We start from the raw sequence: 55,042 nt of genomic DNA, 5'->3' as shown, positions 1-55,042 counted from the left end.
GGGCCCTCTTCGCGTCCCGCCCCCGGCGGTCAGCCGGTCCAGAAGTCCCACCAGCGGGTGAGGATCAGCATGCCGATCACTCCCACGTGCAGGGCGGGCGGGGCCCAGCCGAACTCGGTGAAGAAGCCCCGCAGCGGGGCCGGGGCGGGCAGGATCCGCGTGCGGACGTTGTGGGCGGTGACCGCCCAGAACATCAGCAGGGTCGCCACCCAGGCCAGGCAGCACCACAGGCAGAGCGCGTTGATCTCGTAGAGCGACTGGACCATCAGCCAGGTGCAGAAGCCGACCCCGAAGAGGGTGCCGGCGTTCAGTCCGAGCCAGAACCAGCCGTGGTGGCGGGCACCGGCGAGCAGGCCCGCGCCGACGCAGACCACGACGGCGTACGCGACGAGTCCCAGCATCGGATTGGGGAAGCCGAAGGCCTGCGCCTGCTCGCTCGCCATCACGCTGCCGCAGGAGACGACCGGGTTGAGACTGCACGCGGGCTTGAAGTCCGGGTCCTCCAGCAGGAGGAACTTGTCGAGGGTGATCACCCACGAGGCCAGCAGTCCGGCCGCCCCGGTGACGGCCAGCAGCCAGGCCAACCCCCTCGGCACGGTGTTCTGTTCGCCCTCTTGTCCGCTGCGGGGCCGTACCTGCTGACGCGGCAGGCCCACTGTATTCGTTGCCATGTGACCCATATTCCCGCGCTTCCTCCCAGAACGGGCCCAACCATGCACATCCGTACGCAAGTTGACCTGAAGGTGTGGCGGGAACCTCCGATGCTTCCCGGACGTTTTACCGAACCCCGGACGTGATGTCAGAAGCAGGGGTTACGTTGAGCTCCCGCGAAGTAACAAGCTGCGACGGCCTGGAGACCCACCTTGAGCGATCCGTACGAGACAACCGAGGCGCACCTCGAACGACTCCTCGGCCGCGCCCTCAACTCCTTCGACCTGTCGGACAGGCTGGTCGAGCGCCTCGGCACGGCGCTCGCCCACAGCTCTTCGCTCTACACCACCCATCACAGCCCGGAGGCGGGCATCTGGCGGGAGACCCACCGGCACACCTACCTGCTGACCGACGGCGGTTCGGTCTCGCTGTGGGAGCTGACGTACCGGCTGGTGGGCGACCGGGCCGTCCGGCACGAGATCTTCGCGAGCAAGGCGGAGACCTGCCTGGCCGTGACCCGGCTGTTCGGTGAGGCGGCGGCCGGGGCCTCACCGGATCCGGTGCTGGTACCAGGCGAGGAGGAGCCGGCGAACGACGTGGCGGCGCTGAGCGCGCTGTATGCGGCCTCGGCCCCGGTGCAGCGCCACCGGGAGTACGTGGTGGAGCAGTCCGCCGACCATGCCCGGCGGGTGCTGCGCCGCGCGGAGAACGCCGACCGGCCGGGCGAGCCGGTGGCGACGCTGCTGCGGTCGGCGTACGCGCACCAGATCACGCAGGCCTTCGGTGCGCGACAGTGCCTCTCCGACGGGCGGGGCGCCGGCTTCAGCCTGTACGAGCACGCCTTCGTGCTGCTCGACGGGACGGAGCTCAGCCTGTGGGAGGTCGAGCACACGGCGACGCCGGACGGGCGCCACATGTGCGAGGTGTACGCGAGCGAGGCGGCCGCGCGCGGAGCCATGGAGCTCCGCGCCCGCGTCCGGTGAGCGGGGGCCGGGTCAGGGCGTCCCGGGATCGCGCAGCAGGAGGTCCAGGGGCGGGTCCTCGGTGACGCGGACCCGGTCCGGGCGCAGGTCCGCCGGAGTCGGCATGGCGCTGCCCGGCAGCTGGACGGCGGCCGCTCCGTGGGCCAGGGCCGAGGCCAGGGCGTCCGGGCCGGTGCCGCCGGCGATCAGGAACCCGGCCAGTGAGGCGTCGTCGGCCACCGCCCTGCTGCGCACCACCGGGGTCGGGGCGGTGCCGTAGTAGGTGCCCTGCGCCGAGACCAGGAGCAGGCCGTCCTCGCCGAGGGAGGCCAGGACGGCCCCGGCGCCCAGATCGCGGAGCTCCTCCGCGGCCTTGACCACGTCCCCCAGGGTGGGCAGCGGGCGTCCCACCGCCGACGCCAGCTCGGACGCGTCGGGCCCGATCACCTCCGGCCGGGCCGCGAGCGCCCCGGGCAGTGCGGGGCCCGGGGCATCCAGGGCGATGCGGGCGCCCGCCGCGTGCGCCCGGTCGACCAGGTCGGCGTACCACCCGTGCCCGGGGCCGCGCGGGAGACTGCCGCAGCAGGCGATCCAGGCGCCCTCGGTGGCCCAGGAGCGGACGGTGTCCAGGAGGAGGGCGGATTCCTCGGGCGAGAGCTCCGGACCGGGCGAGTCGATCTTCGTGAGGGTGCCGTCCGGTTCGGCGAGCGCGATGTTCGAGCGGGTCCGGCCGGCGATCGAGACGGCCGTGACGTCCACGCCCTGCGCGCCGAGGAGTTCGGCGAGCAGGACGCCGGGAGCGCCTCCGAGCGGGAGGACCGCCGTCGTACGGACGCCCGCCGCGGCCAGCGCGCGGGAGACGTTGACGCCCTTGCCCCCGGGGTCGACCCGCTCACCGCCGGCGCGCAGCACCCGCCCGCGGTCCAGCAGCGGGACCTCGTAGGTCCGGTCGAGGGAGGGGTTGGGGGTGACGGTGAGGATCATACGAGCGCAACTTCCGTACCGGCGTCCTCGATCGACGCCTTGTGAGCGGGGGTGAGCCTTGTGTCCGTGCTGAACAGGTCGACGCGGCGGCCGCGGCGGACCGCTCGGCGGCCGCCTCGGCGAGGTCGGGAGCGGTCAGGCCGCCCTCGGCCGTGAACCCGTCGGCCGCGAGGAGGAGCACGTCGGCGCGGATCTCGGCGTCGGCACCGAGCGCCCACGCGTCGACGGCGGCGCGGGTGCGGCGGCCTCGGCGGTCACCCGGAACCGGGCGGCGGGGGAGAGCACGTGGACGCTGCCCGCCTCGCGCGCGAGGCGGAGGTTCTCCTGGCGGCGCTCCGGTGCATGCATGTGGATATACGTCCGTTTCGTACCTGAATCAACACTTTCACCCCACCGTACGCGGTCATGCGGAGGGAGACAAAAAGGAACGGACATGCCCGCCCGGGAAGGCGGACATGTCCGTGCTGTGGCGCCGGAGGACCGGCTCAGCCGGCCGGAACCTTCTCGACGGCGCGGTCGGTGTGCTCGGCGGCGCCCTCGCGCTGCTCCATCGGGAGCGCCCTGCGCGGCAGGACGAACATCAGCGCGAAGATCACGACCAGTACGGCCACGACCCACCACAGCGCGCCGCGGAAGGCATCGACGTACTGCGGACCGAAGACCATGTCGTTCTCGATCAGACCGAAGAACACGACGGAGGTCAGGGCCAGTCCGAGCGCGTTGCCCATCTGGCCGGTGGTGTTGATCAGGCCAGAGGCGGATCCGGCGTGTTCGCGCGGCACCTCGGAGAGCACGGTGTCGTTCAGCGGGGCCACGATCAGGCCCATGCCGACGCCCATGACGATCAGGGGGGCGGCCATCTGCCAGGAGGCGATCTCCATGCCGTAGTGCTGCGACTCCCAGATGTAGAGGAGCAGACCGGCGGCCATGACCAGCGCGCCCGCCTGGAGCACCTTGCGGCCGAAGCGGGGGACGAGCTTCTCGACCGAGAGACCCGCGGCGACCGAGACCGCGATGGAGAACGGGATGCCGGTGAGGCCGGCCCGCAGCACGCTCCAGCCGAGGCCCATCTGCATGTACATCGTCCAGACCAGGAAGAAGATGCCGGTGGCGATGCCGAAGGTCAGCTGGACGGCGATGCCGCCGGCGAAGCTCTTGACCTTGAAGAGGGAGAGCTCGACGAGCGGGGAGCCGTCCTTCTTGATCTTGTACTTCTCGTAGGCGATGAAGGCGGCGAAGACGAACGGCGCCGCGATCATGCAGACGAAGCCCCACAGCGGCCAGTCGTTCTCGTGGCCGTGGGTCAGCGGGAAGATCAGCAGGACCAGGGCGAGGGTGGCGAGGACGACACCGATCAGGTCCAGGCGCAGTGCCTGCGGGGCCTTGGACTCGGCGATGAACTTGCGGCCCAGGATCACGCCCATGATGCCGACGGGCAGGTTGATCAGGAAGATCGGGCGCCAGCCGAGGCCGAAGAGGTCCCACTCGATGAGCAGCGCGCCGAGCAGCGGGCCCGAGACGGCGGCGAGACCGACGATCGCTCCGAACATGCCGAAGACCTTGCCGCGCTCCTGCGGCGGGAAGGTGACGTGGATGATCGCCAGGACCTGCGGCACCATCAGGGCGGCCATGGCGCCCTGGAGGAGACGGGCGGCGACCAGCACGTCCGGGGTGCCGGCGATGCCGCAGAGCAGCGAGGCCACGGTGAAGCCGGCGATGCCGACGAGGAAGATCCGCTTGCGGCCGTAGATGTCACCGAGACGGCCGCCGGTGATCAGGCCGGCGGCGAAGGCGAGGGCATAGCCCGCGGTGATCCACTGGATCGCGCTGGTGGAGGCGCCGAAGTCCTCACGCATGGTGCGGATGGCTATGTTGACGATCGTGACGTCGACCAGGTCCATGAAGGCCGCGGTCATCACGATGGCGAGCGCCAGCCAGCGGCGGCGGTCGGCGGGCGAGCTGGGTGCGTCGTGGGCTACGTCGTTCCGCTCTTCTTGTATGGGCCCGTTCTCTCTTTCGGGCGATGTCTTGGACGTCTCGGTGCTCATGGGAAGAAACTTAGACGGGGTATAGGTCAGTCCGTGTCCTATTTCGCTGGCAGCCTTGATTCATGACCGACACACCCGCACGGCTGCTCTCCCTCCTCTCCCTCCTCCAGACCCCGCGCGAATGGCCCGGGAGCGAGCTGGCGCAGCGGCTGCGGGTGAGCGCGCGGACCATCCGGCGCGACATCGAGCGACTGCGGGACCTCGGCTACCCGGTGGAGGCCACGCTGGGCGCCGAGGGCGGGTACCGGCTGGTGGCGGGGGCGGCGATGCCCCCGCTGCTGCTCGACGACGAGGAGGCCGTGGCGATCGCGGTGGGGCTGCGGGCGGGGGCCGGGCATGCGATCGAGGGGGTCGAGGAGGCCTCCGTACGGGCCCTGGCGAAGCTGGAGCAGGTCCTGCCCTCGCGGCTGCGGCACCGGGTGAGCGCGCTGCAGTCGGCCACGATCGCGCTGACGCGGGGGGACGGGGCGAGCGTGGACCCGCGGACGCTGACGGTGATGGCGGCGGCGGTGGCGGGGTCGGAGCGGCTGCGGTTCGCCTACCGGGCGGGGAACGGCGCCGAGACGCGGCGGCTGGTGGAGCCGTACCGGCTGGTGAGCACGGGGAGCCGGTGGTACCTGGTCGCCTACGACCTGGAGCGCGAGGACTGGCGGACCTTCCGGGTGGACCGGGTCGACGAGGCGTTCGCGACGGGGGCCCGGTTCGCGCGGCGGGACCTGCCGATGGAGGCGGAGGAGTTCGTGCGGCGGGGGCTGCGGGGCAGGGAGAAGCAGCCCCACCAGGTGGAGGTCAGTTTCGCGGCCGGCCCGGCGCAGCTGCCCGCCTGGCTGCGGGCCGCGGTCCTGCCGGGAGCCGGGGCCGACGGGGCCGACGGGGAGACGACCACGGTGCGCTTCGAGAGCGCGGACGCGCCGGAGTGGATGGTGGCGCGGCTCGCCCTGACGGGGCTGCCGTTCACCGTGCGGGAGCCGGAGGCGCTCCGGGCGGCGGCCGGGGCGCTGGCCGCGCGCCTCACCGCGGCTGCGGCGCCGTAGCCGGATCGCGCCGGGCAGGAGGGAGCCCCGGCGCCTGGGGGGGATAGGCACCGGGGCTCGTATGGGGGGCTTGGCCGCGGGCCGCTCTAGGCCACGGCGTCGAAGCCGGTGTCGCGCGCCATCCGCTTCAGCTCCAGCAGCGCGTGCTTCTCGATCTGGCGGATCCGCTCCCGGGTCAGGCCGTGCTGCTTGCCGACCTCCGTCAGGGTCCGCTCGCGGCCGTCGTCGATGCCGTACCGCATCTTGATGATCGACGCCGTGCGCTGGTCGAGCTTGCCCAGCAGGTCCTCCAGCTCCTCGCTGCGCAGCAGCGAGAGCACGGACTGCTCGGGCGAGATCGCCGAGGTGTCCTCCAGCAGGTCACCGAACTGGGTGTCGCCGTCGTCGTCGACGCCCATGTTGAGGCTGACCGGGTCTCTCGCCCAGTCCAGTACGTCACCCACGCGCTTCTCCGTCGAGTCCAGCTCGGCGGCGATCTCGGCGTGCTCCGGGTCGCGGCCGTTCTCGCGGTTGAATTCGCGCTGGACGCGCCGGATCCGGCCGAGCTCCTCGACCAGGTGGACGGGGAGGCGGATGGTGCGGGACTGGTCCGCGATGGACCGGGTGATCGCCTGCCGGATCCACCACGTGGCGTAGGTGGAGAACTTGAAGCCCTTGGCATAGTCGAACTTCTCGACCGCGCGGACCAGGCCCGCGTTGCCCTCCTGGATCAGGTCGAGGAGGGGCAGACCGCTGCGCGGGTAGCGCCGGGCGACGGCCACGACGAGGCGCAGGTTCGAGCGGATGAAGACTTCCTTGGCGCGCTCGCCCTCGGCGGCCAGCGCCTCCAGCTCCTCGCGGGCCGGGGTGTCCCCGTCCCGCTCTATCGCGCCTTCGAGGATCTGCTGGGCGTAGACGCCCGCCTCGATGATCTGGGAGAGCTCCACTTCCTTGGCGGCGTCGAGCAGCGGGGTGCGCGCGATCTCGTCCAGGTACATGCCGACCAGGTCGCGGTCTGCGATCTCCCCGCCCACAGCGCGGGCGCTGCTCGTGGACTGACGACGGGCGACGGCGCGGGTTGCCATGCGTGCTCCCTTGCGAAGTGTTCGGTCGCGGTGCGGCTGGTGGACGCCTCCGGGACGGCTGCCAGCCGGTCCGGTGCGTCACGGACACTCTCCCGAGTGCCCGCTTCCGAAGGAAACAACGACTGGAATCGGGACAGAATTCCCACGCTGCTCTCTCTTTTTCGAGATCTTGCAGTATCCTGCCCCGCCGCGCCGCGTCCCCGGCGGAGCCGGAACACCTTCGGATCCCGAATGAGCGCAGGTCAGGACCGGCGCAAAGGCAAATCCGGAGGTGCGTGCGGGTCTTTACCTCCACCAAACCTTTGAGACCGCCATCACCATTGACACGGCCCCATTCGCCCCTGAAGACGGCTCTCGCCGGCTTCCGGTTGCCTGGACCGACGATCGAATGCCCGAATAGCCCACAAGCACCGCGTTCAAGATGAAATCGGACCCCGCGCCGACCGTCCCGGAAGGGCCCGCCAAGGGGTTCACCGTCGGGGAGGACATCACCGGTCCGGGCCGCACCTCCTAGCCGAACTGGAGGGAGCGCTTCGAGAGGCCCATCCAGAAGCCGGTCACCGGGTCGCGGCGGGCGGCGAGGTCGCCCGAGGCCTCGGCCGCGCCGAGGGTGACGAAGAGCGGGGCGAAGTGCTCCGTACGGGGGTGGGCCAGGCGGCCCGCCGGGGCCCTGCGCTCGAAGTCGAGCAGGGAGTCCAGGTCGCCCGAGGCGAGCGCCTCGCTCCCCCACGCGTCGAACTCGGCCGACCAGGCGGGGACGCCCGCGTGCCGCAGCGCGGCCAGGTTGTGGGTGAAGAACCCGCTGCCGACGATCAGTACGCCCTCGTCGCGCAGCGGCGCCAGCTTGCGGCCGATGTCCATCAGGCGGCGCGGGTCCAGCGTCGGCAAGGATATCTGGAGCACCGGGACGTCGGCCTCCGGGAACATCTCCACCAGCGGGACGTACGCCCCGTGGTCGAGGCCGCGGTCCGGGATGTCCTGGACCGGGGTGCCGGGGGCCCGCAGCAGCTTGCGGACCGAGGCGGCGAGCTCCGGGGCGCCGGGGGCGTCGTAGCGGACCTCGTAGTAGTGCTCCGGGAAGCCCCAGAAGTCGTACACGAGCGGGGCGCGCTCGGTGGCCCCGAGGGCGAGCGGGGCCTCCTCCCAGTGCGCGGAGACCATCAGGATCGCCCGGGGGCGCGGCAGGCCGGCGGACCAGGCGGCGAGCTCGCCCGGCCAGATCGGGTCGTCGGCCAGCGGGGGTGCGCCGTGGCTCAGGTACAGGACCGGCATGCGGGTCACGTGGGCGCTCCTCCGGGTAGTTGAAACACGTAGTGAAAACAGACTAACCCCACCTCGTTCAAATTTGAACGAGGTGGGGTCATCAGTCATTCCCGGGGGCACCCGGCCCGGGTCAGTGGGCGATCACCGGGACCTTGAGCTCTGCGTCCGCGCCGGAGCCGGAGGCCACCGGGCCGCCCGCACCCGGACGGCCGGTGTTGATCAGCGCCAGGGCGATGGCCGAGCTGGCGACCAGGATGCCGACCGCCCACCAGATGGCGGAGGCGTAGCCCTCGACCATGGCCTGCGCCTGGACCAGCTGCCCGGCCGGGCCGCCCGCCGCGGCCTGGGCCGCGTGGTCGGCCAGGTAGGCGGTGGTCGCCGAGGCGGCGATGGTGTTCAGCAGCGCGGTGCCGATGGCGCCGCCGACCTGCTGCGAGGTGTTGACCATGGCGGAGGCGACACCGGCATCGGCCGGGTTCACCCCGTGCGTGGCCAGGGACATCGCCGGCATGAACGCCGTGCCCATGCCGAGGCCCAGCAGCAGCTGCGCCGGCAGGATCAGCGCCGGGTAGGAGGACCCGACCTCCAGCTGGGTCAGCAGCAGCATGCCGAGGGCGGCGACCAGGAAGCCCGGGCCCATCAGCAGGCGCGGCGGGACGCGGGTCATCAGGCGGGCGCCGATCTGGGTGGAGCCCGTGATCATGCCCGCGATCATCGGCAGGAAGGCGAAGCCGGTCTTGACGGGCGAGAAGCCCTTCACGACCTGCAGGTAGTAGGTGAGGAAGAGGAACAGGCCGAACATCGAGATGACGGCGAGGCCGAGCGAGAGGTAGACGCCACCGCGGTTGCGCTCCAGCAGGACGCGCAGCGGCAGCAGCGGGGACTTCACCCTGGACTCGACGAGGACGAAGGCGGCGAGCAGCAGCACCGAGCCGACGAACATGGTGACCGTCAGGGCGTCCGACCAGCCGGCCGACTCGGCGCGGGTGAAGCCGTACACGAGCGCGACGAGACCGAGGGTGGACAGGACCACGCCCGGGATGTCGAGCGGCGCGCGGTTGCGGGACCCGGCGGGCTCTCGGATGACCATCCAGGCACCGACGGCCGCGACGATCGCGAACGGGATGTTGACGAAGAAGGTCCAGCGCCAGTTGAGGTACTCGGTCAGGAAACCGCCGAGGATCAGGCCGACGGCGCCGCCGCCGCCCGCGATCGCACCGTAGATGCCGAAGGCCTTGGCGCGCTCCTTGGCGTCGGTGAACATGACCGCGAGCAGCGACAGGGCGGCCGGTGCGAGCAGCGCACCGAAGGCACCCTGGAGGGCGCGGGCGCCGAGCATCATGGCCTCGCCGTTCGCGGCGCCGCCGAGCGCGGAGGCCAGGGCGAAGCCGATGAGGCCGACGACGAAGGCGTTCTTACGGCCCCACTTGTCGGCGATGCGGCCGCCGAAGAGCAGCAGTCCACCGAAGGCCAGGGCGTACGCGGTGATGACCCACTGGCGGTTGCCGTCCGAGATGCCGAGGTCGGTCTGGGCGGAGGGGAGGGCGATGTTCACGATGGTCGCGTCGAGGACGACCATCAGCTGGGCCAGGGCTATGAAGACGAGTGCCTTCCAGCGGCTGGGATCGGCAGCCGGCGCGAGAGTCGCGGCTGTTTTTGACATGGGGGTACCCACTTCACTGTGCGGAATGACTGAAAAAGGCTAGTTCTTAAGCTTTGTGCGGGTCACATGGTTTTCTGCCGCAGGTCGTCCAGAGTGGCCGCCGAACCCGGGAGCTCGGAGCGGGCCGGGGCCCGCAACCCGTCCAGGAAGAGCTGGAGATGGCGGTGGGCGAAGCGGTCGGTGTCGAGGCACCCCGTGCCCGGGAGGGGGCGGCTGAGCTGGGACAGGGCGACCATCAGGTCGCCGACGCCGATGTCCGTGCGGACCAGTCCGGCGTCCTGGCCCGCGGCCAGCAGGGTCACAACGGCCTCCTCCAACGCGGTGCGCGCCGCGAGGAGTTCGGGGTGCTCGCCGTCGAAGCCGTCGGCGAGCATCGGGCACAGGGCGCCGATCCGCTCGTCCGCGGCCGCGTGCGTGAACCGGCACAACGCGGCGAAGGCGTCGGGCTCCTCGGCGAGGGAGTCCTCGGCCGAGGCCGTCACCCGGCCCATCGTGAAGAGCACGACGTGGTGGACGAGGGTGGGCCGGTCGGGGAAGTGCCGGTAGAGCGTGGCATTGCCGATGCCGGCCCGGCGGGCCACCTCGTCGAAGGGGATCGCGGAGCCGGACTCCACGAATGCCTCGCGGGCCGCCGCCAGGATCCGCTCCCGGTTGCGGACGGCGTCCGCACGCGGGCGGGGGACGGCGCTCGCGGGCACCTGCGACTGCGCCGGCGCCGGGTCCGCGGTGGCCGCGGGGGCGGGTCGGGCCACCGTGGCGGTGCTGGTGGAGCGCTTCATTGCGGGGCCTCCCTGGCGCGGACTCGCGGGCTCGTGGTGCGGACGGCGCGGCCACCCCGCCCAAACGGGGAACCGCTCCCCGCTTAGCGGGACTCACGTACAAACGGGGAACCGGTCCCCGGTTATTTCACTCGTCCGTGTGACCTGCGCCACGACCCCGTCCACGTTCGGCCTCCTTCGACGCGCGGGCGCGGCGCGCCCGGCGGAGGGTGATCGAACAGAGCGCAGACCGGGCAGGGCCGGCTGCCGCGGACCCGAAGGCGATCTCCATGCCGCAGACCCGCCGGCGGATACGCAAACCACGCCGCACCAGCGCGTACATCGGCCTGACCGCGCTGGCCCTCGGCGTCACGACGACCGCGAGCACGGGCATATCCGGCCGCGGCCACTCGGCGGCGGGAGCGGTGGCCACGACCGTCGAATCGGCTCTCGCGCCCTGCCGGATCGCGGGCACCATGGGTGTGCAGATGTCCGAGGGCATGCCGACCCCTCCCGGGTACTCGCGCTCGACCGGCGAGATCCGGGCCCTGAACCTGATGATCGATTTCCCCGACGCCAAGGGCGAGGGCACGGCCGCGGACCGGATGGCTGAGTTCTTCCCCCAGACGGCAGACTGGTTCCGCACCAGCTCCTACGGTCGGCTGGCCTACCGGGCCGAGGCGCCGATAAAGGGCTGGCTGCGGATGCCGATGCCCTTCGCGGCATACGGGATAGAGCGCGGGTCCGCCTACGAGCCGGGCTACCGGCAGCTCGTCGAACACATCGCGAAGGCCGCCGACCCCGAGGTGGACTTCAGCCGGTACGACCTGATCAACATCCTGGTCACGCCGAACGCCGGTCCGTCCGCCCTGGACACCGTCCTGTCGGTGACTTTCTCGGGCAACGGCGAGGCGCCGGTCGCCGACGGGGTGCCGCTGGCCAACACGTCCTTCGTCTACAGCCGGCAGGACGACGGCTCCGGCACCTACCGGGAGACCGGCTACCGGGTGCTCCCGCACGAGAACGGGCACGTCTTCGGACTGCCCGACCTCTACACCTCCGACGGCGGGAGCACGGTCGGGCACTGGGACATCATGAGTGAGGACTGGGGTGCCAACAACGACCTCATGGGCTGGCACAAGTGGAAGCTGGGCTGGCTGGACAGCACGCAGATCAGCTGCGCCGCCAAGCCGGGCACCAGTGACCACACCCTCTCCCCGCTCGGGGTGCGGGGCGGCACCAAGCTGGCCTTCGTCCCGCTGTCGGAGAGCGTCGGGTACGCGGTGGAGGTGCGGACCCGGGCCGGGAACGACGAGGCCGTCTGCAAGCCCGGCGTCCTCATCTACAAGGTGGACTCCGACGTGGACACCGGGCAGGGCCCGGTGACGGTGTCGGACAGCGCGAACGCGAGCGGGGGCTGCACCCGGCGGCCCAATGTGCACGCGGAACTGTCGGACGCGCCGTTCCGGCCGGGCGAGACCTTCACCGACGAGAAGGCGGGCATCAGCGTGTCCGTGGTGGGTGAACTGCGCAACGGCAGCTACCAGGTCCGCATCATCCGGCCCTGAGGAGGCCCCGCCGGGCATGCGTGAGGGCCGCCGCCGCGGGCCGTCCCCGCGGCGGCGGTCCCGCGGACGCGGTCTGATGCCCCGGCGCCCCGTCAGTCCTGCGCGAGCGCGCTGCGCAGGACGTCCACGACCGTGGGGCGGTGCTGCCCGTCCAGCAGGAAGAAGTGGTCTCCGTCGAACCGGAGCACCTGGAACGCCGCGGTCGTGTGGGCGGCCCAGTCGTCCAGCGGCCCGTGCGGGACCAGTGGATCCGCCGTGCCGCCCAGCACGTGCAGGGGCACGTCGAGCCGTACGTCCTCGAACCCCGCCGCGGCCTCCCTGCTCAGTTCGAGGTCGGCCCGCAGGACGCGCGTCACGTGGGCCAGCATCTCCGGATCGTGCAGGACCCACTCCGGGGTGCCCCCGCCGTCCCTCAGCAGCCGGACGGCGTCCTCCTCGGTGGTGGTGGCATGGGCCCGGCGCGGAGTCCGGCCCGGTACCTGACCGCTGAGGACGGCCGCCCGGCAGTGCGGGCCGAGCAGGCGTGCGGCGCGGGCGGCGAGGAGCGCGCCGAGGCTGTGCCCGAAGACCACCGTGGGCAGCGGATCACGGCCGAGCACCTCGTCGGAGACGGAGTCCAGGACCTGGTCGAGGCGGCAGCCGGGCGGCTCACCGAACCGGCGCTCGCGACCGGGCAGCGAGAGCCCGAGCACTTCCACGTGGGCGGGCAGCGGCCCGACCACGGGGAACAGCGTGTTGGGGCCGGCTCCGGAATGCGGGAACACCAGCAGCCGCGTCCGGGGCGCGATCGCCGCGTCCGGCAGCCGCAGCTCCGGCCACCACGGCACGGCGGAGGATTTCCCCGCCGTCCTACCGAATCCCCCGGTCACGGGCAGTTGATGATCTGGCCGGCGTAGGACAGGCCCCCGCCGAACGCGAAGAGCAGGACGGGCGATCCCTTCTCGATGGCACCCCGCTCGATGAGCTTGGACAGCGCCAGCGGGATGCTCGCGGCCGAGGTGTTGCCGGAGTCGACGACGTCCTTGGCTATGACGGCGTTGACCGCGCCTATCTTGCGGGCGAGGGGTTCGATGATCCGCAGGTTGGCCTGGTGCAGGACGACGCCGCCGAGCTCCTCCGGCTTCACCCCGGCCCGCTCGCACACCTCGAGCGCCACCGCGGGCAGCGCCGTGGTGGCCCATCGGTAGACCGACTGGCCTTCCTGGGCGAAGGTGTTGGACGGCGCCTCGATGCGCACGGCCCGGCCCATCCCGGGTACGGACCCCCACACCACGGGGCTGATCTCCGGCTCCTCGGAGGCCACCACGACGGCCGCGCCCGCACCGTCGCCGATGAGGACACAGGTGGTGCGGTCGGTCCAGTCGGCGAAGTCGGTGAGCTTCTCCACCCCGATGACCAGGGCCTTCGTGGCGGAGCCCGCCCTGATGCTCTGGTCGGCCAGCGCCATGGCGTGCGGGAACCCGGAGCACGCCGTGTTCACGTCGATGGCGGCGGGAGCCTGCGCCCCGACCGCGGCGGCCACCCGGGCCGCCGTGTTGGGCGAGCGGTCCAGCGCCGTGCAGGTGGCCACGATGACGAAATCTATGTCCGCCCCGGTGAGTCCGGCATTGGCCAGGGCGTGCTCCGCGGCTTTCGTGGCCATGTCCGAAACCGACTCGTCCTCGGCCGCCACATGGCGCGTCCTGATCCCGACCCGGCTCTGGATCCACTCGTCGCTGGTCTCGACCAACCGCTCCAGATCGGCGTTGGTCATGACCTTTGGCGGCTGGTAGTGACCGAAGGAAAGGACGCGCGACCCGACCATCAGTGTTTCTCCTCGCTCCATGAACCCCGGTAAGGATCCTGATTGACCCATGGTCAGCCTATGCAGCGGGCCGATCGCCCTGTCGTGTTCCGGCCAACCTCGACGGTGTGGAAGCCGCCCCGGCGGGCCGCCCGCGACGTCGTCGGCGTCCGGGCGGAACCGGCGTTTGTATCCGCCGTGTATCACCGGGTGCTCGGCCTCCCGTCGAACCGCGCGCCCGGCCCCGACGGCGGTGGCCGCGTCCGGTGTCTCCCGTATCGTTCCTTCCGGGTCGCCGGCCGCGTGTGGGTTCGCGCCGGAGCGGCGCTCCGCCCGGCCGACTGCACCCCCGTACGAACAGGAGTCCCGCCCGTGCCCCCGTCAGCCCCGGCCCCGGACTCTCCGTCTCCGGTCCGCGTGCTGCTGGTCGAGGACGACGACCTGATGCGCCGGTCCTTCGCCGTCGCCCTCGAACGCTACGGCTACCGGGTCACGGCCGCCGCCGACGGGCTGACGGGGCTGGAGCACTTCCGCGACGACGAGGACTTCGACCTGCTGATCCTCGACGTCATGCTGCCCGGCCTCGACGGGATCGGCCTGTGCCGCCGCGTCCGGGAGAGCAGCCTGGTCCCGGTGCTGATGATGTCCGCCCGCGGCGACGGCCTCGACGTCGTCGCCGGCCTGGAGGCCGGGGCCGACGACTACGTGGTCAAGCCCGTGGACACGTACGTCCTCGTGGCACGCATCCGCTCACTGCTGCGGCGGGCGGCCTACGCGCCCGCCCCCGGCGGCGAGCCGGCCGCCGGCCGGGAGGACGTCCTGGTCTTCGGGGAACTGACCATCGACACCGCCGGGATGGAGGTGTCCGTCGCCGGGAGCCCGGTGGCGCTCACCCCCACCGAGCTGAAGCTGCTGCTGGAGTTCGCCGCCAGCCCGGGCATCGTGCTGGAGCGGCACACCCTGCTGCGCAACGTCTGGGACTACGGCTGGGACGGCGACAGCCGGGTCGTGGACCTGGCCGTGCAGCGCCTGCGCAGGAAACTGGGCCGGGAGCGGATCGAGACGGTCCGCGGCTTCGGCTACAAGCTCAGGCGCTGAGGCCGGTGCACTCCCCACGCCGTCCGCGGTGGCCGGCCCGTGTGCCCCTGCGCTGGAAGATCGCCGCGCTGGCGGCCGCCACGGCATGCCTGGTCGCCCTCGCGGTGGGCGTACTCGTCCACCTGTGGACCGCCCAGGACATCCGCGACCGGGCCGAGAGGGATGCCTACAACGCGGTGTACTCCGCCATGGACGTCTACCGGCGCACCGGAACGCTGGCGGGCGGTGCCGAGCTCGACCCGGCCGAGCTGCCCGCCGCCCTGCGCCACCCGGCCGACGGCGACCGGCGGGTGGCCCACGACGGGCGCGTCGAGGGGAACCTGGGGCCGAGCGCCTGGGCCGCCCAGCGGGTCGCCGGCCCGGGCAGCCCGGTGCTGGCCGTCCGGGTCAACATGAGCCCGCAACTGCACGACCTGCGCCGCCTCGACGCGAGCATGGCGGTGGCCTCCCTGGTCTCGCTCGCCGCGGCCCTGCCCCTGGCGGTCTACGGGGCCGGGCTGGTCGCCCGCCGGCTGCGCCGGGTCGCCGAGACCGCGGGCCGGATCTCCGCCGGGGACCTCGACGCCCGCACCGGACCCGCCGCGGGTCACGCCGGGGACGGTGCCCGGGGCCGGGACGAGGTGACCGACATCGCCGCGACCGTCGACCTCATGGCCGACAGCCTCGGCCGACGGCTGCGCATCGAGCGGCAGTTCACGGCCGACGTGGCCCACGAGCTGCGCACCCCCGTCGGCGGTCTGCTGGCCGCCGCCGACCTGCTGCCGCCCGGTGAGACGGAGGACCTGCTCCGGGCCCGCGTACGCGATCTGCGCGGCCTGGTCGAGGACCTGCTGGAGATCTCCCGGCTGGACGCCGGCGCGGAGGCGCCGGTGCACGCCCGGGTCCCGCTCGGCGCGGTGGTCCGCGAGGCGGTGACCCGTACCGGCCTCGACACCGGGGTGGAGACCGGGGAACCGGGAGGGTCCGGGGAGTCCGTGGAGACCGACCCGCGCCGTCTGGAGCGGATCGTCGGCAACCTCGTCATCAACGCGCACCGGCACGGACGCGCCCCGGTGGAGGTCACCGTCGAGGGGCGCACCGTCGTCGTGCGCGACCACGGCCCCGGCTTCCCCGCGGACCTGCTGCGGGGCGGCCCGCAGCGCTTCCGCACCGGCGCCGCGGAGCGCGGCGCGGGGCACGGCCTCGGCCTGACCATCGCCCTGGGGCAGGCCCGGGTGCTCGGCGCCGAGCTGCGCCTGGACAACGCCCCGGACGGCGGCGCGGTGGCCACCCTGCGCCTCCCGCGCTGACCGGTCGGCCGCAGCACCCCCGTACACAACTGCTGCGGGACGGCGCGCGGTCCGATACACGACGGTCCGGGCGCCGATACTCCGGCCCGGCAGCCTTCGGCGTGCACCCCTTGCGCACCGCACCCGAAGTGGAGTCCCCGTGACCGTGACCGTGACCGCAGACCCGTTCCCCGCACACCCGACGCCCGGTATCGCGGCCTCCACCACCGACCTGTCGAAGGTCCACGGCAGCGGCGACACCCGGGTGGTGGCCCTGGACCGCGTCAGCATCTCCTTCCGGGAGGCCCAGTTCACCGCGATCATGGGCCCCTCCGGCTGCGGCAAGTCCACCCTCATGCACTGCGCCGCGGGCCTCGACTCCGTCAGCTCCGGCTCCGTCCGCATCGGCACCACCGAGCTGAGCACGCTCGACGACCGACAGCTCACCGAGCTGCGCCGCGACCGGATCGGCTTCATCTTCCAGGCGTTCAACCTGCTGCCCACGCTGACCGCGCTGGAGAACATCACGCTGCCGCTGTCCATCGCCGGACGCCGCCCCGACCGGCAGTGGCTGGAGCGCGTGGTGTCCATGGTCGGCCTCTCCCGGCGCCTGGACCACCGGCCGGCCCAGCTCTCCGGCGGCCAGCAGCAGCGGGTCGCGGTGGCGCGGGCCCTGGTCGGCCGGCCCGCGATCGTCTTCGGCGACGAGCCCACCGGCAACCTCGACTCCCGGGCCGGGGCCGAGGTCCTCGGCTTCCTGCGCGACTCCGTGCGCGAACTGGGCCAGACCGTGGTCATGGTGACCCACGACCCGGTCGCCGCGGGCTTCGCCGACCGCGTCGTCTTCCTCTCCGACGGCCGCCTGGTCGACGAGATGGTGCAGCCCACCCCGGACCGGGTCCTGGACCGGATGAAGCAGCTCGACACCCGCGCCGCCACGAGCTGACCCGTCCCCGTACGCCCGCCCCTCCCGAAAGCCACCCATGCTGAAAACAGCCCTGCGCAACGTCCTGGCGCACAAGGCCCGGCTGCTGATGACGGTGCTCGCCGTCACCCTCGGCGTCGCCTTCGTCTCCGGCACCCTCGTCTTCGCCGACTCCTCCACCGCGGCGCACCGGGCCGCGGTGTCCAAGAACTACGCCGACATCGCCGTCACCGTGACCCCGAAGGACCCCCCGCCCGGCGCCGCCGGGTCCGGGTCCGCCGGGTCCGGCGCGTCCGGCGAGTCCGCCCCCGACGAACACGCCACCGTGCTCGACGACACGCTCGTCCGCAAGCTGGCCGCCCTCCCGGGCGTCGCCGCCGTACGGCCGTCCGCCGACGGCCTGGCCACCCTGAACGCCTCGGACGGCTCCCCGCTGCGCACCGGCAGGATCTGGGCGCACCGGGCCGCCGCGTACGTCCCCGGCGCCGACGGCAAGGACAGCCGCCACCCGCTGACCGGGGGCCGCGCCCCCCGGACCGACGGCGAGATCGCCGTGGACGGCGGCACCGCGGCCGCCGGCCGGTTCCGTATCGGCGACGCGATCACCCTGGCCACCGACGGCGCGGCCATGACGAAGAAGCTCGTCGGCATCGTCACCACCGGGGACACCCGGGTGACCGCCGGCGGCACGCTCGCCCTGTTCGACCGGGCGACCGCACAGCAGCTGTTCGCCTCCCCGGGCCGCTACACCTCGATCGACCTGTCCGCCGTACCCGGCACCGACGAGGCCGAACTCTCCCGCCGGGTCGCCGCCCTGCTCCCCGCCGACCGGGCCGAGGCCACCACCGGCACCGCACAGGCCCTCCAGCAGAGCGTCCTGGTCGACACGCTCACCCGCGGCAACGAGAAGCTGTCGCTGGTCTTCGCCGGAGTCGCCCTGTTCATCGGGTCGTTCCTCATCGTCAACACCTTCACCATGCTCGTCGCCCGGCGCACCCGCGAGATCGCCCTGCTGCGCGCGATCGGTGCCACGCGCCGCCAGGTCGTCCGCTCCCTCCTGTGGGAAGCCGCCCTCCTCGGCCTCGCCGCATCGGCCCTCGGCTTCCTGCTCGGTCTCGGGATCGCCTCCGTCCTGCCGCAGATCCTCAGCACCGCGCAGGAGGAGCTGCCCCGCGGCCCACTGGTGATCGGCCCGCTCCCCGTGCTGGCCGCGCTCGCCGTCGGAGTGGGCGTCACCGTGCTCGCGGCGTGGCTGCCGTCCCGCAAGGCGGCCAGGATCGCGCCGGTCGAGGCCATGCGCTCGGCCGAACAGCCGCCCACCGCCGCGGCGTCCCGGGTCCGCGGCGCTGCGGGAGCGCTGCTGCTCGCCCTCGGCGGCGCAACTCTGCTCTCGCTCTCGGGGGCGAAGGACGCCTCCGAGGAGAACCTGCGGAGCGCGATGTTCGGCTGCGCGCTGCTCGTCGTCGCGATGATCGTGCTGGCGCCGCTCCTCGCGGTCCCCGTGATCCGGCTGAGCGGACGGCTGACCGGCCGCCTCGGCATCGCCGGACACCTGGCCGGGCGCAACGCGCTGCGCGACCCGCGGCGCACCGCCGCCACCGCCTCCGCCCTGATGGTCAGCACGGCCCTGGTCGCCGGGCTCGCCGTCATCGGTCATTCCACCGGTCAGGCCCTCGACCGCCGGGCCGCGGCCGGCCTCGGCGCCGACTACGTGATCAGCACCCACACCCCGACGGCCGGCATCGACCCGGCCGCCGTGGAGCGGGTGGCCGGCGTCCCCGGGGTGCGGACGGCGACCGCCGTCACGGACTCCACCCTGTTCATCGGCGGCGGCGTCCGCCAGATCTCGGGCGTCGACCCGGCCGCCGTCCCGGACGTCATGAAGCTCGCCTTCGTCAGCGGCTCGCCGAAGGACCTCGGGCCGGGCCGGATCGCCCTGTCCGACACCCTGGCCCGCGAGAACGGCGTGCGCACCGGGGACCGCGTGGCCGCCCGTGTCGGCGGCCCCGGCCAGGACCTCACCCCGTACACGGTCGTCGGCGTCTACGAGGACAATCCCACCGCACAGGACGCCCTGGGCCTGCGCAGCGAGGTGCAGCGCAGCAGCCTCACCCCCGGCTCCGTCCAGCGCGTCCTCGTCCGCGCCGACGACGGCGCCGCCAAGGAGCGCCTGCGCACCGCCACGGGCAACAACCCGCTGCTCAAGGTCCAGGACCGGCAGGAACTGGTCCGGGAGGCGGCCGGCTCGCTGGGCACCCTGCTGACCCTCATGTACGGCCTGCTCGCCATCGGCGGTGTGATCGCCGCGCTCGGCATCATGAACACCCTGGCCATGTCGGTCGCGGACCGCACCCGGGAGATCGGTGTCCTGCGCGCCATCGGCATGGACCGCGCCGGCATCCGCCGGATGATCCGCCTCGAAGCCCTGACGGTGGCCGCCTTCGGCACCCTGCTGGGCCTGGCGGCCGGGCTGTTCGGGGCCTGGACGGTGGGCGCCCTGACGAACGGCGCGCTGAAGGACTACTCCCTGGCCCTGCCCTGGGGCACGCTGCTCCTCGTCTGTCTGATCTCCCTCACCACGGGCGCCGTGGCGGCCGCCCTCCCGGCCCGGCACGCGGCCGCGCTGAGCCCCCTGGAGGCCGTCGCGGAGCTGTGACGCCGTCAGGTCCGCTCCCGGGGCACGGGACCGGCAACGCCATGTGGCCCCCGACCTGCGTCGGGGGCCACATGGCGGCGCCCTCAGGCGAGGGTGAAGAAGACCATCGGGTTGTGCCGGCTGTCGCGGACCGGCACGTCGAGCCGCAGTCCGGCCTTCACCTGACGGAGCTGCTCGATCACCTCCGGAGCCTTGGCGGCCGACGGGGTGAAGTACGGGATGCCCTGCTCGGCGAGCCACTTCATGAGGACCGATCCCTCGCTGAGCGGCTTCGGACGGCGCCCGTGGAAGACGTCGTGCACGCTGGTCGGGGTGCCCGAGGGGACCTTGGGGAATACGTTGTCGATGTACCAGTGGGCGAACCGGGCGCCGTGGTCGGCGTCGATGAAGAGGTAATCGGTCCGGTCGGGAATCTGTCCGAGCTGCTCGCGGACGTCGCCCTTGGTGAATGTCCAGCGGTCCGCCGAAAGCTCTGCCGGGACGTTGCTCACCACGTGGTCGACCATGTCGAAGGAATGCAGGTGGCCCGTGCCGTTGTCCCGCAGTGCGCTCAGGATCCACATCGTGGACCAGCCGTAGAAGGTGCCGATCTCGACCACGGTCTCGGGGCGGTATTCACGGAGCAGCAGATAGGTGATCTCCGCCTCGTAGTCGTCGAGCTGCGCCTTCATCGACTTGCCGCGCTGCTGGAGGAAAGCGCGCTGCTGGTCCCGGACAGCACGAAGATCGTCCTGGTACTTCGCGTAAAGCGCTCCCACGGACTCTATGGAGAGATTCCGGAGCGAATCACCGGCGCTCTTCGGAGTCGAATTCTCGATACCGTTCGACACGGAATTCTCGACACCCTTTGAAACAGTCACAAGACTTCTCCTTCATCTTTTCTGGCCCACTGGAAGGACAAATAGCGGACACCGTACAGGCGGGCAATATTGCCCGGAAATCGGTCGGATATGGATCCTTTATCGACGCGGTCGCCGGGCAGCCTGCTCGAGATCGCGGAACGCCGCCCAGCACAGGACGAGGACGCCCGCGAACACGGGCAGCCACGCCAGGCGGCACAGCACCCAGAGCGGGTGGTCCGGCGCCGTGTGCAGGCCGGGGAAGTGCTCACCGGAGCCGGCCGAGATCACGGTGGTGGCGAGCATGGCCGTCTGGTGCCAGAGGAAGACCGTCATGGCCGAGAGGTTCAGCACGGCCACGGCGGCCCAGCAGAACTGTCCGGCGGTGGCCCGGGCCGGCGCCCCGGGCGGCCGGCCGTGCGGCAGGACCGGAACCGGCCGGGTCGACTGCCCGGTGAGCCGGCGCAGCGGACCGCACAGCAGCAGCCCCAGTCCGCACTGGGCCAGCCCGAAGCAGACGGCCGCCAGGCTCGGCGGGCTGAGGTTGGACAGGGCGGCCCCCGGGACGCCGACCATGCTCGCCGGATAGCCGCACCACAGCACCAGGGCCACGACCGAGGCCGTGCCGCCCACCAGCATGCCGACGGCGGACCTGCGGCGGGTCAAACCGCCCGCCGCCCAGAACACACCCAGCGCGTACGGCACCAGCCAGCCCGCGGGGACGTTCACCGTCCGGAGCACACCGACCCATCCCGTGTCACCCGCCACTGCGCGGACCAGGTCCAGGGCCACGACCACGAGGAAGGCGGTGACCGCCAGCCGGCCCGGGTACCGCCGGATCAGCGGGGTGGCCGCCGTGATCACCGCGTAGACGCAGAGGAACCAGAGCGGGGACAGGGCGAGTTGGACCAGCGTGCGGATCGTCTCGTACGCGACTCCCGCGGCGGCCAGCCCGAGCAGGACCAGCGACCACACGGCCAGCAGGGCCGCCGCCGGCCGGAACAGCTGCCGCAACCGCTGGGCCAGCCAGGCCCGGTAGCCGGTGTGACGCGCCATCGCGGAGGCGTGGCTCCGGGATCCGACGCGGCCGCCGACGAAGAAGAACAGCGCGAGCGGCTGGAGCAGCCAGGTCACCGGGGTGAGGCCCGGCATGTGGCGCAAGGGGCTGTCGCCCCCCAGGTGGCCGCCCGCTCGCAGCACCACGGCGCTCACGAGCCAGTGGCCGAGGACCACGCCGAGGATGGACAGGGCGCGAAGGACGTCGACCGCCCGGTCCCGGGAGGACGGGGTGGCCGCGTCGATCCGCAGCACCGCCCGGTGCAGCCGGTTCGGCGCGGTCCGCCCGGCGGGCTGTTCGAGGGAGGGGCCTTCCCCTGCCGCGGCGGCGGGTACGGGCCTGGCTTCGGGTCGGACGCGCAGGTCAGCCACGGGACACCGCCGAGGCCCGGTCCAGGCTGATCAGGGCGATGTTCCGCAGGGAGAGACCGCCGGGTTGCAGGTAGTCGCCGTGCCGGCTGTCGCCGGTGGGCAGCGTCCGGGCGCCGAACTCCGCGGAGACCGGGTCGGCACCGAAGCCCACGCTCCCGCTGGGCAGGAAGACCCGGGTGTGCGGCACGTTCGCGATCCAGTCCCTGCTGCCCCGGCCGGCCCAGAACGGGACGCGGATCCCCAGCTCGGAAGCCGACTCGGCGCCCATGCCGGGGCTGCCGAAGACGACGACGCCGGTCAGGCCGGACTGCACCTGCGGGCCCGTCCCGCGCAGCGCTTGCGCGCACACCACACTGCCGTACGAATGGCACAACAGGGCGGTGGACGCCTGGGGGTTGAGCGCCCGCAGCTGACGGAGCTGCTCGCGGAGCAGGCTGCCGCCCTCCTGCGCCCGGGTGCTGGTCACTGTGTCACGGCTCTTCGTACGGGGTGCCCGGTAGCCGTACCAGGCGATGACGGCGACCCGTGAGTCCGGGGCGAGCGAGCTCATCTCGCCGTACAGCGCGCGGGCTGCGCCGCCCATCGAGCTGTGGGGGGAGCCGAGGTGGTCGAAGGTGTCGACGGTGGTGTCCGAACCCGGCACCAGGAGGGCGATCCGCTGCGCGTGCACCAGATCTCCGAGCACCTCCACGGCCCGGCCGTCGGCTTCGGCGCCGACCTCCAGGAAGGTCCGGTCGCCGTCGGCGAGGTGGCCGAGCGCCGCGGCGCGGCCCTCGTCCCCCATCCGCCGCGCCGCCTCCGCGGCCTCGGCGAGGTACCGGTGGTTCGCCTCGTAGCGGCCGGGCAGGTTCTCCGCGGTGACCGGGGCGAGCCGGGGTGCGGCCGGCAGGCCGGGCACGGCCGACGCCGCGGCGGCCGCGACGGACGCGACGATGCATCCGGCAAGGCCGGTTATCAGTAATGCGTGTCTGATCCGCGCAGCGCGCATGGAGAGCTTTCCTTCCACTGGTGGGGGCGACGTCGAGGGCCGCCCGCCTGTTGGCGGGCACGCCGGATACCGCCTGCGCGGCAACTCCGTGGGCGTGGGTGGTTCCGGCCCCGTCGGGCCGCGTTGCGTCAGATCCGGACGGGCAGTTCGATCACAGCGGTGGTCGGGCCCGATGGCGGGCTGTCGAGTCTGAGGGTGCCGTCGACCGCGGCCAGCCGTTCCCGCAGGCCGAGCAGTCCGCTGCCCGCCCCGATCCGGGCACCGCCCCTGCCGTTGTCGCGGATCCGGATCCGCAGCAGGTCCCCCACGAGGTCCGCGTCCATCGACGCCTGTGTCGCCCCGCTGTGCTTGGCGATGTTCGTCAGCAGCTCGGCGACACAGAAGTACGCCACTCTCTCGATCACCGGGTCGGGCCGCTCGTGCACGTTCGTCTTCAGCGTGACCGGTACGCCGGCCTGCGCCGTCAACTGCGGGAGCGCGTCCACGAGTCCGAGGTCCAGCGCGGCGGGACTGATCCCGTCGATGAGGCGCCGCAGCTCCGCGATGGCCGCGTCGGTCTGGGTACGGGCCCGTGCGACGAGCGTGCGGGTCCGGTCGGCCGGCCGGTCCCCGCCGTCGTCGTCCAGGGCGTCCGCGGTCAGCGACAGCGTGATGGCGATCGCGACGAGCTGTGCCTGCGTCCCGTCGTGCAGGTCCCGCTCGACCTGGCGCAGGGTGCGGGCGCCCTCGGTGAGGGCCGTGCTGCGCGCCCATTCGAGGGTCCGTACCCGCTGCTGGGCGGCGCTGGGTCCGAGCAGCGTCCGGGCGAGCAGCCGGTGCAGGTTCATCAGCGCGCGGAACGCCACGGGGACGACCACCAGGGCGGTCAGTCCGACGGCCACCGCGGCGGTACCCATCAGCAGCCCCGGGCGGCTGATCAGCGCCCATACGACGGACCACACGCCGAGCGCCGGGATGCCGACCGTCGCCGCGAAGGCGAGGACGTCGACCGGGAGCCGGAGCGTCAGGTACAGCATGCAGCGCCAGGCCGTCGCATCGGACAGGCTGCTCTGGATCCAGCGCATCAGGCCGGGTACGGGCTGCGGAGGCGCGGGGGCCTCGACCGGCTCGCCGAGCAGCGCGCGGACCGTCCGGGCGTGGACCCGGCCGAGGAACCGGGCGCCCCGCAGGCCGGCGGCGAGCACCGGCAGTCCGATGAGGGTCAGCGACAGCAGACCGCCCACGTAGAGGACGGCGACGACGTAGACGATGCCGACCAGCGAGAGCGGCAGTCCGGCGAAGGCGTAGGCGATCGCCGCCGGCCGTACCTTCCGTCCCTGCTCGCGGGCCGAGTCCTCGGCCGTGGTCGTCGTCATGCCGTGGCCACGGCCGAGACGGCCGGTTCCGAGGTGGCCTTCACGCCGGTGGACAGGATCGTCGTGACGGTCAGCGCCACCACGCCCAGCACCAGGGGGCCGTACGTCTCCAGCGGGACGGACGGGAGCAGGCCGTCCGTGGCGGCCACCACGAACGCGATGACCGCGGGCGCCGCGACCAGGATCCCGAGCAGTACTCCTGCCAGGGCGGTCAGCACCGCCTCCGCACCCAGCATCCGCAGGAGCTGGCACCGGGTCGCACCGATCAGGGTCAGCAGCGCGTACTCCCGCCGCCGCGAGGCCGTCAGCGACACGAGCGTGTTCACGGTGGCCACCGCGCCGAAGCCGGCCAGCATGGCCAGTTCCACGCCGCGCAGCCACACGTCGCTCTCGGCGTACGCTCCGGGCGGGGCGACCTCCCGGAGCGTCCCGGTGACCGCGGCGAACGTCGTCGAGAGCCCGACGAGCAGGGCGATCGGCACCACGGCGGAAGCCAGCCGGTGGGCGTGTCCCCGCAGGTTGTCGGCGGCGAGCCAGCCTCCGGCGTCACCCCGGTGCCGGCTGCCCGCGAGCCGGAACGGCAGGCCGAGCAGCACCATCGCGAGCCGCGCCAGCAGGGGTCCGAGCAGACCGAGCGCGATCATGAGGAACAGCGACCCGAGCAGCGCGGCCTGGGCCGCCTTGTCCATCGGCTGCCGCGCCGTGAAGGCGCACCAGAAGCCGGCGCCCGCGAGGACGAGCACCCCCGCGATGCCGCGCACCCAGCCCAGCCGGCCCTGCTCGGCCGCCGTCTGCGCCATGGCCGCGGACGGCCTGCCGCTGACCGTGCGGCGCGCGGCGAGCTTCGTCGCGCCGACGCCGACCAGCAGGGTCGCCGCGGTCGCGATCAGCAGGGGCAGGGTGGACGACGGGACCTCGGCGGTGGCCGGGGAGATGCCGCGTGCGACGAGCTCGGTCAGGAAGACCCGCGCGCTCCAGGAGCCGAGCACCCAGGCCGGCGGTGAGACGAGCAGGGTCACCAGCAGTACCTGGAACCGGATGAGCCGCTTGATCTGGACCGGCGTGGCCCCGCTCGTGCGCAGCAGCGCCATGTCGCGGGCCTGCTGGCGCACGGAGAAACTCAGGGTGTTCGCGACCACGAACAGAGCCATCAGCATCGCGATCTCGCCGAACGCCCCGCCGATCATCGCGAGCCGCGAGTCGCCGCCGCCGGCGATCGCCGTGGCGATGAGGGAGCCGAACAGCGTGATCACGGCGACGGCCAGCAGGAGCGCCGCGGCGAGCCCCGCGAAGGTGACGGGCCGGGCCCGAAGGGCCCCCAGCGCGAGCCTCAGCATGCCGGGCCGCCGAATCCGCCGAGTCCGCTCAGCTTCTCGGCGATCTGCGCGGCCGAGGGGCGTACGAGGTCGTCGACCATCACACCGTCGGCGAGGACGACGACCCGGTCAGCGAAGCTCGCCGCGACCGGATCGTGCGTCACCATCACGCAGGTACGGCCCTCGCTCTCCACCCGCTCGCGCAGCAGCCACAGCACTTCCCGGCTGGTGGAGCGGTCGAGCGCGCCGGTGGGTTCGTCGGCGAAGAGGATTCGCGGCCGGCTGAACAGGGCGCGGGCCACGGCCACCCTCTGCTGCTGACCGCCGGAGAGGCGGCCGGGCCGTTCCTTCCTCCGGTCCGCGAGGCCCACCTGCTCGAGGGCCTCGGTCACCGCGTCCCAGTCCACCCGGGTGCCCGCGAGCCGGGCCGGCAGGGCGACGTTCTGTTCCACCGTCATGGACGGCATCAGGTTGTACGACTGGAAGATGAACCCGGCCTCGACGCGCCTGAGCTGCGCGAGGCGCCGCTCGGGCAGGGCGGTGATCTCCGTCGGACCCCAGTGGACCGTGCCGGCCGTCTGCCGGTCCATCCCGGCGACGCACTGCAGCAGGGTCGACTTGCCCGACCCGGACGGCCCCATCACCGCGGTGAACGTGCCGGCCATGAAACTGACGTCCACGCCGCGCAGCGCCTTGACCGCGTCGCGGCCGCGGCCGTACGTGCGGTGCAGGTTCTCGGCCCGGATTCCCAGACCCGATCGCACGGTGGGCCGGACAGCAGTCTCGGTGCTCAGTGACATGTTTCCATTCTCGGTCGCACGGCCCGCGCGGAACACCGTGCTACCTCCCGTCTTCGGGGTTCGGATATCCGCCCCCCCAGGGGGGACCTACGTCCTGACCTCGTGCAGGTAGGCGACGACGGCCTTGACGCGGCGGTTGTCGGCATCGGTCGGCGGCAGGTCGAACTTCCCGAACACGGAGGCCGCGTGCTTCTCCACCGCCCGCTCGGAGATGACGAGCAGTCCGGCGATGGAACGGTTCGAGTGGCCCTGGGCCATCAGGTCCAGGACCTCTCGCTCCCGGTCGGTCAGCCGGTCGAGGCGGCGCGTGCCGCTGTTCAGCATGCGGCTGACGATCTCCGGGTCGAGGGCCACGCCACCGGAGGCGACCCGGCGCAGTGCTTCGAGGAAGTCGGCGGTGGCCGAGACCCGTTCCTTGAGCAGGTAGCCGATGCCGGACGCCTCGCCGGCCAGCAGACGGGCCGCCCAGGACGGCTCGGCGTGCTGGGAGAAGACGAGGATGCCCACGCCCGGATGGTCCGCCCGGAGCCGGACGGCGGCGCGGATGCCCTCGTCGGTGTGGGTCGGGGGCATCCGGATGTCGACGACGGCGACGTCGGGGACGTGCTCGGCCACCGCGGCCAGCAGTTCGTCCGCATCGCCCGCGGTGGCAACGACCTCGCAGCCGCGGGCGGTCAGCAGCTCCACCATGCCTTCACGAAGAATCACCGAGTCCTCGGCAATGACCACTCGCACAGCACGCTCCCCCGTCCGCCGTCAACTGGGCTTTCATTCAACCAGAACGTAGCCGTCGTCCGGGCGCCAGCCCCGCGAGCGGCGCAGGCTGGTCAGCGCGAAGGTGCGCTGCAGCCAGCGGTCCTGGCCGTCGTAGCGCGGGGTGAACGCGGTGCGGCCGTGCACGGTGACGTGGTTGTCGACGATCACCAGGTCGCCGGGGAGCAGTTGGGACGTCGCCGAGACCTCCTCGAAGAGCGCCCCCAGCTCGGCGAGGGCGTCGGCGCCGGCCGTCGTCGTCGCCCGGGTGGCGGAGAAGTCCACCCGCAGGTCCGGGTCCTCCCACGAGCCGCCCAGCACCGGGTGCCCGGGAGCGTCCCCGCCGCCGGGACCGAACGAGGGCGGCGCCTCGGTGACGAACTCGGGACGGGCCAGCGCCTTGCGGGAGGCCGGGCTCAGCAGGTCCAGGACCTCGCGGACACAGGCGGTACGGGTGCCCGCGACCCCCTCGTGGTCGGCACGCAGGCAGAGCAGCATGACGTAGTCCGGGCGGTACTCGTGGAAGGCGTTCTCCGTGTGGAAGGAGAGCAGCACCGAGCCGGCGTTGCCCTGGAACTCCTCGCGGCCCGGCACCGGTACGACGTCCTGCACCAGGGCGCCGGACTTCTCCCGCCGGAACGCGGCGGGGTCGCCCAGTCCGCAGGCCACCATGAGCAGGACCGCGGCGGCGACGGAGGCGTCCCGCTGGACCGAGTCGGCGACCGACGGGGTGTCCCGTGCGACGTCGCCCACCGGGAGCCCCCGGAGCAGCAGCCGCCCACGGGGGCCGGAGTGCCGGCGGAACCGGCGGATCGCCTGCCGCAGCGGGCCCGGCAGGTTCTCCCAGGCGTCACGGGCCGCCGCCACGAACTCGGGCGAGTCCACCCGGCCGCCGGCGACGTCGAGTATCTCCCGCGCGACGGCTTCCACCAGGGCGGCCTCGCCGCCGAGCGCGAAGGCCGTCTCCTCGGCGACGTCCGTCTGCAGCAGATCGGTCATCGTGCAACACCTGTACTGGACATCATCGGTACTTCCTCGGCTTTCTCGAGTTCGTCGGCGAGGGCTGAGCTGCCGTATATCTCCTCGACCCAGCCCCGGTGGTAGACCGAGTCCAGGTAGCGCTCGCCCATGTCGGGGGCGATCGCCACCGCGGTGAGGTCCTCGCCCGGAGCGTGCTCGTCGAGCCAGCGCATGGCGCCGCTGATCACGGTCCCGGTGGAGCCTCCGAGGAGGAAGCCGCGCCCGGCCAGCCGGTGGCAGGCGCGGACGGTCTCCACCTCGCTGACGAGGACCACGTCGTCCACGTAGGACCGGTCGAGCAGCGGCGGCCGCACTCCGGTGCCCAGGCCCGGGATCATCCGCGGCAGGGACGGGCCGCCGAAGGTCACCGAGCCGACGGCGTCGACGGCGACGACGGTGACCTCGGGCCGGTGCTCCTTGAAGTAGCGGGCGCAGCCCATCAGCGTGCCGGTCGTACCGGCACCGACGAAGGCCACCTGCAGGTCGGGGAAGCGCCGGGCGATCGCCGGGGCCGTCGACCGGTAGTGCGCCAGCGCGTTGTTCGGGTTCGCGTACTGGTTGAGCCAGACGTAGCGGTCGTCCGACTCGCACAGCTCCTGCACCAGGCGCAGCCGCGCGCCGAGGAAGCCGCCGTCGGGCGCGGGTTCCGTGACGGTGTAGACCGTGCCGCCCATGGACTCGATGAGCTGCTTCGTGGCCAGGTTGCACCGGTTGTCGGTGACGCAGACGAAGTCGTAGCCCTTGCTGGCGGCGAGGATGCTCAGGGCGACGCCGAGGTTGCCCGACGAGGACTCCACCAGGATGGAGCCGGGCCGCAGCACCCCGCTCGCCTCCGCCGCCTCGACCATCGCCCGAGCGGCCTTGAGCTTGATCGACCCGGCGAAGTTGAACCCTTCGCACTTCAGGTAGAGCCTGCGCCCGAAGGTCCGGCGGAGGTCGACGAACAGATCCTCCTCGTGATACTCCTGCGCCTCTGAGATGATCGGCACAGCTACCTCCCGTTCTGGGGCAGTTGCCCCTAGCCGCCGTACCGGTTCATCTCGTGGAAGAAGTCCTCGACCACGTGCAGGTCGCCGCTGCGCGACACCTGGTCGTACACGTGGGCGCTGACCGCCAGGTCGAGCACGCCGAGGCCGAACGGGGAGAACACCACCGTGCGGTCGGACGGCACCGTGGCGCGTCCCGTCATGACGTCGTAGAGGGTCCCGTCGAGGAAGTCCCGGTTGCCGGTGAGCTGTTCGGCCAGGTGCGGCGAGGTGTTGGCCTTCAGGCAGTGCTCGACGTCGTCGACGTAGTTGACGGAATCGAGGATGATCTCCGGCGCCAGGTCCCGCAGCGAGACGTGGAGCACCAGCGGGTGGTGGGCGAACAGCCCCGGGTCGGTGACGTGCGGAGTGCCCGCCACGGTGGCGAAGACCACCAGGTCGCTGCTGCGGATCAGGTCGTCCACGGAGTCGTGCACGGTCACCCGGCCGCTCTCGCCGGAGCGGCTCAGGTAGTCGGCGAAGCCGGCCGCGTGCGCGCCGGACAGGTCGTGCACACCGACCTCGTCGAAGGACCAGCCCGTGCCGGCCAGGTAGGTGTGCAGGTAGCGGGCGATCAGACCGGTGCCGACGAAGCCCACCCGGGCGGGGCGGGTCCGGCCGCGGGTGAGCCGGTCGGCGGCCAGCGCGGCCGACGCGGCCGTCCTGCTCGCGCTGATGATCGAGCTCTCCAGGCAGGCGTACGGGTAGCCGGTGCGCGGATCGTTGAGGATCAGGACCGCGGAGGCGCGCGGCAGCCCGGAGCCGACGTTCTCCGGGAAGCTGGAGATCCACTTGAGTCCGTCCACGCCGTCGTCCCCGCCGAGCGAGGCGGGCAGGGCGATGATGCGGGCGGTGGGCCGGTCGGGGAACTGGAGGAAGTACGAGGGCGGGTTGACCGTCTTCCCCGTGCCGTGCGCGACGTAGGCCGCCTCGACGATCTCCGTGACCAGCTTCTCCTGCCCGCTCAGCGCACGCTGCACCTGCCGGCCGGAGATCACTGCGAAAGTTGGGTTGTGCTTCGTCATCTGGTTTCTCGAACCTCTAGACGGATCGGGTGGTGGGGTTCGCCATCGCGACGAGCACCTCGCGGGCTCCGTCGTACGGCAGCCGGCTGTGCGCCGTGCGGAGGTTGTCGACGAGCATCAGGTCACCCGGGCGCCACGGCTCGGCGACGGTGACGGAGTCGTACACCTTGTTGATCAGCGTGACGATGTCCTCGGTGATCTCGCCGCCGTCGCCGAAGCTCGTGTTGAACGGCAGGCCCTGCGGGCCGTAGACGTCGACCAGGTACTCGCGGACCTCGGGCGCCATCGTCCACTCGTTGAGGAAGGCGATCTGGTTGAACCAGAGCCGCTCGCCGTCCGCGGGATGGCGCAGCACCGCCGGGCGGCGCTGGCTGGTGCGCAGCCCGTCGCCGGTCCATTCGAAGGTGATGTCGTTGGCCGTGCAGTACCGCTCGACCTCGGCGCGGTCGGTGGTGCCGAACGCCTCCGTCCACGGGACGCCGATGTCCTCGGTGTAGCTGCGGGTGAGCAGCCATCCCTCGCGCTCGAAGCGCTCGACGAGGTCGGCGGGCAGGCCCTGCAGGACGCGGCCGGCGTCGGCCAGGGCGGTGGCCCCGCCGCTGGTGGGCGCGCTCAGGCAGGCGAAGGCCATGGTCGCCGGGAACTCCAGCGCGTAGCTCAGCTCGTGGTGCATGCACATCGGCTGGTTCGGCGGCCACTTGGAGGACGAGTAGATGCGGTCCTCGTAGGTCCAGCGGGGCGCGAACGCCTCGCGCTCGGGCATCAGGTCGTTCCCGAGGGTCCGCAGGACGGCAGCCGCACCGGCGGCGTCGTTCAGCCCCAGCCCGCGCACCAGTACGGCGCCCTGCGAGGCGACGATCCGGTACAGGGCATCGCGGTGCTCGGCGGCCCAGGCCACCGGGTCCGGTGCGTCGGCAACGGTGACGATGGCCGGACGGCCCTCGTCACGCCGCCCGTCGAGACCGGCGAAGGGATCCGTGTCAATCGGCGGCACTTTCACTCTCACTCGCTTTCGTGCATGTCGTGGACGGCCCGCACCACGGCGGCGGTCTGCGCCGGCCGGGTGCGGAAGAAGTGATGACCACCGTCGGGCAGCTCGCGGACGTCGACGGTCCGGGCGAGGAGGCGCCAGGCGTCGAGGCTCTCCTCGTGGCCCTGGGTGGCGGGGTCGTCGGCGGCTGCCACGAGGGTCAGCGGGGCCGCGACGAGGGTGGTCGGCGGGTTCTCCACGGCGTCGGCGAAGAACGCGTTCGCCTCCAGGACGTCGTGCCGGTAGGCCGCACCGACCAGCTCCGCCCGTCCCGTGTCCGTCCCGGCGAGCTCGGTGTAGCCGTTGTCGCCGCCGATCCGGGCGGCGATCTCCAGAGGGGTCATGGCCCTGAGCTCGGCGCTGAACGCGCGGCGCGCCCCGGGGGTGCCGACCAGCTGGCCGCCGATGAGGACGGCCCGCAGTTCGTGGCCCTGCTCCTCCAGCAGCCGTGCGGTCAGTACGGCCAGGGCGGCCCCGGAGGAATGCCCCCAGAGCAGGACCGGTCCGGTGATGCTCCGGCCGATCTCGCCCGCCACGGTCTTGGCGACCGTTCCCAGGGGGGCGAACGGCTCGCTCTCGGCCGTGAGGTCGTGGCCGGGCAGCTCCACTCCGTGGACGGCCAGCCCGCTGTCCGCCAGCTCGGCGACGACGGGGCGGAAGTTGACGGCGTTGCCGCCCGCGTACGGGAAGCAGACGAGGGTGGCGGTCGGGGAGGGCGGGGTGAGCAGGGGGTTCAGCAGGCCCGTCCCGGTGTCCGCCCCTGCGGGCGCGCCGGTTCCGTCGACGAACGCGGCCAGGTCGCTCAGCCGCGGGTGCCGGGTGAGGTCCTTCAGCGACACGGCCCGTTCGAGCTTGACGACGAGGCGTACGGCGGACAGGGAGGTGCCGCCGGAGTCGAAGAAGTGGCTGCTGCGGCCGACCCGTTCGGGCTCCATGCCGAGGACGGCCGCCCAGGCGGCGGCGATCCGCCGCTCCGTCGGGGTGACCGGCGGCTCCGGGCCGTCGTCGTCCGCCTCTGCGAGCTCCGCCAGCCGCTTCTTGTCGATCTTGCTGTTGGCGGTGAGCGGCAGGGCGTCGAGGCGGTGGAAACGGCTCGGCACCATGTACTCCGGCAGCGCGGCCGCCAGCCACGTCCGCAGCTCCTCGACGGGCACGTCGGTGGCGGCGGCGTAGAAGGCGACCAGGCTCTCGCCGACGACGACCACGGCGGTGTCCCGGATCCCGGCGACGCCGAGCAGCCGGTTCTCGATCTCGCCGAGCTCGATGCGGAAGCCGCGCAGCTTCACCTGTGCGTCGCGGCGGCCCAGGAACTCCAGCTTGCCGTCGGGGCACCAGCGGCCGAAGTCGCCGGACCGGTAGAGCCGTTCGCCCGGCCGGTGCGGGTCGGTGCCGTACGCGGCGGCCGTGCGCTCGGGGTCGTTGATGTAGCCGCGGCCGACGCAGATCCCGGCGAACACGATCTCGCCGGGCGAGCCGAGCGGCACCGGTTCGAGGCCGGGGTCGACGACGTAGACCCGCACGTTGGCGACGGCAGGTCCGAGGGGGACCCGGTCACCGTGCGGCGGCTCGGTCATGACCTCGTGGTTCGTGTCGTCGGAGGTCTCGGTGAGCCCGTACGCGTTGACGAGCGCGGTCCCGGGGAAGGCCGCGAACCAGCGCTCGACGAGCTCCTTCTTGAGCGCTTCGCCGGTGGCCGAGAGGCAGCGGACGCGGCCGAGGCCGCCGCCGTGCTCCTCCAGGTGCGACAGCACCACTTCGAGGTAGGAGGGGACGAGTTGGGCCACGTCCGCACCGCGGGCGACCTCCACGAACCTCTCCACGTCGAGGATCGCCTCCTGCGGCACGATGAGCGTCGTGCCGCCGACCAGCAGAGCCGCGACGAGCTGCCAGAGGGAGATGTCGAAGCACTGCGGGGCGACCTGGGCGACGACGTCGTCCTCGCCCACCTGCAGGTCGTCGGTCTTCGCGTAGAGGTGGTTGAGCATGCCCTCGTGCTCGCACATCACCCCCTTGGGCTTACCGGTGGAGCCGGAGGTGAAGTAGATGTAGGCCAGCCGGCCGGGGCCGATGTCGAGCCCGAGGTCCGCCGGGTCGGCGCCGTCGCTCTCGTCGATGCGGAGCACGGTGACGGACGGGCGCTCGCGCAGGGCCTCGTCGAGGGTGGCGGTGCTCCCCGGCTCGGTGAGGACGAGGGTGCATCCGGCGCGGTCGAGGGTGGTGCCGATGCGGTCCGCCGGGAAGTGCGGCTCGATCGGCACGTACACGCCGCCGGCCTTGAACACGCCGAGGACGCAGGCCATCCAGTCCAGGTTGCGCTCGGTCACCACGGCGACGGAGTCCTCGGCGGTCAGGCCGCGGTCGAGGAGGGTCCGGCCGATCCGGTTCGCGTGGGCGTTCAGCTCGGCGTACGTGATCCGGCGCTCGCCCATGATCGCGGCGGTCTTCCCGGGGTGCAGGCGCACCCGGTCCTCGAAGAGCTCGTGGAAGCGGCGGTCCGGCAGTTCCCGGACCGGACCGGCCATCCCGACGAGCTGGTGGTGGCGTTCCGCGGCCGAGAGCAGGCTGCCGCTCTCGTGCGGGGCGTCCGGCTCGGCGGCGATGCGGTCGAGGGCCGTGCGGTGGTAGCCGGCGACCCGGGTGGCGTGGTCGGCGTCGAAGTCCTCGGTGCGGTACGTCAGCACCAGCGCGCCGTCGGTGACGCACACCCCGAAGACCACTCCGTCGGGCAGCGTGCCCGGCGTCCCGCCGACCACGGTCTCGAAGCCGTGGCCGGGTGCGACGGCCGCGTCGCGGACGCGGTCCACCAGACCGGCCCACGTGGTGCCGGCCACCGGCACGAGGTGGGGCGCGGGGCCGAAGGCCACCTCGTCCTCACCGCTCAGGATCGCGACGACCTTGGCATGGGCGGCGGACAGCTCCGCCGGCGCCGGTTCGAATTCCAGCGGAATACGAACGGTCGCCGTGCCCGGTGCCGAACCGATTGTCGTCTGCCACCGCGGAACGGCGGTATGACCGGACCTCATGAGAGGGCTCCTCCACTCGGGGAGTTGGAATGAGGAAAACGTATTCGGGAGGGTTTCCCTCCCGTTATCGATCACATTTCAGCGGCGTCGATAGCGGGATATCGCCAGCGGAACCGCGAAGCACATGAGGCCCACGCTCCACAGCACGGTGCCGAGGACGGGACCGGCGACCGGCCCCCCGGCGAGCAGGTTGCGGCAGGCGTCCGTCACCAGGGTCGTGGGGTTGGCCTCGGCGAATGCCTGCAGCCAGCCGGGCATCGTGCTGGTCGGGACCAGGATGGAACTGCCGAACTGGAGCGGGATCATCCACAGGAAGCCCACCGACTGCACGGTGTTGGGACTGCGGATCGTCAGGCCGATGAAGGCCGACACCCAGGCCAGCGCGGTGCCGTAGAGCAGGGTGAGCAGCAGGGCGGCCACCGCGAACAGCGGGTTGGTCTCCACCCGGAAGCCGATGACGACGGCGAACAGCAGCATGACGATCTGGCCCAGCAGGAGCCGGCTCATGTCCGCCATGATCCGGCCGGTCAGGACCGCCGAGCGGGCGATGGGCAGCGACCGGAACCGGTCCATCACGCCGTTGTCGAAGTCGACGGCGAGCAGGTAACCGGTCGAACGGGACGCGAACATCAGCGTCTGCACCATGATCCCCGGCAGGAGGTACTGCCGGTAGTCGCCGGGACGGTCTCCCCAGATGGCACCGCCGAAGACGTACAGGAAGATCAGGGTGAAGATCATCGGCATGACCACGGCGTCGAGGAGCTGGCCGGGGTCGCCGCGCAACTGGAGCATGTTGCGGCGGGCGATGGCGAGCGACTGCCTGAGGGTGTCCCGCGGCCCGTTCCGGGCGGAACCGGCGAGGGCGGGTACCCCGACGGTCGGCGCGATGTCGGTGGTCGGGGTCACGCGGTGCTCCTGGTCAGTTCGATGAAGGCCTCGTCGAGGCTGGCGACCCGGGTGTCCACGGCCAGTACGTCGACCGCCGAGGCGGTGACGGCCCGTACCGCACGGGTCAGTTCGTCCGGTTCCACGAGCGGCAGCCGGACCAGGCATGCCTCCTGGTCGATCCGGCCGTCCAGCCCTTCGAGGGCCAGGCTTCCCGCGAGGACCGCCAGGTCCCGGTGGTGCGCGGGCCGAATCTCGAGGGTCCGGCCGCCCACCCGGGCCCGGAGCTCCGAGGCCGTGCCGGCGGCGACCACCCGTCCCTTGTCCACGACGACCACCGAGTCGGCGAGCGCCTCGGCCTCCTCCATGTACTGGGTGGTGAGCAGCACGGTCGAGCCGGCGAGGGCGCGCTCCTTCACGGTGGCCCACAGCTCGTTGCGGCTGTGCGGGTCCAGACCGGTGGTCGGCTCGTCGAGGTAGATGAGCCTCGGCTCGCCCATCAGCGACGCGGCGAGGTCGAGACGCCGGCGCATGCCGCCCGAGTACTCGCGGGCGAGCTTGCCGGCGACCTCGTCGAGCCGGAACCGCTCCAGCATTTCGGTCGCCTGCGCCCGGGCGCGCCGGGCGGGCACGCCCAGGAGGCGGGCGATGAGGTACAGGTTCTCCCTGCCCGAGATGTCTCCGTCGACCGAGGCGAACTGCCCGGTCAGCGCGATGCAGCGGCGGACCTCATGGGGCTCCTTCACCACGTCGTACCCGAAGACCCGGGCGCGCCCGGCATCGGGCCGCAGCAGGGTCGCCAGGACGCGCACGGTCGTGGTCTTCCCCGCCCCGTTGGGGCCGAGCAGCCCCAGGACCTGCCCGGCGGGCACCGCAAGGTCGACTCCGTCGAGGGCCCGGTGGGCGCCGTAGCGCTTCACCAGTCCCTCGACCTCGATGGCCAGAGTCATGGCGCTATTGCGCGTCCATCGCGGTGGCCAGGCTGCGCGGACGCATGTCGGTCCAGTTCGCCTCGATGTGGGCGAGGCAGGCCTCGCGGGTGTCGGCCGGGTGGGCGGTCACCCAGCCGGCGGGCACGTCGACGAACGTCGGCCACAGGCAGTGCTGTCCCTCGTCGTTGACGAGCACCAGGTAGGTGCCGTCCGCGTCCTCGAACGGATTGGTCATACTCGTTCTCCTTCCAATTGCGGGGAAAGCACTGCGGCGAGTGCGCCGACAGTGGGGTGTTCGTAGAGCTGGTGCACCGACAGCCGGGCGGTCAGCGCACTGTTGATGCGGTTCACGAGCTGCGCGGCGCGCAGCGAGCTGCCGCCGAGGTCGAAGAAGCGGTCGTCGCGGCCGACCTCGGTACCGAGCGCGTCGCTCCAGAGGGCGGCCAGGGCCCGCTCCAGCTCGGTGACGGGCGGGACGAACGGCCGTCCGCCTCGTTCCAGCGCCGCGACCGCGACGGCGAGCAGCTGGTCCCGGTCGGCGGGCAGCCGCTCCAGGCGCAGACAGCGCAGGGGGTGGTCGAGTTCCCTCGCCACCGGCGCGACGGCCGCCCGGACGTCGGCCTCGGCGGCCGGCCCGGTGTACACGACGATCGCCTCCGCGGTGTGCAGGCTGTCCGGGGCCAGGGCGCGCGCGATGTGCTCGTTGCGGCCGTCGAGGCCGACCAGCACGGTGGTCCGGTCACCACGCAGCACGGCGAGGAGCGAGGCGAGGCCCTCGTCGGGGTCCAGGGTGCGGAAGCCGCGGGCCGCGGCGGCGCCCTCGGGCGCGCCCCGGTTCATGCCCGGACCGCTCCAGGAGCTCCAGGCCAGGCAGTGCACGGGCCGGCCGCGCTCGCGTCCCCAGTGGTCGGCGAATCCGTGCAGGAAGCTGTTGGCGGACGAGTAGGCCGCGAAGGAGCTGCCGCCGAACTCGCCGTTGACCGACGAGAAGAGCACGAGGGGCGTGTCGGGCCGGTCCTCCAGCAGCTCGGCGAGCGCCAGGGTGCCGGTCACCTTCGCGCGGTAGGCGTCGTGGAAGGTCTGCGGGGACTCGCGGACGACCTGGTGGAGTTCCAGTTGCGCCCACTGGTGGGAGACGTCGGCGCCGGCCAGGTGCAGCACACCGTCGAGCGGCGCTCCCCAGCGTGCCTCCGCCTCGTCCACCGCGGCCCGCAGCGCGACCGGATCGGCCACGTCGAGCGCACGGTAGGCCACGTCGCCCAGGACTTCCAGGTCGTCGAGGCGCTCGGCGCGCTCGCCCCCGTCGGCCGGGCTCCGTCCGACCAGCAGCAGTTTCGCGGCGTGGGCGGCCAGGAGGTATTCCGCGATCGGATGGGCGACGCCGCCGAGACCACCGGTGACGAGGTAGCGGCCGCCGGTGGCGAACGCGTCCGCCCCCCGGTCGTCGAGGGCCATCGGCCGCAGCCGGGGCACCAGGCGTCGCGTGCCGCGGTGGGCCACGAGGTCGGCGGCGTCGTGGCAGGCGAGTTCGGTGACGATCGCGGCGGCCCGGCCGGAGGGGGCGGACACGTCGAGTTGCCGGAGGGACGGCAGCACCCGCTCCGCCGCGGCCGTCCGCAGGAGGCCGGGCAGGCTCGCGGTGGTGAGGTCGAGGGCGTCGCCCTCGGCCGTCCACAGGCCGCCGCTCGTGACCACCAGGAGCGGGGGCGCGGGATCGTACGCGGCCAGGTCCTGGATCAGGCGCAGCACGTCGAGGGCCACGCTCTGCGCGTCGGGGCCCTGGGCCAGGTGGACGACGGCGCCGGCGTGTCCGGCCGGGGAGACGACGAGCTCGGGGACGCCGGGTATCGCGGCGAGTTCCTCCCGGAGGGCCTCGGAGACCAGCCACGGGCCGGGCGGCAGCTCGCCGCGTTCGGCGGGAGCGTCGGTCCAGGTCCGCTCGAAGTACCACGGGCCGTCCGCCTCGTCGCACCATTCGGCGTAGACGCCCGCGTCGAGGTCGGCGACGAGCTGGGCCCGCTGGATCTTGCCGCTGCCCGTCTTGGGGAAGTCGTCCCGCTCGACCGGGATCACCAGGTCGGGCTGCAGGCCCAGGGTCTCGGCCACCTGCGCCTTGATCGCGGCGATGGTGTCGTGGACCGAGGTCCGGTCGTCGGAGGCCGGGACGAAGAAGATCACCAGTTTGTCGGTGCTGTCGCCCGCGCCGGACCAGCCGCAGGCGGCGACGTACGTGACCTCGGTGCCCTCCACCTGCTCCGCGATGGACTCCACGTCGTAGCTCAGGATGTTGGCACCCTGGACGATGATGAGGTCCTTCTCGCGGCCGGTGATGGTGAGCCGGCCCTCGTGCAGGAAGGCGAGGTCGCCCGTGCTGAACCAGCCGTCGGCGGTGAACGCCTCCGCGTTCGCCCCCTCGTTGCGGAAGTAGCCCTCCATGATCGTCGGGCCGGTGATCTGCAGCCGCCCCACGTGGTCCTCGGGCAGCACTTCGTCGTTCGCGTCGACGATCCGCAGCCGCACGCCCGGGATCGGCGGGCCGACCTCCGTGAACGTGACGGCGTCGGGGTCGGTGGACCAGCGCAGCGCCCCGCCGAGCGAACTCTTGTCCACCCGCAGCCGGCCCTCGTCCGGATTCCCGGCGCGCAGCGTCGAGTTCGTCACTCCCGAGCTGGTCTCCGACATGCCCCAGGACGGGCGCATCGCGTCGGCCGGCATCCCGTGTGCCGTGAGCAGCTCGATGAACCGGTCCGCGGTGCGGCTGACGACGGCCTCTCCGCCGTTGAGCAGGTGCTTCAGCGTCGACAGGTCCCATGTCCGGCCGGTCATGGCTGCGGCACGCTCGTTGACGAGCGCGAAGGCGAAGTTGGGGGCCCAGGTGTTGGTGACGCCGTACCGGTCGATCCAGTCGAGCCAGCGCAGCGGGTCGGCGAGGAAGGCGTCGATGGTGGCGTTGACGTGCCGGCAGCGCAGCACGACGTCCCGCACGCTCCACATGATGATGCCGCCGACGTGGTCGAGCGGCATCCAGTTCAGCGCGACCTCGTCGGAGTCGAATCCGTTCACCGCCGCGGTGGCCCGGGTGCGGGCGAGGATGCTGCGGCTGGCGTGCCGGACCACCTTGGGCACCCCGGTGCTGCCGGAGGTGAGCAGGTGCACGGCCGGGCTGTCCGGGGTCGCCGGGAACCAGTCCGTGCTCTGCGGGCCGTCGCCCAGTTCCTCGACGACGGCCACCCGCAGGTCGTCGACGCCCCACAGGGCGGACAGCCTCGCCACGGACGGGGCGAGGGAGCCGTCGGTGAGGACGAGCGGCCGGTCCAGCAGCTCCCAGGCGTTGCGGAGCTTGGTCGTGACGGCGTTCTCACGGTCGTAGCCGGGTGCGGCACCGACCGGGGTGGGCAGGTATCCGCCCAGGACGCACGCCCAGAACGCCGTGACGAAGGCACGGTTGTCGCCGAACTGGAACAGCACGGACTCGCCGGGGGCGATGCCGGTGGAGCGCAGGCCGGTGAGCAGCCGCTGTGCGTCGGCGAGCAGCTGGGAGTAGCTCTGGAAGTGCTCCTCGTCACCCGACAGGTAGACGGTGCCCCGGTCCGGTGCGAGTTCGGCGGCGAGCCGGAGGGCTTCCTGCAGGGTGGTGGGGAAACCGGGGTCGGCCGGCAGGTCGCCGCCGTACGCGACGGCCGGAGCTCCCGCCGCCGCGGGCGGCGCGTCCGCGGCGCGGGGTGCGACCGGGCGCACCCGGTCGAGCCGGGCCGCCCTGCGCAGCAGGGGTACGGCCTCCTCGACCCCTGTCACGGATTCGGCCGCCGCCCGCAGCAGGTCCACGGCATCGTGTCCGGGCATGGTCATCGGTTCCGCTCTCCCTGGCCTGCGTACGCGGGCTCACGGCCCAGCAGCGTGCTGCCGAGCATCGAGGTGAGCTCCGCCTCGGAGTCGTTGAGGTAGAAGTGGCCGCCGGGGAAGACCTCGACGGAGAACGGCCCCGTCGTCTGCTCCTCCCAGGCGTGGAGGCCGCTGACGGGTGCGCGCGGGTCGGTGTCCCCGCCGAGCGCGGTGATCGGTACGTCGAGCGGCTCGCCGGGGCGGTGCCGGTGGTTCTCCCAGAGGGTGAAGTCGGCACGCAGCGTCGGCAGCAGCAGCTTCATCAGCTCGGGGTCGGTGAACACCCCGTCGGAGGTGCCGTCCAGGTCCCGCAGTGCGGCGCCGAAGTCCTCGTCCGACAGCCCGTGCAGCGGGGGCCCGGCCAGGTCCGTACCCGGAGCCGGCTGCCCGGACAGGAACAGGTGGCCGGGCCGGGTGCCGCGCTTGCGCAGCGCCCTGGCCAGTTCGAACGCCAGCAGCGCACCGCCGCTGTGGCCGAAGAACGCGTACGGCCCCTGGAGGTAGGGCCGCAGCGCCACGGCGACCGTGCGGACGGCCGCGTCGACGGACGCGGGGTGCGGCTCGCCGACGCGGTCCTCGCGGCCGGGCAGCTGCACGGCCACGATTTCCACCTCCGGCGGGAAAAGGGCCGGCCACGCGGCGAACGCGCTCGCCCCCGCTCCCGCGTGCGGAAAGCAGAAGAGACGGATCCTCCGGTTCGCCCGCCGGGCACGGCGGACGAATGGAGTTTCTGCTATGAGCCTGTCAGGCATGACCGAGCCGCCTCAAAATCTGCAGGACAACAGGAATACTCCGCACGGTATGGAGGAGCCTTATCGGTCCTCTATTACGGCCCTTTCCGGACCGCATTCGAAGGTCCCCGCGATCCGTGTGGCCACGTCCCGCAGCAGGGCCGGATCCAGCAGGTCGTCGTGCCCGCAGTCGAACGGGGTGGCCTTCAGCTCCCCGTCCACGTAGGGGGCCCAGGCGGAGGCCAGCTCCGCCGCGCGCTGCTCGCCGCCCGAGGTGATCAGGGCGACCTCGCCCTTGTACGCCACGGGCCGGTGGGCGGTGACCACCATGATCGTGTTGACCATGACGTCGAAGAGGCGTTCGTCGTCCTCGCCGCCGAGGACGTCCTCCACCAGGCCGAGAGCGCGTTCCCGCTGCTGCGCCTCGTCGCCCCGGTCGTCGGGGTCACCGCCCGCGTCGTCGCTCAGGACGGCGAGCACGTCGGCCGCGGTGAGCAGCCGCTGTCCCTCCACCGGGCCTTCCTGGGCGGGATCGCCCGGCATCGAGTCCATGACGGCCAGCAGGGCCACCTGCTCGCCCTGCTCCTGCAGGGCGGTGGCGATGGCGTGCGCGATGTTGCCGCCGGTCGAGTACCCGAGCAGGTGGTACGGGCCCTGCGGCTGCACGGAGCGGATCTGCTCGGCGGCCTCGAGCGCCCACGCGGCCAGCGAGTCGGGCAGCGGTCCCCGGCCGTCGAGTCCCCACGCCTGCAGGCCGTACAGGCCCACGTCCTCGGGCAGCCCGCGCAGGAGTCCTGCGTAGCACCAGCTCAGGCCGAGCGCCGGCGGGGCGCAGAACAGGGAGGGGCGGTCGCCGCCGCGGCGCAGGACCACCATGGGCGCGGTGTCGTCGGGGGTGTCGAGCCGCGCGGCGAGCAGGGCCGGGGTGGGGGCCTCGAAGAGGGTCCGCACATCCGTCACGACGTCGAGCGCGGTGCTGATCCGGGTGGCGAGCCGCATCGCGAGCAGCGAGTGGCCGCCGAGCTCGAAGAAGTTCGCGTCGACGCCGACCCGGGGCAGTTCGAGGGCTTCCGCGAACAGGCCGCAGAGCAGTTCCTCGCGCAGGCTGCGCGGGTCGCGCCCGGCCGTTGCCCCGGTCACCTCCGGCACCGGCAGGGCCTTGCGGTCGAGCTTGTTGCTGGGACTCAGCGGCAGACGCTCCAGCACCACGATCACGCCGGGCACCATGTGCGCGGGCAGCGCCGCGGCGAGCCGGGTGCGCAGCTCGTGGGGGTCCGGCCGCGCCCCGGCGGCCGGGACCGCGTAGCCGACGAGCCGCTCGCCGTGGACGGCCGCGGCGGCGTGGGTGACACCGGGCTGCTCGGCGAGCGCGGACTCGATCTCGCCGAGCTCGATCCGCAGGCCGCGGAGCTTGACCTGCGTGTCGGCCCGGCCGACGAACACCAGCAGGCCGTCGCGGTCCCACCGGACGAGGTCGCCGGTGCGGTACATCCGGCCGCCGGGGACGAACGGGTTGGCGACGAACCGCTCGGCGGTCAGGCCGGGGCGGTCGAGGTAGCCGCGGGCCAGGCCGGGGCCGGCGGTGTACAGCTCTCCCGCCACACCGGGCGGGACGGGCCGCAGGTACCGGTCGAGCACGTACGCGGCCGCGTTGGCGATGGGCCGGCCGATCGGGGCCGGCTGCCGGCCGGGGGTGTCGTGGACCCAGGACGCGACGTCCACGGTGGCCTCGGTCGGGCCGTAGGCGTTGACGAGCCTGCGGCCCTCGGACCAGTGCGCGATCACGTCGGCCGGGGGTACGTCGCCGCCGGTGACGATCATCCGCAGGGCGGGCAGTTCGATCCGCGGCAGGCCGGACATCACGGCCGGGGTGAGGTGCGCGTGCGTGATGCGCCGGTCGGCGAGGAAGGCGGCGAGTTCGTCGCCGGCCAGGACGCCCGGCGGGATCACGAGGCAGGAGCCGGTGAGCAGGGCGAGGCACAGCTCGGAGACGCTCGCGTCGAAGCTCGGGGAGATGAGCTGTGCGACGCGGTGGCCCGTACCGGCTTCGTAGCGCTCGGCCTGGTTGGCGACCAGGCCCGCGATGCCGCGGTGCGACACCACGACGCCCTTGGGCCGGCCCGTCGACCCGGAGGTGTAGATGACGTAGGCGGCGTCGTCGAGGCGCCGCGGAACGTCCGGTTCCGTACTGGGGAGCCCGTCCGGGACCGGGAAGGAGGCGGGCGAGAGCTCGCACACCGGGCGGGCGTCCTCGAGCATGAACGCGATCCGCTCGGCCGGGTAGTCGGGGTCGACCGGCAGGTACGCGGCCCCCGCCTTCAGCGTCGCCAGCACGGCGACCACCAGGTCCGCCGACCGGGGCAGCCGCAGCGCGACGATCTCGCCCGGTCCCGCGCCCCGCTCGCGCAGCAGGTGCGCGAGCCGGTTGGCGCGCAGGTCCAGCTCGGCGTAGCTGAGCGTCTCGGCGCCCTCCTGCACGGCCGGGTGGTCCGGGGTGCGGGCCGCCTGCCGTGCGAAGAGCTCCGGCCAGGTGAGCGCGGGCACCTCGCGGGCGGTGTCGTTCCACCCGTCGAGGACCAGCCGGCCCAGCTCGGGACCGAGGACGTCGAGCCGGTCCAGCGGCTCGTCCGGTTCGGCCACGGCGGCGGCGAGCAGCCGGACCAGGGAGTCGGCCAGGCCGCGGGCGGTCTCGGGGTCGAACAGGTCGGTGGCGTAGCGCACGATCCCGTTCAGCCCCGAGGTCTCGTCCTCCTCCAGGACGAACGCCAGGTCCACCTTGGCGGACTCGGTGTCGACCTGCTCCCCGCGGACCACGAGGCCCGCGAGCTCCGGCTCGGAGACGTCCAGGTTCTGCAGCGTCAGCATCACCTGGAAGAGGGGGTGGTGGGCCAGCGAGCGGGCCGGGTTGAGCACCTCGACGAGCCGCTCGAACGGCACGTCCTGGTGGGCGAAGGCGGCCAGGTCGGTCTCCCGCACCCGGTCGACGAGCTCGTGCAGCGACGGGCTGCCGGAGACGTCGGTGCGCAGCACGACCGTGTTGACGAAGAAGCCGACCAGGTCGCGGGCCGCCTCCTCGTCGCGTCCGGCGACCGCGCAGCCGAGCGGGATGTCCGTGCCGCTGCCGTACCGGGTGAGCAGGGCGGCGAGCGCGGCCTGCAGCACCATGAACACGCTGGCGTGCCGGCGGCGCGCCAGGTCCACGACGGCGCGGTACAGGTCGGGACCGATCGTCAGCGGCGCCGAGCCGCCGCGGTGGCCGAGCGCCACCGGCCGGGGCCGGTCCAGCGGCAGGTCCAGCAGGTCGGGCGCGCCAGCGAGGGTGTCGCGCCAGAAGGCGGTCTGGCGGGCCAGCACGCTGTCCGGGTCGCTCTCCTCGCCGAGGACCTCCTGCTGCCAGATGGCGTGGTCGGCGTACTGCACCGGCAGCGGCGTCCACCGCGGGGCGTGCCCGGCACGGCGGGCCTCGTACGCGGTGCCCAGATCGCGCAGGAGCGGCCCCATCGACCAGCCGTCGCTGACGATGTGGTGCACGAGCACGAGCAGCACGTGCTCGTCGGCGTCCTGGGTGAAGAGCCAGGAGCGGATCGGGAGTTCGCGGTCGAGTTCGAAGGCGTACCCGGCCGCGGCGACGACGTCGCCACCGGTGACCTCCTCGAGGACCGGCTCCTCGGTCACGACCCGCTGGTAGGGCACGCCCCCCTCGTCACCGAAGACGGTGCGCAGGCTCTCGTGGCGTCCCACCACGTCGGCGAGGGCGGCCCGCAGCGCGGACCGGTCGACCTCGCCGGTGAGCCGCAGCGCGAGCGGGACGTTGTACGTGGGGGACGGCCCCTCGAAGCGGTACATGAACCACAGTCGGCGCTGGGCGGCCGACAGGGGCACCCGCTCGGGCCGCGGACGCGGGGCGAGTGCGGGGCGGGCCGGCCGGGCGGCCGGTTCCTGTGCGGCGATCCGCTCGGCGAACCCGGCGACGGTGGGAGCCTCGAAGAGGGTCCGGATGCCGACCTCGACGCCGAGCTCGTCCCGGACCCGGGCGACGACGCGGGCGGCGAGCAGCGAGTGCCCGCCGAGGTCGAAGAAGACGTCGTCGACGCCGACCGAGGGCACGCCCAGGCTCTCGGCGAAGATCGCGCACAGGGCTTCCTCGCGGGCGTCGCGGGGGCCCTGGGCGGAGGTGACCACCGCTTCGGGTGCGGGCAGCGCGTCCCGGTCCAGCTTTCCGTTGCCGGTGAAGGGCAGCCGGTCCATCGCCACGTACGCGGACGGCGTCATGTACTCGGGCAGCTGCCCGGCGGCGTACGCACCCACGGCCGCCAGGTCGAGCCCGGCGGGCGTCACGTACGCCACCAGGCGCTTGTCCCCCGGCCTGTCCTCGCGCAGCACGACGGCGGCGTGCGCCACGTCCGGGTGCTTGCCGACGGCCGACTCGACCTCGCCGAGCTCGATGCGGAAGCCCCGCAGCTTCACCTGGTGGTCGACGCGGGCGACGAACTCCAGCTCGCCGTTGCGGTTCCACCGGCCCAGGTCGCCGGAGCGGTACATCCGCGAGCCCGCGGGGCCGTACGGGTCCGCGACGAACTTGGTCGCGGTCAGGCCGAGCCGGCCCAGGTAGCCGCGGGTGACCAGGTCGCCCGCGATGTACAGCTCGCCCGTCACGCCGACGGGCAGCGGCCGCAGCTTCGCGTCGAGCACGTACATCCGGGTGTTCCAGACCGGCCGGCCGATGGTGATGACACCGCTGGGGACGGCCTCGCCGGGGGCGATGCGGAATTCGGTGCAGCCCACGGTCGTCTCCGTGGGTCCGTACTCGTTGACCACGGTGACGCCGGGGTGGCGGCGGCGCCACTCGTCGAGCAGTTCGCCCATCAGCGACTCGCCGCCGAGGACGAGTTGCTCGGTCGGGGAGAACGCGTCCGGCAGGTTCAGCAGCAGCGAGAGGTGGCTCGGGGTGGCCTTGACGAAGGCGGGGCGCGTGCCGGGGGCGTCGCCCTTCAGATCGACGAGGTCCACGGCGCCGCCCGCCGTCAGCGGCGCGAAGATGCCGGTCACGGTGAGGTCGAAGGAGATCGGCGAGTGCACGAGCGCCCCGCGCTCGACGGACTCGTACGCGCTGCGGGCCCACGCCAGGTACGAGTTGAGCGAGCGGTGCTCGACGACGACGCCCTTCGGCCTGCCGGTGGAACCGGAGGTGAAGATCACGTACGCGGCGGCGCCGTCCGGCACGAACTCCGGCAGCGGCGCCGGGCCGGTGTCGGTGTCGGTGTCCGTGTCCGGGGCGAGGTCCGCGTCCAGGTGGAGGCGCGGCCGCGTCCCGGGCAGTGCGGTCGTCGTGGTGGTCAGCACCAGCACCGGATCGACATCGTCCAGGACGAAGCCGAGCCGGTCGGCCGGGTGCTCCGGATCCAGCGGCAGGTAGGCCGCCCCCGCCCGGAACACCGCGAGCACCGCCACCACCAGGTCGACGGACTTCGGCAGGGCGATCGCCACGAACGTCTCGGGACGGGCACCCCGTGCGACCAGGATCCGGGCGAGCCGGTCGACCCGCTCGGCCAGTTCGGCGTAGGTGACGCGGTCGTCCCCGCAGACCACGGCGACGGCTGCGGGGGTCCTGGCCGCCTGCGCGGCGAACAGCTCCGGCACGGTCGTCCGGGGCACGTCGTGCCCCGGGTCGTTCCAGCCGACCAGGACGCCGTGGCGTTCCTCCTCGGACAGGATCGGCAGATCGCCGACCGGGAGGTCCGGGTCGGCCGCGGCCGCGGTGAGCAGCCGGACCAGACGATCGGCCATCGCCTGCACCGTCTCGGCCTCGAACAGGTCGGTGGCGTACTGGATCGCACCCTGCAGCCCGTCCGGGCTGCCGTCCTCGGTGTGCTCCTCGGCGAGGAAGAAGGACAGGTCGAGCTTGGCGCTGTCCCCGCCGAGCTGCTCCCGTTCGACCTCCAGGCCGGCCATGCCGAAGTCGCCGTCCGCGGTGTTCGCGAACGTCAGCATCACCTGGAAGAGCGGGTGGTGGGCGAGCGACCTGGCCGGATTGAGCACCTCGACCAGCCGCTCGAACGGCACGTCCTGGTGGGAGTAGGCGGCCAGGTCGGCCGTGCGGACGCGGCGCAGCAGCTCGGCGAAGGACGGATCGCCCGAGACATCGGTGCGCAGCACCAGCGTGTTGACGAAGAAGCCGACGAGGTCGTCGAGCGCCTCGTCCGTACGGCCGGCGATCGCCGTGCCCAGGGGGATGTCGGTGCCCGCGCCCATCCGGGTCAGCAGGGCCGCGATACCGGCCTGGACCACCATGAACACGCTCGCCTGCTGGGCCCGGGCCAGCGCCACGAGCGCGGCGTGGGCTTCGGCGGGCACGGCGAGCTCCACGACACCGCCGCCGTTCCCGGCGACCGCGGGACGCGGCCGGTCGGTGGGCAGTTCGAGGAGTTCGGGGGCTCCGGCCAGTGTCGTGCGCCAGTGGTCGAGCTGACGGGCGATGAGGCTGTCCGGGTCCTCCTCGCCGGCGAGGAGTTCGCGCTGCCACAGAGCGAAGTCGGCGTACTGCACGCGAAGTTTCGGCCAGCTGGGACCCTCACCGGTCAGGCGGGCCGCGTACGCGGTCGCGAGGTCGGTCGCGAGCGGGGCGGCGGACCAGCCGTCCCCGGCGATGTGGTGCAGGAGCAGCAGCAGCGTGTGCTCCTCGGGGCCGGACTCGAAGAGCGTGACGCGCAGCGGGGCTTCCCGCTCCAGGTGGAAGGCGTACCCGCCGGCCGCGTCGAGGGCCTGCGGGGAGAAGGGCTCCACCCGCAGCTCGACGTCGGCGGGCAGGACCTGCTGGTAGGGCGTGCCCGCGAAGTCGGGGAAGACGGTCCGCAGGGCCTCGTGCCGCTCGACGACGTCGGTGATCGCGGCCTGCAGCGCGGTCCGGTCCAGCCGGCCGGTCAGGCGCAGCGCGATCGGCAGGTTGTAGGTGGCGCCCGGGCCTTCGAGCCGGTACAGGAACCACAGGCGTCGCTGCGCGTACGACAGCGGCGGGTGCTCAGGCCGCTCGGCGACGAGGATCGGCGGTCGGGCGGTGGCCGCCGTGTCGAGCCGGGCGGCTATCCCGGCCGGGGTGGGCGCCTCGAACAGCGCGCGGATCGGCAGCTCGACGTTGAAGGTGGAGCGGATGCGGCTGACCAGCCGGGTGGCGAGCAGGGAGTGCCCGCCGAGCGCGAAGAAGTCGTCGTCGGCGCTGGTCCGCCGCAGGCCGAGCACCTCGGCGAACAGGCCGCAGAGGATCTCCTGCTGCGGTGTCGCCGCGGCCCGGCCCGCCGGGGCGGGCGCGAACTCGGGTGTGGGCAGGGCGGCGGTGTCCAGCTTGCCGCTGGGGGTCAGCGGCAGCGCGTCGAGGAGCACGATCGCGCCGGGTACGAGCACCTCGGGCAGCCGTGCGGCGAGGTGCTCCCGGACGGTGCGGACCAGGTCGTCGCCCGCGCCCGGGCCGGCGGCTGCGGCCGTCGCGGCGGGGACCACGTACGCGACGAGGCGCTCGTCGGAGACGGTGACGACGGCCTGGCCGACCTCGGGCAGCTCGGCCGCGGTGGCCCGGATCTCGTCGAGCTCGATCCGGACGCCGCGCACCTTGACCTGGCGGTCGGCGCGGCCGGCGAACTGGATGGAACCGTCCGGGTTCCACCGGCCCAGGTCGCCGGAGCGGTACATCCGCGAGCCCGCCGGGCCGAACGGGTCGGCCACGAACCGCTCGGCGCTCAGGCCGGGCCGCTGCAGGTAGCCGTGTGCGAGCTGGACGCCCGCGAGGTAGAGCTCTCCCACGACGCCCGGCGGGACCGGGCGCAGCGCCCGGTCGAGCACGTAGACGCGGGTGTTCCACACGGGGAAGCCGATCGGCGCGTTGCCCGGGCCTATCTCCTGGCCTCCGTCCCACGCCGTGACGTCGACGGTGGCCTCGGTCGGTCCGTACAGGTGGTGCAGGGGGATGCCGAGCAGGTCGCGGAAGCTCCGGTGCAGGTCCGCGGGCAGTGCCTCGCCGCCGCAGAACACGCGGCGCAGGCTGGTGCAGCCGGCGGTCTGCGGAGTCTGTACGAACGCCGAGAGCATGGCGGGGATGAAGTGGACCGTCGTCACGCGCTCGGCCCGGATCAGCTCGGCGAGGTACTCGGGGTCGCGGTGCCCGTCCGGCTTGGCCATCACCATCGTGGCGCCCTGCAGCAGCGGCCAGAAGAACTCCCAGACCGACACGTCGAAGCTGGTGGCGGTCTTCTGCAGCACCCGGTCGTCGGCCTCGAGGGGGTAGGCGCGCTGCATGCCGTCGAGCCGGTTCACGGCCGCGGCGTGCGGGACGACGACGCCCTTGGGGCGGCCCGTGGATCCGGAGGTGTACATGACGTACGCCGGGTCGGCCGGGTGCAGCGGGCGGAGCCGGTCGGCGTCGGTGAGCGGGGTGCCCCCGTACGCCCCCGTGTCCACGCCGGCCAGGAACGCGCCGTCCAGCACACAGATCGGGGCGGCGTCGGCGAGCATGTAGGCGATGCGGTCGGCCGGATAGCCGACGTCCACCGGCAGGTACGCCGCGCCCGTCTTCACGATCGCGAGCAGCCCGACGAGGAGGTCCACCGAGCGGGGCAGGGCAAGGGCCACGAGCCCGCCGGGACCCGCGCCCCGGCCGACGAGGTGGCGGGCCAGCCGGTTGGCCCGGGCGTGCAGTTCCCCGTACGTGACCTCCTCGCCCTCCAGGACCAGCGCGACCCGTTCGGGGGTGCGGACGGCCTGGGCGTCGAGCAGCTCGGGCAGGACGGCGGCGGGCAGGTCGAGGTCCGTGGCGTTCCACGTCCCGACGACCTGCTCGCGCTCGGCGGGCAGGGTCACGTCGATGCGGCCGACAGGGAGGTCGGGGTCGGTGGCGACGGTCTCGAGGACCTGGAGGAACCGGGCGGCGATGGCGGTGCCCTGCGCCCGGTCGAACTGCTCGGGACGGATGTCGAGCCGGGCGACGAGGCGGTCTCCCGCGATGCCGGTGATCAGGCCGAGCGGGTAGTGGGTCGCGCCGCCGCCGTCGATGTCGCCGATCTCGAGCTTCGTCTCCGAGCTCTCCTCCGTCTCCTCGAAGGGGTAGTTCTCGAAGACGAGGATCGAGTCGAAGAGCTCTCCCAGGCCCGCCGCCCGCTGGATCTCGGCGAGGCTGACGTGGTGGTGGTCGAGCAGGTCGCCCTGCCGGCGCTGGAGGTCGCCGACGACCTCGGTGAACGGTGCGGCAGGGTCCAGCCGGACGCGTACCGGGAGCGTGTTGATGAAGGAGCCGATCATGCCCTCGACGCCGGGCAGGTCGGCCGGACGGCCGGAGACCGTGGCACCGAAGACGACATCGCTGCGGCCGGCGAGCTGCCCGATCACCATGGCCCAGGCACCCTGCACCAGGTTGTTCACGGTCAGGCCGCGGTCGGCCGCCATCCGGACCAGTCGGGCCGTGGTCCCGGGCGACAGCTCGGCGGCGATCCGCTCGGGCAGCACCTTGCCCGCGGGGGCACCGGGAGCCACCGTGGTCGGCCCGTCGAGGCCGGCGAGAGCCTGCTGCCACGCCTGCGCCCCGGCGTCCGCGTCCTGCCGGCCGAGCCAGCCCAGGTACTCCCGGTAGGGGGTGATCCGGGGCAGCCCGTCGGTGCTGCCGCCCGCCTCGTAGACCTCGAAGAGCTCGTTGACCAGCAGCGGCGCCGACCAGCCGTCGAGCAGGATGTGGTGGTTGGTCACCACCAGCCGGTGCTCGCCGGGTCCGAGGTGGACCAGGCTGAACCGGATCAGCGGCGGCCGGCCCAGGTCGAACCGGGTGGCCCTCTCGGTCGTCAGGAACGCGTCCAGTTCCCCGGCCGGAAGGGTCAGTTCGGACCAGCCGGGCGTCACGTCCCGCGGGATGATCTGCATCGGCCGGCCGTTCGCCCGCAGCCGGAAGCCGGCCCTGAGGTTGGCGTGCCGCTGCAGGACGGCTTCGGCGCTGCGGCGCAGCACGGACCCGTCCACCTCACCGGACAGCTCCAGTACGAGCTGGGTGTTGTAGACGTCCACCGCCTCGTCGTCGTAGAGGGAGTGGAACAGCAGCCCCTCCTGCAACGGCGTCAGCGGCAGTACGTCTTCGAGGCGCGAGCGCTTCATTACCAGTCCCCCAGTTCAGCCTCAAGGCTGTCGATCTCACTCTGTGTCAGGTCGTCGCTCAGGTCGGACGGCGTCAGGCCGACCGTGTCGGGCCGCTCGCTGGCGAGCTCGGTGAGCGCGTCGAACCATGCCTGCGCCAGCCGCCGTACCTCGGACTCGGCGAGCAGCCCGGACGCCCAGGCCCAGGTGGCGACGAGGCGCGGACGACCCTCGTGGTTCTCGGTGACCGCGGTGATCTCCACCGCGTGCGTCATCGGCATCTGAGGCGACCTCGGTGCGGGCAGCGGCCCGTCGACGGTCTGCCAGTCGGCGCCCGTGTCGTCGCCGTCCGTGAACCGGCCCAGGTAGTTGAAGCCGATCTGCGGCGCGACGGCCAGGCCGGGCTCCTTGCCGAGGTGGCGCAGGATGCCGTATCCGACGCCGTTGTCCGGGAAGGCGCGCAGCTGCTCCTTGACCCGCTTGAGCCGGTCCGTGGGCGTGCGGCCCTCCGGGTGGAGCCGGACCGGGTAGAGGCTGGTGAACCAGCCGACCGTCCGGGAGGTGTCCACCCCGTCGGCGACGTGCTCGCGCCCGTGGCCCTCCAGGTCGACGAGCACCGGTCCGGCGCCGCGGCCTTCGGCGACCGCCGTCGCCAGGCCGTACAGCAGGACGTCGTTGACGTTGCCGTTGACGCTCGCTGGGATCCTGGTGAGCAGCGCCTCGGTGACCTCCGGTGCCAGCGTCAGCTCGATCTCCCGGGCCGTGGCCGCGGTGTCGATCGCCGGGTCCAGCCGGCGGGTGCCGAGGAGCGGGTCCGCGGTTGCGGCGATCTCCTGCCACACCGGGAGCTCGGCCCGCCGGTCCGCCGCCTGCAGGTGCCCGGACCAGGTCCGGTACGAGGTGGCGACCGGGGCGAGCTCGGGGGCCCGGCCCGCGGCGGCCTGCTCGTACGCGGCGGCGAGGTCGGGCAGCAGGATCTGCCACGACACCGCGTCCACGACCAGGTGGTGCAGGACGATCAGCAGGGTGCCCGACGCGTCGGGTCCGGCGTCGAACCAGACGAACCGTGCGACCTGGCCGGCAACCGGGGACAGTTCCCGGCGGGCGCCCTCCGCGGCTTCGGCGTCACCGGAGGCGACGCGTGCGACCGAGACCGGGACGGTCCCGCGCTCGCGCACCTCGTACGTGCCGTCCTCGTGGCGCCGCAGTCGCAGGACGTCGTGGTGGTCGGTCAGGGCCCGGGCGGCCCGGACCAGTGCCTGCTCGTCGAGGCCGGCGGGGACCCGTACGGCCATCGACTGGTTGAAGCCGTCGGTGGCGTCGTAGTCCTCCAGCCAGCGCATGATCGGGGTGGGCGCGAAGGTGCCCGTACCCGCGTCCCGGTCCTCCACCGTGGTCGGCACGGCGGTGGCCACCTGGGCCAGGAGGGCGGGAGTGCGCTCCCTGAAGACGTCACGGGCCGAGACCAGCATCCCGCCCGCGCGGGCGCGGCTGACCACCTGGATCGACATGATGCTGTCGCCCCCGAGGTCGAAGAAGCTGTCGTCGGGGTTGACGGCGGGCAGGTCCAGGACGTCCGCGAAGATCCGGCAGAGCAGTTCCTCGCGGGCGTCGGCGGGCCGGCGGCCGCTGTCCGCGGCGGTGGCGTTCCACTGCGGCGCGGGGAGCGCCGCCCGGTCGACCTTGCCGTTGGGCATCAGCGGGATCTCGTCCAGGGCCACCAGGGCGGCCGGGACCATGTAGTCCGGCAGGCCGGAGGCGATCCGTGCCCGGACGGCCGCGGGGTCCGCGTCGCCGACGTAGTACGCCACCAGACGCCGGTTGCCCGGACGGTCCTCGCGCACCACGGCGGTGGCCCGGCCCACGCCGTCCACGGCGTTCAGCGCGGACTCGACCTCACCGAGCTCGATGCGGAAGCCGCGCAGCTTGACCTGCGTGTCCGCCCGGCCCAGATAGGACAGTTCGCCGTCGGCGCTCCACCGGGCCAGGTCGCCGGTGCGGTACATCCGCGAGCCGGCGGGGCCGAACGGGTCCGCGAGGAACCGCTCGCCCGTCAGCGACGGACGGCCGAGGTAGCCGCGGGCCAGGCCCGCACCGGCCACGTACAGCTCGCCGGTGACACCGGGGGCCACCGGACGCAGAGCCGCGTCCAGGACGTAGACCCGCGCCCCGGTGATCGGACGGCCGATCGGCGGCACGACCTCGCCGGACAGCGGCGCGCTCATGGTGGCGCACACGGTCGTCTCGGTCGGACCGTAGGCGTTGATCATGCGGCGCCCCACGGACCAGCGGGCGACCAGCTCCGGCGGGCAGGCCTCGCCCGCCACGACGATCGTCGCGCCGGCCGGCAGGGCGTCCTCCGGGAGCACCGCCAGTGCCGTCGGCGGCAGGGTCACGTGCGTCACGGCCCGCTCCGCGCACAGCGCGGCCAGGTCGGGACCGGGCATCAGCCGTTCGGCCGGGGCGACCACCAGGGTCGCGCCCGACAGCAGGCCCATCACGATCTCCCAGGCCGCCGCGTCGAAGCTCAGCGCCGCGAACTGCAGCACCCGGCTGCCCGGGCCCACACCGAACGCGTCCTGCTGGGCCCGCGCCAGGGAGGCGATGCCGCCGTGCGGCACGACGACGCCCTTGGGCCGGCCCGTCGAACCCGACGTGTAGATCACGTAGGCCGGGTGGTCGGCGCGCAGCTCCACCTGCGGAGCCGCCTCACCGGACGGTTCCGGCCCGTCCACGAGCACCACCGGAACGGTGCGCCCGCCGAGACCCGGCAGCGTCGCACTGTCGGTGATCAGCAGCACCGGCCGCGAGTCGGACAGCATGTACGCCACCCGGTCCGCCGGATAGTCCGGGTCGACCGGCACGTACGCACCGCCGGCCCGCAGGACCGCCAGCAGCGACACCACCAGGTCCACCGACCGCGGCAGCGCCACGGCCACGACGGACTCCGGTCCGACGCCCTGCGAGGCGAGGTGTCCGGCGAGCGCGTCCACGCGCGCCGCCAGCTCGCCGTACGTGAGCTCCTCGCCCTCGAACACCAACGCGGGCGCGGAGGGGTCCGAAGCCACCCGGGCCGCGAACAGCTCCGGGAAGGGCTGCCCGTCACGCACCGCACCGGAAGGCGCGGCAGCGGCCCACTCCTCCAGCATCCGGCCGCGTTCGGCGGCCGACAGCACGTCCACCGCGGAGACCCGGCCGTCCACATCGGCGACCAGCCCCTCCAGCACCCGGACGAACCGCTCGCCCAGCGCGTCGGCGCTCGCCCCGTCGAAGAGGTCCGAGGCGTACTGGACCTCTCCGCTGAGGCCGTCGGGGGTCTCCTCCAGGTGGAAGGTCAGGTCGAACTTGGCCACGCCGAGGTCGGCGCCGTCGTAGCGGGCGTCGAGGCCGGGGAGGTCGAAGCCGGCCTCGGTGTTGTTGTCGAGGACGACCATCACCTGGAAGAGCGGGTGATGGGCCAGCGAACGCTGCGGGCTCACCACTTCCACCAGGCGCTCGAAGGGCACGTCCTGGTGCGCGTACGCCGCCAGGTCGGTCTCCCGCACCCGGGCCAGCAGCTCGCGCACCGACGGGTCGCCGGACACGTCCGTGCGCAGCACGAGCGTGTTCACGAAGAACCCGATCAGGCCGTCGAGCGCCTGGTCCGAACGGCCGGCCACGACCGTGCCCAGCGGCACGTCCGTCCCGGCGCCCATGCGCGACAGCAGCACCGCGACAGCGGTCTGCACCACCATGAACGGGGTCACCCCGCACTCACGGGCCACGGCCAGCAGACGGCCCTGCAGCTCGGCGTCGGTCCCGAAGCGGGCCACCCCGCCGCGGTACGAGGGAGTCTGCGGACGCGGTCGGTCGAGGGGGAGTTCGATCAGTTCCGGTACGCCGTCCAGTGCGGTGCGCCAGTAGTCGATCTGGCGGCCGGCCGGGCTCGACGGATCGCTCTCGTCACCCAGGACCTCCGCCTGCCACAGCGCGTAGTCCGCGTACTGCACCGGCAGCGGAGCCCAACCAGGCTCCCCGCCCCCGACCCGCGCCGCATACGCGGCCGAAAGGTCATCCGCCAGCGGAGCCAACGACCAGCCGTCACTGGCGATGTGATGCATCAGCACCACCAGCACCGAGGACCGCGCACCCACCCGCAGCAGCGTCGCCCGCAACGGCAACTCCACCGACAGATCGAACGC

General features: G+C 72.9%; 35 protein-coding genes and 1 pseudogene. 7 read left to right on the top strand and 29 right to left on the bottom strand.

What is annotated here, in order from left to right; all coding sequences use genetic code 11:
- Window positions 1-29: 29 nt before the first annotated feature.
- Window positions 30-671 (bottom strand): vitamin K epoxide reductase family protein, encoded by a 642-nt coding sequence (locus ACWGE1_RS13200; protein WP_453420592.1) that lies wholly within the window; start codon window positions 669-671, stop codon window positions 30-32.
- Window positions 672-863: 192 nt separating this feature from the next.
- On the opposite strand from ACWGE1_RS13200, the gene ACWGE1_RS13195 reads away from it, so the two are divergent.
- Entirely contained in the window at window positions 864-1,634 is a 771-nt protein-coding gene (locus ACWGE1_RS13195) for a DUF6227 family protein (RefSeq protein ID WP_453420591.1), read from the top strand.
- A gap of 12 nt (window positions 1,635-1,646) precedes the next feature.
- On the opposite strand, the gene ACWGE1_RS13190 is transcribed toward ACWGE1_RS13195, so the two are convergent.
- The 3 genes and pseudogenes from ACWGE1_RS13190 to ACWGE1_RS13180 form a co-directional block, all read right to left on the bottom strand.
- Entirely contained in the window at window positions 1,647-2,597 is a 951-nt protein-coding gene (locus ACWGE1_RS13190) for a 1-phosphofructokinase family hexose kinase (protein WP_453420590.1), read from the bottom strand.
- Between the two features lie 82 nt (window positions 2,598-2,679).
- Window positions 2,680-2,856, bottom strand: a pseudogene (locus ACWGE1_RS13185) (D-beta-D-heptose 1-phosphate adenosyltransferase); the annotation flags it as partial.
- Between the two features lie 226 nt (window positions 2,857-3,082).
- Entirely contained in the window at window positions 3,083-4,645 is a 1,563-nt protein-coding gene (locus ACWGE1_RS13180; protein ID WP_453420589.1) for an MFS transporter, read from the bottom strand.
- A gap of 62 nt (window positions 4,646-4,707) precedes the next feature.
- Between ACWGE1_RS13180 and ACWGE1_RS13175 the strand changes: the two genes are divergently transcribed.
- On the top strand, window positions 4,708-5,679 hold the full coding sequence (locus tag ACWGE1_RS13175; RefSeq protein ID WP_453420588.1) for a helix-turn-helix transcriptional regulator: 972 nt from the start codon (window positions 4,708-4,710) through the stop codon (window positions 5,677-5,679).
- Between the two features lie 86 nt (window positions 5,680-5,765).
- Here the strand turns inward: ACWGE1_RS13175 and ACWGE1_RS13170 are convergent, their stop codons facing one another.
- The 4 genes from ACWGE1_RS13170 to ACWGE1_RS13155 all read right to left on the bottom strand — a co-directional run bounded on the left by ACWGE1_RS13170 (window position 5,766) and on the right by ACWGE1_RS13155 (window position 10,448).
- Window positions 5,766-6,743, bottom strand: coding sequence for a sigma-70 family RNA polymerase sigma factor (locus ACWGE1_RS13170; protein ID WP_453420587.1), 978 nt, complete (start codon window positions 6,741-6,743; stop codon window positions 5,766-5,768).
- A gap of 510 nt (window positions 6,744-7,253) precedes the next feature.
- Complete coding sequence (locus ACWGE1_RS13165) at window positions 7,254-8,015, bottom strand: dioxygenase family protein (RefSeq protein WP_453420594.1); 762 nt, start codon at window positions 8,013-8,015, stop codon at window positions 7,254-7,256.
- 121 nt (window positions 8,016-8,136) lie between these two features.
- On the bottom strand, window positions 8,137-9,669 hold the full coding sequence (locus tag ACWGE1_RS13160) for an MFS transporter (protein WP_453420586.1): 1,533 nt from the start codon (window positions 9,667-9,669) through the stop codon (window positions 8,137-8,139).
- A 62-nt stretch (window positions 9,670-9,731) separates the two neighbouring features.
- On the bottom strand, window positions 9,732-10,448 hold the full coding sequence (locus ACWGE1_RS13155) for a TetR/AcrR family transcriptional regulator (RefSeq protein ID WP_453420585.1): 717 nt from the start codon (window positions 10,446-10,448) through the stop codon (window positions 9,732-9,734).
- A 269-nt stretch (window positions 10,449-10,717) separates the two neighbouring features.
- On the opposite strand from ACWGE1_RS13155, the gene ACWGE1_RS13150 reads away from it, so the two are divergent.
- Complete coding sequence (locus tag ACWGE1_RS13150; protein ID WP_453420584.1) at window positions 10,718-11,995, top strand: M6 family metalloprotease domain-containing protein; 1,278 nt, start codon at window positions 10,718-10,720, stop codon at window positions 11,993-11,995.
- Between the two features lie 92 nt (window positions 11,996-12,087).
- Here ACWGE1_RS13150 and ACWGE1_RS13145 read toward each other — a convergent pair whose 3' ends face one another.
- Together ACWGE1_RS13145 and ACWGE1_RS13140 are read right to left on the bottom strand one after the other, a co-directional pair.
- Window positions 12,088-12,822 (bottom strand): thioesterase II family protein, encoded by a 735-nt coding sequence (locus ACWGE1_RS13145; protein ID WP_453420583.1) that lies wholly within the window; start codon window positions 12,820-12,822, stop codon window positions 12,088-12,090.
- A 38-nt stretch (window positions 12,823-12,860) separates the two neighbouring features.
- Window positions 12,861-13,799 (bottom strand): beta-ketoacyl-ACP synthase III, encoded by a 939-nt coding sequence (locus ACWGE1_RS13140; RefSeq protein ID WP_453420582.1) that lies wholly within the window; start codon window positions 13,797-13,799, stop codon window positions 12,861-12,863.
- A gap of 351 nt (window positions 13,800-14,150) precedes the next feature.
- Here ACWGE1_RS13140 and cseB point away from each other — a divergent pair, with 351 nt between their 5' ends.
- The 4 genes from cseB to ACWGE1_RS13120 all read left to right on the top strand — a co-directional run bounded on the left by cseB (window position 14,151) and on the right by ACWGE1_RS13120 (window position 19,725).
- Entirely contained in the window at window positions 14,151-14,876 is a 726-nt protein-coding gene (gene cseB / locus ACWGE1_RS13135) for a two-component system response regulator CseB (RefSeq protein ID WP_453420581.1), read from the top strand.
- A gap of 41 nt (window positions 14,877-14,917) precedes the next feature.
- The gene (locus tag ACWGE1_RS13130) at window positions 14,918-16,165 is read left to right on the top strand and encodes a sensor histidine kinase (protein ID WP_453420580.1); all 1,248 of its coding nucleotides are present in this window, start codon (window positions 14,918-14,920) and stop codon (window positions 16,163-16,165) included.
- A gap of 139 nt (window positions 16,166-16,304) precedes the next feature.
- On the top strand, window positions 16,305-17,090 hold the full coding sequence (locus tag ACWGE1_RS13125; RefSeq protein WP_453420579.1) for an ABC transporter ATP-binding protein: 786 nt from the start codon (window positions 16,305-16,307) through the stop codon (window positions 17,088-17,090).
- Window positions 17,091-17,127: 37 nt separating this feature from the next.
- A complete protein-coding gene (locus tag ACWGE1_RS13120; RefSeq protein ID WP_453420578.1) occupies window positions 17,128-19,725 on the top strand; it encodes an ABC transporter permease in 2,598 nt (865 codons plus the stop codon).
- Window positions 19,726-19,808: 83 nt separating this feature from the next.
- Here ACWGE1_RS13120 and ACWGE1_RS13115 read toward each other — a convergent pair whose 3' ends face one another.
- The 19 genes from ACWGE1_RS13115 to ACWGE1_RS13025 all read right to left on the bottom strand — a co-directional run bounded on the left by ACWGE1_RS13115 (window position 19,809) and on the right by ACWGE1_RS13025 (window position 55,027).
- On the bottom strand, window positions 19,809-20,483 hold the full coding sequence (locus ACWGE1_RS13115; protein WP_453420577.1) for a class I SAM-dependent methyltransferase: 675 nt from the start codon (window positions 20,481-20,483) through the stop codon (window positions 19,809-19,811).
- Window positions 20,484-20,684: 201 nt separating this feature from the next.
- Window positions 20,685-21,992 (bottom strand): acyltransferase family protein, encoded by a 1,308-nt coding sequence (locus ACWGE1_RS13110; RefSeq protein WP_453420576.1) that lies wholly within the window; start codon window positions 21,990-21,992, stop codon window positions 20,685-20,687.
- Window positions 21,985-22,980: an alpha/beta hydrolase gene (locus ACWGE1_RS13105; RefSeq protein WP_453420575.1), complete on the bottom strand. Its 996-nt coding sequence runs from the start codon at window positions 22,978-22,980 to the stop codon at window positions 21,985-21,987. The genes ACWGE1_RS13110 and ACWGE1_RS13105 overlap by 8 nt, the downstream gene beginning before the upstream one ends.
- Window positions 22,981-23,108: 128 nt before the next feature.
- Window positions 23,109-24,335 carry a sensor histidine kinase gene (locus ACWGE1_RS13100; protein ID WP_453420574.1) on the bottom strand — a complete coding sequence of 409 codons (1,227 nt, stop codon included), beginning with the start codon at window positions 24,333-24,335 and terminating at the stop codon, window positions 23,109-23,111.
- Window positions 24,332-25,672, bottom strand: a complete 1,341-nt coding sequence (locus ACWGE1_RS13095) for an FtsX-like permease family protein (RefSeq protein ID WP_453420573.1) — start codon at window positions 25,670-25,672, stop codon at window positions 24,332-24,334. The genes ACWGE1_RS13100 and ACWGE1_RS13095 overlap by 4 nt, the downstream gene beginning before the upstream one ends.
- Window positions 25,666-26,451 carry an ABC transporter ATP-binding protein gene (locus ACWGE1_RS13090; RefSeq protein ID WP_453420572.1) on the bottom strand — a complete coding sequence of 262 codons (786 nt, stop codon included), beginning with the start codon at window positions 26,449-26,451 and terminating at the stop codon, window positions 25,666-25,668. The genes ACWGE1_RS13095 and ACWGE1_RS13090 overlap by 7 nt, the downstream gene beginning before the upstream one ends.
- Before the next feature lie 87 nt (window positions 26,452-26,538).
- Window positions 26,539-27,180 (bottom strand): response regulator, encoded by a 642-nt coding sequence (locus ACWGE1_RS13085; RefSeq protein ID WP_453420593.1) that lies wholly within the window; start codon window positions 27,178-27,180, stop codon window positions 26,539-26,541.
- A 39-nt stretch (window positions 27,181-27,219) separates the two neighbouring features.
- Window positions 27,220-28,203, bottom strand: a complete 984-nt coding sequence (locus tag ACWGE1_RS13080; protein ID WP_453420571.1) for a TauD/TfdA family dioxygenase — start codon at window positions 28,201-28,203, stop codon at window positions 27,220-27,222.
- The gene (gene sbnA, locus ACWGE1_RS13075) at window positions 28,200-29,213 is read right to left on the bottom strand and encodes a 2,3-diaminopropionate biosynthesis protein SbnA (RefSeq protein WP_453420570.1); all 1,014 of its coding nucleotides are present in this window, start codon (window positions 29,211-29,213) and stop codon (window positions 28,200-28,202) included. The genes ACWGE1_RS13080 and sbnA overlap by 4 nt, the downstream gene beginning before the upstream one ends.
- Window positions 29,214-29,242: 29 nt before the next feature.
- The gene (gene sbnB / locus ACWGE1_RS13070; RefSeq protein ID WP_453420569.1) at window positions 29,243-30,274 is read right to left on the bottom strand and encodes a 2,3-diaminopropionate biosynthesis protein SbnB; all 1,032 of its coding nucleotides are present in this window, start codon (window positions 30,272-30,274) and stop codon (window positions 29,243-29,245) included.
- Between the two features lie 16 nt (window positions 30,275-30,290).
- Window positions 30,291-31,268 carry a TauD/TfdA family dioxygenase gene (locus ACWGE1_RS13065; RefSeq protein WP_453420568.1) on the bottom strand — a complete coding sequence of 326 codons (978 nt, stop codon included), beginning with the start codon at window positions 31,266-31,268 and terminating at the stop codon, window positions 30,291-30,293.
- Between the two features lie 8 nt (window positions 31,269-31,276).
- Complete coding sequence (locus tag ACWGE1_RS13060) at window positions 31,277-34,327, bottom strand: non-ribosomal peptide synthetase (RefSeq protein ID WP_453420567.1); 3,051 nt, start codon at window positions 34,325-34,327, stop codon at window positions 31,277-31,279.
- Window positions 34,328-34,405: 78 nt separating this feature from the next.
- Entirely contained in the window at window positions 34,406-35,233 is an 828-nt protein-coding gene (locus ACWGE1_RS13055; protein ID WP_453420566.1) for an ABC transporter permease, read from the bottom strand.
- The gene (locus ACWGE1_RS13050) at window positions 35,230-36,162 is read right to left on the bottom strand and encodes an ATP-binding cassette domain-containing protein (protein WP_453420565.1); all 933 of its coding nucleotides are present in this window, start codon (window positions 36,160-36,162) and stop codon (window positions 35,230-35,232) included. Before ACWGE1_RS13050 ends, ACWGE1_RS13055 begins: the two co-directional genes overlap by 4 nt.
- A 4-nt stretch (window positions 36,163-36,166) precedes the next feature.
- Window positions 36,167-36,379 carry an MbtH family protein gene (locus ACWGE1_RS13045; protein ID WP_453420564.1) on the bottom strand — a complete coding sequence of 71 codons (213 nt, stop codon included), beginning with the start codon at window positions 36,377-36,379 and terminating at the stop codon, window positions 36,167-36,169.
- Window positions 36,376-39,993, bottom strand: coding sequence for an SDR family NAD(P)-dependent oxidoreductase (locus ACWGE1_RS13040; protein WP_453420563.1), 3,618 nt, complete (start codon window positions 39,991-39,993; stop codon window positions 36,376-36,378). The genes ACWGE1_RS13045 and ACWGE1_RS13040 overlap by 4 nt, the downstream gene beginning before the upstream one ends.
- Window positions 39,990-40,778 (bottom strand): thioesterase II family protein, encoded by a 789-nt coding sequence (locus ACWGE1_RS13035; protein WP_453420562.1) that lies wholly within the window; start codon window positions 40,776-40,778, stop codon window positions 39,990-39,992. Before ACWGE1_RS13035 ends, ACWGE1_RS13040 begins: the two co-directional genes overlap by 4 nt.
- Before the next feature lie 60 nt (window positions 40,779-40,838).
- A complete protein-coding gene (locus ACWGE1_RS13030) occupies window positions 40,839-50,882 on the bottom strand; it encodes an amino acid adenylation domain-containing protein (protein ID WP_453420561.1) in 10,044 nt (3,347 codons plus the stop codon).
- On the bottom strand, window positions 50,882-55,027 hold the full coding sequence (locus ACWGE1_RS13025; RefSeq protein ID WP_453420560.1) for an amino acid adenylation domain-containing protein: 4,146 nt from the start codon (window positions 55,025-55,027) through the stop codon (window positions 50,882-50,884). Before ACWGE1_RS13025 ends, ACWGE1_RS13030 begins: the two co-directional genes overlap by 1 nt.
- Between the last annotated feature and the right edge of the window lie 15 nt (window positions 55,028-55,042).

Source organism: Streptomyces sp. NPDC054932, assembly GCF_053610205.1.
Note: the sequence above shows the minus strand (reverse complement) of the source record. Positions and strands in the feature narration are given on the sequence as shown.

Coding starts and splice junctions, on each gene's coding strand:
- ACWGE1_RS13040 (WP_453420563.1), bottom strand. CDS start 39,993: ATGACCATGCCCGGACACGATGCCGTGGACCTGCTGCGGGCGGCGGCC.
- ACWGE1_RS13105 (WP_453420575.1), bottom strand. CDS start 22,980: ATGCGCGCTGCGCGGATCAGACACGCATTACTGATAACCGGCCTTGCC.
- ACWGE1_RS13120 (WP_453420578.1), top strand. CDS start 17,128: ATGCTGAAAACAGCCCTGCGCAACGTCCTGGCGCACAAGGCCCGGCTG.
- ACWGE1_RS13100 (WP_453420574.1), bottom strand. CDS start 24,335: ATGACGACGACCACGGCCGAGGACTCGGCCCGCGAGCAGGGACGGAAG.
- ACWGE1_RS13140 (WP_453420582.1), bottom strand. CDS start 13,799: ATGGTCGGGTCGCGCGTCCTTTCCTTCGGTCACTACCAGCCGCCAAAG.
- ACWGE1_RS13175 (WP_453420588.1), top strand. CDS start 4,708: ATGACCGACACACCCGCACGGCTGCTCTCCCTCCTCTCCCTCCTCCAG.
- ACWGE1_RS13160 (WP_453420586.1), bottom strand. CDS start 9,669: ATGTCAAAAACAGCCGCGACTCTCGCGCCGGCTGCCGATCCCAGCCGC.
- ACWGE1_RS13170 (WP_453420587.1), bottom strand. CDS start 6,743: ATGGCAACCCGCGCCGTCGCCCGTCGTCAGTCCACGAGCAGCGCCCGC.
- ACWGE1_RS13045 (WP_453420564.1), bottom strand. CDS start 36,379: ATGACCAATCCGTTCGAGGACGCGGACGGCACCTACCTGGTGCTCGTC.
- ACWGE1_RS13090 (WP_453420572.1), bottom strand. CDS start 26,451: ATGTCACTGAGCACCGAGACTGCTGTCCGGCCCACCGTGCGATCGGGT.
- ACWGE1_RS13165 (WP_453420594.1), bottom strand. CDS start 8,015: ATGCCGGTCCTGTACCTGAGCCACGGCGCACCCCCGCTGGCCGACGAC.
- ACWGE1_RS13080 (WP_453420571.1), bottom strand. CDS start 28,203: ATGACCGATCTGCTGCAGACGGACGTCGCCGAGGAGACGGCCTTCGCG.
- ACWGE1_RS13095 (WP_453420573.1), bottom strand. CDS start 25,672: ATGCTGAGGCTCGCGCTGGGGGCCCTTCGGGCCCGGCCCGTCACCTTC.
- ACWGE1_RS13030 (WP_453420561.1), bottom strand. CDS start 50,882: ATGAAGCGCTCGCGCCTCGAAGACGTACTGCCGCTGACGCCGTTGCAG.
- ACWGE1_RS13060 (WP_453420567.1), bottom strand. CDS start 34,327: ATGAGGTCCGGTCATACCGCCGTTCCGCGGTGGCAGACGACAATCGGT.
- ACWGE1_RS13150 (WP_453420584.1), top strand. CDS start 10,718: ATGCCGCAGACCCGCCGGCGGATACGCAAACCACGCCGCACCAGCGCG.
- ACWGE1_RS13155 (WP_453420585.1), bottom strand. CDS start 10,448: ATGAAGCGCTCCACCAGCACCGCCACGGTGGCCCGACCCGCCCCCGCG.
- ACWGE1_RS13035 (WP_453420562.1), bottom strand. CDS start 40,778: ATGCCTGACAGGCTCATAGCAGAAACTCCATTCGTCCGCCGTGCCCGG.
- ACWGE1_RS13190 (WP_453420590.1), bottom strand. CDS start 2,597: ATGATCCTCACCGTCACCCCCAACCCCTCCCTCGACCGGACCTACGAG.
- ACWGE1_RS13200 (WP_453420592.1), bottom strand. CDS start 671: ATGGCAACGAATACAGTGGGCCTGCCGCGTCAGCAGGTACGGCCCCGC.
- sbnB (WP_453420569.1), bottom strand. CDS start 30,274: ATGACGAAGCACAACCCAACTTTCGCAGTGATCTCCGGCCGGCAGGTG.
- ACWGE1_RS13050 (WP_453420565.1), bottom strand. CDS start 36,162: ATGACTCTGGCCATCGAGGTCGAGGGACTGGTGAAGCGCTACGGCGCC.
- ACWGE1_RS13180 (WP_453420589.1), bottom strand. CDS start 4,645: ATGAGCACCGAGACGTCCAAGACATCGCCCGAAAGAGAGAACGGGCCC.